Annotated in this window: 70 protein-coding genes and 1 tRNA gene (2 of these 71 running past the window's edge); 11 read left to right on the top strand and 60 right to left on the bottom strand. The window is 68.0% G+C overall.

The features are described from left to right. The 54 genes from AC3RX1_RS08910 to AC3RX1_RS08645 form a co-directional block, all read right to left on the bottom strand. Positions 1-185 carry the start of a hypothetical protein gene (locus tag AC3RX1_RS08910; protein WP_491500875.1) on the bottom strand. 424 nt of this gene lie to the left of the window's left edge, so only the first 185 of its 609 coding nucleotides appear in the window; its start codon is at positions 183-185; its stop codon lies beyond the left edge, outside the window. A gap of 206 nt (positions 186-391) precedes the next feature. Continuing rightward, positions 392-832 carry a holin gene (locus tag AC3RX1_RS08905; protein ID WP_491500874.1) on the bottom strand — a complete coding sequence of 147 codons (441 nt, stop codon included), beginning with the start codon at positions 830-832 and terminating at the stop codon, positions 392-394. Beyond that, entirely contained in the window at positions 829-1,203 is a 375-nt protein-coding gene (locus tag AC3RX1_RS08900; protein WP_491500873.1) for a putative phage holin, read from the bottom strand. The genes AC3RX1_RS08905 and AC3RX1_RS08900 overlap by 4 nt, the downstream gene beginning before the upstream one ends. Next, positions 1,200-1,367 (bottom strand): DUF7620 family protein, encoded by a 168-nt coding sequence (locus tag AC3RX1_RS08895; RefSeq protein WP_491500872.1) that lies wholly within the window; start codon positions 1,365-1,367, stop codon positions 1,200-1,202. The genes AC3RX1_RS08900 and AC3RX1_RS08895 overlap by 4 nt, the downstream gene beginning before the upstream one ends. 22 nt (positions 1,368-1,389) lie before the next feature. After that, on the bottom strand, positions 1,390-1,683 hold the full coding sequence (locus AC3RX1_RS08890) for a hypothetical protein (RefSeq protein ID WP_491500871.1): 294 nt from the start codon (positions 1,681-1,683) through the stop codon (positions 1,390-1,392). A gap of 67 nt (positions 1,684-1,750) precedes the next feature. Continuing rightward, positions 1,751-2,731 (bottom strand): hypothetical protein, encoded by a 981-nt coding sequence (locus AC3RX1_RS08885; RefSeq protein ID WP_491500870.1) that lies wholly within the window; start codon positions 2,729-2,731, stop codon positions 1,751-1,753. Between the two features lie 211 nt (positions 2,732-2,942). Continuing rightward, complete coding sequence (locus AC3RX1_RS08880) at positions 2,943-3,461, bottom strand: hypothetical protein (RefSeq protein WP_491500869.1); 519 nt, start codon at positions 3,459-3,461, stop codon at positions 2,943-2,945. Continuing rightward, positions 3,458-4,471 (bottom strand): hypothetical protein, encoded by a 1,014-nt coding sequence (locus AC3RX1_RS08875; RefSeq protein WP_491500868.1) that lies wholly within the window; start codon positions 4,469-4,471, stop codon positions 3,458-3,460. Before AC3RX1_RS08875 ends, AC3RX1_RS08880 begins: the two co-directional genes overlap by 4 nt. Beyond that, positions 4,468-5,070, bottom strand: coding sequence for a hypothetical protein (locus AC3RX1_RS08870; protein WP_491500867.1), 603 nt, complete (start codon positions 5,068-5,070; stop codon positions 4,468-4,470). Before AC3RX1_RS08870 ends, AC3RX1_RS08875 begins: the two co-directional genes overlap by 4 nt. Before the next feature lie 15 nt (positions 5,071-5,085). Then, positions 5,086-5,865, bottom strand: coding sequence for a hypothetical protein (locus AC3RX1_RS08865; protein WP_491500866.1), 780 nt, complete (start codon positions 5,863-5,865; stop codon positions 5,086-5,088). Between the two features lies 1 nt (position 5,866). Then, complete coding sequence (locus AC3RX1_RS08860; RefSeq protein ID WP_491500865.1) at positions 5,867-6,865, bottom strand: hypothetical protein; 999 nt, start codon at positions 6,863-6,865, stop codon at positions 5,867-5,869. After that, entirely contained in the window at positions 6,862-7,521 is a 660-nt protein-coding gene (locus AC3RX1_RS08855) for a hypothetical protein (protein WP_491500864.1), read from the bottom strand. Before AC3RX1_RS08855 ends, AC3RX1_RS08860 begins: the two co-directional genes overlap by 4 nt. 63 nt (positions 7,522-7,584) lie before the next feature. Beyond that, complete coding sequence (locus tag AC3RX1_RS08850) at positions 7,585-9,606, bottom strand: fibronectin type III domain-containing protein (RefSeq protein ID WP_491500863.1); 2,022 nt, start codon at positions 9,604-9,606, stop codon at positions 7,585-7,587. Positions 9,607-9,609: 3 nt separating this feature from the next. Continuing rightward, positions 9,610-11,979, bottom strand: coding sequence for a tape measure protein (locus tag AC3RX1_RS08845; RefSeq protein ID WP_491500862.1), 2,370 nt, complete (start codon positions 11,977-11,979; stop codon positions 9,610-9,612). A gap of 69 nt (positions 11,980-12,048) precedes the next feature. Continuing rightward, positions 12,049-12,243 (bottom strand): hypothetical protein, encoded by a 195-nt coding sequence (locus AC3RX1_RS08840; protein WP_491500861.1) that lies wholly within the window; start codon positions 12,241-12,243, stop codon positions 12,049-12,051. Between the two features lie 158 nt (positions 12,244-12,401). Continuing rightward, a complete protein-coding gene (locus tag AC3RX1_RS08835; protein ID WP_491500860.1) occupies positions 12,402-12,812 on the bottom strand; it encodes a hypothetical protein in 411 nt (136 codons plus the stop codon). Positions 12,813-12,888: 76 nt separating this feature from the next. Then, positions 12,889-13,722 (bottom strand): phage tail tube protein, encoded by an 834-nt coding sequence (locus tag AC3RX1_RS08830; protein WP_491500859.1) that lies wholly within the window; start codon positions 13,720-13,722, stop codon positions 12,889-12,891. A 70-nt stretch (positions 13,723-13,792) separates the two neighbouring features. After that, the gene (locus AC3RX1_RS08825; protein ID WP_491500858.1) at positions 13,793-14,164 is read right to left on the bottom strand and encodes a hypothetical protein; all 372 of its coding nucleotides are present in this window, start codon (positions 14,162-14,164) and stop codon (positions 13,793-13,795) included. After that, on the bottom strand, positions 14,164-14,415 hold the full coding sequence (locus AC3RX1_RS08820) for a hypothetical protein (RefSeq protein ID WP_491500857.1): 252 nt from the start codon (positions 14,413-14,415) through the stop codon (positions 14,164-14,166). The genes AC3RX1_RS08825 and AC3RX1_RS08820 overlap by 1 nt, the downstream gene beginning before the upstream one ends. A gap of 3 nt (positions 14,416-14,418) precedes the next feature. After that, on the bottom strand, positions 14,419-14,751 hold the full coding sequence (locus AC3RX1_RS08815) for a hypothetical protein (RefSeq protein WP_491500856.1): 333 nt from the start codon (positions 14,749-14,751) through the stop codon (positions 14,419-14,421). Next, positions 14,751-15,164, bottom strand: coding sequence for a Gp19/Gp15/Gp42 family protein (locus tag AC3RX1_RS08810; RefSeq protein WP_491500855.1), 414 nt, complete (start codon positions 15,162-15,164; stop codon positions 14,751-14,753). The genes AC3RX1_RS08815 and AC3RX1_RS08810 overlap by 1 nt, the downstream gene beginning before the upstream one ends. A 77-nt stretch (positions 15,165-15,241) precedes the next feature. Continuing rightward, entirely contained in the window at positions 15,242-15,532 is a 291-nt protein-coding gene (locus AC3RX1_RS08805) for a hypothetical protein (RefSeq protein WP_491500854.1), read from the bottom strand. After that, positions 15,532-16,434, bottom strand: coding sequence for a phage major capsid protein (locus AC3RX1_RS08800; RefSeq protein ID WP_491500853.1), 903 nt, complete (start codon positions 16,432-16,434; stop codon positions 15,532-15,534). The genes AC3RX1_RS08805 and AC3RX1_RS08800 overlap by 1 nt, the downstream gene beginning before the upstream one ends. A 24-nt stretch (positions 16,435-16,458) precedes the next feature. Continuing rightward, entirely contained in the window at positions 16,459-16,959 is a 501-nt protein-coding gene (locus tag AC3RX1_RS08795; RefSeq protein ID WP_491500852.1) for a hypothetical protein, read from the bottom strand. 72 nt (positions 16,960-17,031) lie between these two features. Beyond that, positions 17,032-17,808: a VG15 protein gene (locus tag AC3RX1_RS08790; RefSeq protein ID WP_491500851.1), complete on the bottom strand. Its 777-nt coding sequence runs from the start codon at positions 17,806-17,808 to the stop codon at positions 17,032-17,034. 2 nt (positions 17,809-17,810) lie between these two features. Next, positions 17,811-17,951 (bottom strand): hypothetical protein, encoded by a 141-nt coding sequence (locus AC3RX1_RS08785; protein WP_491500850.1) that lies wholly within the window; start codon positions 17,949-17,951, stop codon positions 17,811-17,813. An 11-nt stretch (positions 17,952-17,962) separates the two neighbouring features. Further along, on the bottom strand, positions 17,963-19,366 hold the full coding sequence (locus AC3RX1_RS08780) for a phage portal protein (RefSeq protein WP_491500849.1): 1,404 nt from the start codon (positions 19,364-19,366) through the stop codon (positions 17,963-17,965). Then, positions 19,363-20,931 carry a terminase large subunit domain-containing protein gene (locus AC3RX1_RS08775; protein ID WP_491500848.1) on the bottom strand — a complete coding sequence of 523 codons (1,569 nt, stop codon included), beginning with the start codon at positions 20,929-20,931 and terminating at the stop codon, positions 19,363-19,365. Before AC3RX1_RS08775 ends, AC3RX1_RS08780 begins: the two co-directional genes overlap by 4 nt. Next, entirely contained in the window at positions 20,885-21,253 is a 369-nt protein-coding gene (locus AC3RX1_RS08770) for a transposase (RefSeq protein WP_491500847.1), read from the bottom strand. Before AC3RX1_RS08770 ends, AC3RX1_RS08775 begins: the two co-directional genes overlap by 47 nt. A gap of 612 nt (positions 21,254-21,865) precedes the next feature. Beyond that, positions 21,866-22,144, bottom strand: coding sequence for a hypothetical protein (locus AC3RX1_RS08765; RefSeq protein WP_491500846.1), 279 nt, complete (start codon positions 22,142-22,144; stop codon positions 21,866-21,868). Continuing rightward, the gene (locus tag AC3RX1_RS08760; RefSeq protein WP_491500845.1) at positions 22,144-22,287 is read right to left on the bottom strand and encodes a hypothetical protein; all 144 of its coding nucleotides are present in this window, start codon (positions 22,285-22,287) and stop codon (positions 22,144-22,146) included. Before AC3RX1_RS08760 ends, AC3RX1_RS08765 begins: the two co-directional genes overlap by 1 nt. A gap of 5 nt (positions 22,288-22,292) precedes the next feature. Beyond that, a complete protein-coding gene (locus AC3RX1_RS08755; RefSeq protein ID WP_491500844.1) occupies positions 22,293-22,634 on the bottom strand; it encodes a hypothetical protein in 342 nt (113 codons plus the stop codon). A gap of 292 nt (positions 22,635-22,926) precedes the next feature. Then, positions 22,927-23,094, bottom strand: coding sequence for a hypothetical protein (locus tag AC3RX1_RS08750; RefSeq protein ID WP_491500843.1), 168 nt, complete (start codon positions 23,092-23,094; stop codon positions 22,927-22,929). A 218-nt stretch (positions 23,095-23,312) separates the two neighbouring features. Continuing rightward, complete coding sequence (locus AC3RX1_RS08745; RefSeq protein ID WP_491500842.1) at positions 23,313-24,122, bottom strand: hypothetical protein; 810 nt, start codon at positions 24,120-24,122, stop codon at positions 23,313-23,315. After that, positions 24,119-24,562: a hypothetical protein gene (locus AC3RX1_RS08740; protein WP_491500841.1), complete on the bottom strand. Its 444-nt coding sequence runs from the start codon at positions 24,560-24,562 to the stop codon at positions 24,119-24,121. The genes AC3RX1_RS08745 and AC3RX1_RS08740 overlap by 4 nt, the downstream gene beginning before the upstream one ends. Further along, positions 24,546-25,016, bottom strand: a complete 471-nt coding sequence (locus AC3RX1_RS08735) for a single-stranded DNA-binding protein (RefSeq protein WP_491500840.1) — start codon at positions 25,014-25,016, stop codon at positions 24,546-24,548. Before AC3RX1_RS08735 ends, AC3RX1_RS08740 begins: the two co-directional genes overlap by 17 nt. After that, positions 25,016-25,354, bottom strand: a complete 339-nt coding sequence (locus AC3RX1_RS08730) for a hypothetical protein (protein ID WP_491500839.1) — start codon at positions 25,352-25,354, stop codon at positions 25,016-25,018. The genes AC3RX1_RS08735 and AC3RX1_RS08730 overlap by 1 nt, the downstream gene beginning before the upstream one ends. Next, complete coding sequence (locus tag AC3RX1_RS08725) at positions 25,351-25,668, bottom strand: hypothetical protein (protein ID WP_491500838.1); 318 nt, start codon at positions 25,666-25,668, stop codon at positions 25,351-25,353. The genes AC3RX1_RS08730 and AC3RX1_RS08725 overlap by 4 nt, the downstream gene beginning before the upstream one ends. After that, on the bottom strand, positions 25,652-26,314 hold the full coding sequence (locus tag AC3RX1_RS08720; RefSeq protein WP_491500837.1) for a hypothetical protein: 663 nt from the start codon (positions 26,312-26,314) through the stop codon (positions 25,652-25,654). The genes AC3RX1_RS08725 and AC3RX1_RS08720 overlap by 17 nt, the downstream gene beginning before the upstream one ends. A gap of 357 nt (positions 26,315-26,671) precedes the next feature. Next, entirely contained in the window at positions 26,672-26,974 is a 303-nt protein-coding gene (locus tag AC3RX1_RS08715) for a hypothetical protein (protein WP_491500836.1), read from the bottom strand. Continuing rightward, entirely contained in the window at positions 26,971-27,324 is a 354-nt protein-coding gene (locus AC3RX1_RS08710) for a hypothetical protein (protein WP_491500835.1), read from the bottom strand. Before AC3RX1_RS08710 ends, AC3RX1_RS08715 begins: the two co-directional genes overlap by 4 nt. Continuing rightward, positions 27,269-27,580 carry a hypothetical protein gene (locus tag AC3RX1_RS08705; RefSeq protein WP_491500834.1) on the bottom strand — a complete coding sequence of 104 codons (312 nt, stop codon included), beginning with the start codon at positions 27,578-27,580 and terminating at the stop codon, positions 27,269-27,271. Before AC3RX1_RS08705 ends, AC3RX1_RS08710 begins: the two co-directional genes overlap by 56 nt. A gap of 214 nt (positions 27,581-27,794) precedes the next feature. Next, complete coding sequence (locus tag AC3RX1_RS08700; RefSeq protein ID WP_491500833.1) at positions 27,795-28,214, bottom strand: HNH endonuclease; 420 nt, start codon at positions 28,212-28,214, stop codon at positions 27,795-27,797. After that, positions 28,211-29,962 carry a DNA cytosine methyltransferase gene (locus AC3RX1_RS08695; protein WP_491500832.1) on the bottom strand — a complete coding sequence of 584 codons (1,752 nt, stop codon included), beginning with the start codon at positions 29,960-29,962 and terminating at the stop codon, positions 28,211-28,213. The genes AC3RX1_RS08700 and AC3RX1_RS08695 overlap by 4 nt, the downstream gene beginning before the upstream one ends. Then, positions 29,959-32,553 carry a DNA methyltransferase gene (locus AC3RX1_RS08690; protein ID WP_491500831.1) on the bottom strand — a complete coding sequence of 865 codons (2,595 nt, stop codon included), beginning with the start codon at positions 32,551-32,553 and terminating at the stop codon, positions 29,959-29,961. Before AC3RX1_RS08690 ends, AC3RX1_RS08695 begins: the two co-directional genes overlap by 4 nt. Continuing rightward, positions 32,550-33,017: a hypothetical protein gene (locus AC3RX1_RS08685; protein ID WP_491500830.1), complete on the bottom strand. Its 468-nt coding sequence runs from the start codon at positions 33,015-33,017 to the stop codon at positions 32,550-32,552. The genes AC3RX1_RS08690 and AC3RX1_RS08685 overlap by 4 nt, the downstream gene beginning before the upstream one ends. After that, a complete protein-coding gene (locus AC3RX1_RS08680; RefSeq protein WP_491500829.1) occupies positions 33,014-33,748 on the bottom strand; it encodes a hypothetical protein in 735 nt (244 codons plus the stop codon). The genes AC3RX1_RS08685 and AC3RX1_RS08680 overlap by 4 nt, the downstream gene beginning before the upstream one ends. Then, on the bottom strand, positions 33,741-34,205 hold the full coding sequence (locus tag AC3RX1_RS08675) for a hypothetical protein (RefSeq protein WP_491500828.1): 465 nt from the start codon (positions 34,203-34,205) through the stop codon (positions 33,741-33,743). The genes AC3RX1_RS08680 and AC3RX1_RS08675 overlap by 8 nt, the downstream gene beginning before the upstream one ends. Then, positions 34,205-35,170 carry a YqaJ viral recombinase family protein gene (locus tag AC3RX1_RS08670; protein ID WP_491500827.1) on the bottom strand — a complete coding sequence of 322 codons (966 nt, stop codon included), beginning with the start codon at positions 35,168-35,170 and terminating at the stop codon, positions 34,205-34,207. The genes AC3RX1_RS08675 and AC3RX1_RS08670 overlap by 1 nt, the downstream gene beginning before the upstream one ends. Further along, positions 35,167-35,544 (bottom strand): hypothetical protein, encoded by a 378-nt coding sequence (locus tag AC3RX1_RS08665; protein ID WP_491500826.1) that lies wholly within the window; start codon positions 35,542-35,544, stop codon positions 35,167-35,169. The genes AC3RX1_RS08670 and AC3RX1_RS08665 overlap by 4 nt, the downstream gene beginning before the upstream one ends. Positions 35,545-35,581: 37 nt before the next feature. After that, positions 35,582-35,785, bottom strand: a complete 204-nt coding sequence (locus AC3RX1_RS08660; RefSeq protein WP_491500825.1) for a hypothetical protein — start codon at positions 35,783-35,785, stop codon at positions 35,582-35,584. Beyond that, positions 35,782-36,018: a hypothetical protein gene (locus AC3RX1_RS08655; protein ID WP_491500824.1), complete on the bottom strand. Its 237-nt coding sequence runs from the start codon at positions 36,016-36,018 to the stop codon at positions 35,782-35,784. The genes AC3RX1_RS08660 and AC3RX1_RS08655 overlap by 4 nt, the downstream gene beginning before the upstream one ends. After that, complete coding sequence (locus AC3RX1_RS08650) at positions 36,018-36,791, bottom strand: phage antirepressor KilAC domain-containing protein (RefSeq protein ID WP_491500823.1); 774 nt, start codon at positions 36,789-36,791, stop codon at positions 36,018-36,020. The genes AC3RX1_RS08655 and AC3RX1_RS08650 overlap by 1 nt, the downstream gene beginning before the upstream one ends. Further along, positions 36,788-36,916 carry a hypothetical protein gene (locus AC3RX1_RS08645; protein ID WP_491500822.1) on the bottom strand — a complete coding sequence of 43 codons (129 nt, stop codon included), beginning with the start codon at positions 36,914-36,916 and terminating at the stop codon, positions 36,788-36,790. The genes AC3RX1_RS08650 and AC3RX1_RS08645 overlap by 4 nt, the downstream gene beginning before the upstream one ends. A 129-nt stretch (positions 36,917-37,045) precedes the next feature. Between AC3RX1_RS08645 and AC3RX1_RS08640 the strand changes: the two genes are divergently transcribed. Beyond that, positions 37,046-37,300: a hypothetical protein gene (locus tag AC3RX1_RS08640; protein ID WP_491500821.1), complete on the top strand. Its 255-nt coding sequence runs from the start codon at positions 37,046-37,048 to the stop codon at positions 37,298-37,300. A 155-nt stretch (positions 37,301-37,455) separates the two neighbouring features. Here the strand turns inward: AC3RX1_RS08640 and AC3RX1_RS08635 are convergent, their stop codons facing one another. Beyond that, entirely contained in the window at positions 37,456-37,659 is a 204-nt protein-coding gene (locus tag AC3RX1_RS08635) for a helix-turn-helix domain-containing protein (RefSeq protein ID WP_491500820.1), read from the bottom strand. Positions 37,660-37,749: 90 nt separating this feature from the next. On the opposite strand from AC3RX1_RS08635, the gene AC3RX1_RS08630 reads away from it, so the two are divergent. From AC3RX1_RS08630 to AC3RX1_RS08600, 7 genes are all read left to right on the top strand, one after another. After that, positions 37,750-38,052: a helix-turn-helix domain-containing protein gene (locus AC3RX1_RS08630; RefSeq protein WP_491500819.1), complete on the top strand. Its 303-nt coding sequence runs from the start codon at positions 37,750-37,752 to the stop codon at positions 38,050-38,052. 197 nt (positions 38,053-38,249) lie between these two features. Then, the gene (gene aceE / locus AC3RX1_RS08625; RefSeq protein ID WP_491500818.1) at positions 38,250-40,976 is read left to right on the top strand and encodes a pyruvate dehydrogenase (acetyl-transferring), homodimeric type; all 2,727 of its coding nucleotides are present in this window, start codon (positions 38,250-38,252) and stop codon (positions 40,974-40,976) included. A 2-nt stretch (positions 40,977-40,978) separates the two neighbouring features. Further along, positions 40,979-42,190 (top strand): PucR family transcriptional regulator, encoded by a 1,212-nt coding sequence (locus tag AC3RX1_RS08620; RefSeq protein ID WP_491500817.1) that lies wholly within the window; start codon positions 40,979-40,981, stop codon positions 42,188-42,190. 91 nt (positions 42,191-42,281) lie between these two features. Then, positions 42,282-43,199, top strand: a complete 918-nt coding sequence (locus AC3RX1_RS08615) for an ACP S-malonyltransferase (RefSeq protein ID WP_491501009.1) — start codon at positions 42,282-42,284, stop codon at positions 43,197-43,199. Then, entirely contained in the window at positions 43,196-44,197 is a 1,002-nt protein-coding gene (locus AC3RX1_RS08610; protein ID WP_491500816.1) for a beta-ketoacyl-ACP synthase III, read from the top strand. The genes AC3RX1_RS08615 and AC3RX1_RS08610 overlap by 4 nt, the downstream gene beginning before the upstream one ends. Before the next feature lie 74 nt (positions 44,198-44,271). Then, positions 44,272-44,520: an acyl carrier protein gene (locus AC3RX1_RS08605; protein WP_491500815.1), complete on the top strand. Its 249-nt coding sequence runs from the start codon at positions 44,272-44,274 to the stop codon at positions 44,518-44,520. A gap of 57 nt (positions 44,521-44,577) precedes the next feature. After that, the gene (locus tag AC3RX1_RS08600; RefSeq protein ID WP_491500814.1) at positions 44,578-45,816 is read left to right on the top strand and encodes a beta-ketoacyl-[acyl-carrier-protein] synthase family protein; all 1,239 of its coding nucleotides are present in this window, start codon (positions 44,578-44,580) and stop codon (positions 45,814-45,816) included. A 148-nt stretch (positions 45,817-45,964) separates the two neighbouring features. Here the strand turns inward: AC3RX1_RS08600 and AC3RX1_RS08595 are convergent, their stop codons facing one another. Together AC3RX1_RS08595 and AC3RX1_RS08590 are read right to left on the bottom strand one after the other, a co-directional pair. Beyond that, on the bottom strand, positions 45,965-46,468 hold the full coding sequence (locus tag AC3RX1_RS08595; RefSeq protein WP_491500813.1) for a DUF3145 domain-containing protein: 504 nt from the start codon (positions 46,466-46,468) through the stop codon (positions 45,965-45,967). Between the two features lie 138 nt (positions 46,469-46,606). Continuing rightward, positions 46,607-47,380, bottom strand: coding sequence for a hypothetical protein (locus AC3RX1_RS08590; RefSeq protein ID WP_491500812.1), 774 nt, complete (start codon positions 47,378-47,380; stop codon positions 46,607-46,609). A 230-nt stretch (positions 47,381-47,610) separates the two neighbouring features. On the opposite strand from AC3RX1_RS08590, the gene AC3RX1_RS08585 reads away from it, so the two are divergent. After that, complete coding sequence (locus AC3RX1_RS08585) at positions 47,611-49,611, top strand: DUF262 domain-containing protein (protein ID WP_491500811.1); 2,001 nt, start codon at positions 47,611-47,613, stop codon at positions 49,609-49,611. A gap of 125 nt (positions 49,612-49,736) precedes the next feature. Further along, positions 49,737-50,189, top strand: coding sequence for an SRPBCC family protein (locus tag AC3RX1_RS08580; RefSeq protein WP_491500810.1), 453 nt, complete (start codon positions 49,737-49,739; stop codon positions 50,187-50,189). Positions 50,190-50,219: 30 nt separating this feature from the next. On the opposite strand, the gene AC3RX1_RS08575 is transcribed toward AC3RX1_RS08580, so the two are convergent. From AC3RX1_RS08575 to AC3RX1_RS08565, 3 genes are all read right to left on the bottom strand, one after another. Continuing rightward, positions 50,220-51,074 carry a transposase gene (locus AC3RX1_RS08575; RefSeq protein WP_491500809.1) on the bottom strand — a complete coding sequence of 285 codons (855 nt, stop codon included), beginning with the start codon at positions 51,072-51,074 and terminating at the stop codon, positions 50,220-50,222. Between the two features lie 41 nt (positions 51,075-51,115). Then, positions 51,116-51,189: transfer RNA gene (locus AC3RX1_RS08570), tRNA-Ile, on the bottom strand. A 41-nt stretch (positions 51,190-51,230) separates the two neighbouring features. Beyond that, positions 51,231-52,262, bottom strand: a complete 1,032-nt coding sequence (locus AC3RX1_RS08565; RefSeq protein ID WP_491500808.1) for a DMT family transporter — start codon at positions 52,260-52,262, stop codon at positions 51,231-51,233. 42 nt (positions 52,263-52,304) lie between these two features. Between AC3RX1_RS08565 and def the strand changes: the two genes are divergently transcribed. Then, positions 52,305-52,466: the beginning of a peptide deformylase gene (def, locus tag AC3RX1_RS08560; RefSeq protein ID WP_491500807.1), read on the top strand. It continues 405 nt past the right edge of the window; the window shows 162 of its 567 coding nt (coding positions 1-162); the start codon lies at positions 52,305-52,307; its stop codon lies off the right edge, out of view.

Genomic DNA, 52,466 nt, shown 5'->3' with positions numbered 1-52,466 from the left:
CGCACGTCCGTGCTGCCATCAGCGAGCGGGATGTACTGGCCGTTGATGATCGGGACGAGCCGCTGACACTCGGGACATGTCATCCGGTTGTGCTCCATGGTGACGGTCGATCCCGGGGGCACGAGAATGCCGTTGAACGGCACCTTCTGTATGCCGTGCTGTGGGCAGTTGATGACCACTTCCATGCGCTGACGTTATCGGCCAGCGGACGAACGCGAAAGACCGCCCCGGGCGGACACCCCCGGTGTAGGGATGCCGCTCGAGGCGGTCTTGATGGGTCTTGCGGGTCAGCCGGTGTAGATGAGCTCGGGCATCCAGACGATGCTGCCGTCCTCCGCCGGTGGAGTACGTGTACCGGTCATGTTGGAGAGCACGCGTCACCATGGCGGGCTCAGTTCGTGGAGCCGAACGGCCGCGCAAGCGGCTCAGGGTCGTCCGGGACGGTGGGGTCCTTCGGCAGGGTGGCGAGAATCAGCCGGAGCAGCGACACGAGCGCGGACAGGGCGGCCGCCTGCAGCACCGTCGACCATGGCACATCGGTCAGGAGCGTCGCACCGACGAACCCGGCGAGCAGTGCCTGAGCGAAAGTCTTCACGACCCGCTCGACGGCGGCCAGCCACCAGGGCAGGTTCACCCCGACGGCCTCGGGGATGCCGGCGAGCGACGTCGCCAGGGACGCGACGAACCCGAGCGCCGCGGCGGACCCGATGGTCAGCCAGGGCACGTCGGTGAGCAGCGCACCGCCGAGGTACGGGATGGCGACCGCGATCGCCGTGTACAGGGCGCGGAGCGCGGCGTTCTTCCACCAGACGGTGGTGGTGATGGTGTTCATGATGTTCCCTTCCGGGGGTCTTTGGTGTCCTCGTCGACGGGGTGATCCTTCGTCGCGCGAGGCTTGATCTTCTGAGGCGTATGCCGCCACGACGTCCACAGCGTCCAGACCATGCGCCACGTCGCGGCGACGATGATCAGGTAGACGACGATGCGGATGTACTCCCGAAGCGGGTAGTCGCCAACGAACCGCGTGAACGTCGAGAGGCCGGCCCACAGCACGAGCGCGGCGACGAAGTACATCAGCGAACGACCGGCGGCGGTCTTCCTCCACTGGAAGAACGCCGCGTACGAGAACGCGAACACGAGGGCACCGACCATCGCAACCGCCATGACGAGGTCGCCGAGGTCGTAGATGAGGCTCGACATCATGCACCGCCTCTCGGAATCCATGTCACGGTGAGCTCGTCACCGAAGTGGTTCATCTTGCGGCGTTCGACGAGCACGTCGACGAGCCGGTCGATGTACGGTGCCTGCGCCTTCAGCGCCCGCATCTCGTCCTTGGCGTGCTCCCTGAGCGCCTGCGCTTCGCCCACGTCTTCGGGCGTTGAGGTTCGTCTACGTGTCCACATCACGCGACTCCTTCGGTGTGACCGCCGAGAAGAAGTGAGACGAGGTTCGGGCTCCCTCGATGAGTGCGCTGTTCTGCGCGCGTAGCTCGGCAGCGACCTTCTGCCAGGTGTCCGCGGTGGCCTTCCATTCGTCGGCTCGTCGTCGCTCAGACGCGAGCTCGCGCTCATGTGAGGAGCGCGGGATGAGACGGCCCGACGCGATCAGTAGGTACATGGTGATGACCGCGCCGACCAACGCCGCGAGCGGGGAGAGGGACCAGAGACCGGGAAGCTCAGGCATCAGAGATCACTCCCCCTCATGGGCCCGTACGTCACGCTGCAGGAGGTCGGCGCGGCTCACGCGACCCTCAGCCGACTGGGATGATCGCGCCGCGGAAGTTGCCCACCTTGAGCTTCACCAGCGACCCGTCGTTCGCGATCGCCTTGAAGCGCAGGTGCTGCCCCTTCGCGAGAGCCACCGGCGGGACGGTCACGAACTGCATCGACTGTCCCTTCGTGCCGAGGATCTCCACCGAGCCGAGGCTGGCGGACGACACGAGCTTGCCCTTCGCGTCGATCGTGTCCACGACGGCGCGCAGCTGCACGACCGCAGGGTCACCGCCTGTGGGCTTCACCGTCTCGACGGACACGTACAGTGCCCCCCAGGCGGCCTTGACCGGCCCGTTGATGACCGACACGTGCGGCGAATCGTCCAGGTACACGTACCGGTCGGTCGCGTCGAACGTCTGCGGGGTCTTCCGCTTGACGGGAATGAATACCAGGTTCACGTCATCCTCCTCGGAGATGGGATGTGAGTTCAGGGATGCGGGGACCGGACCCCACGGGACGAGCACGATGATGTGCCACACCTCTCGGTGGCCGGCGACGGCGACCCGGATGCCGTCGCACAGGAACCCGACCGCGCGGGCCTCCTTGAAGAACCGGGCGACGGCGAGCGCTTCGTTCTTCGCGTCCACTGCGTCGTTGCCGGTAGGTGCTGGTGCGAGGTCACGCCAGTTGTCGACGTCGAACGCCATCGCGTCGACCTCGACACCGTTCGTGTAGACGTCGTCCTTCCATGTGCCGCCGTGACTGGATGTGCCCTCCACGGCGGCGGAGTTGCAGTTGCCCGCCGCACAGGCGTTCTTCCGAGCGAACGTCTGACCGGCCATGTCCCGGTAGGCGTTCTTCCCCGGGGTGATCCGGAGCGTCACGCCGTAGTCGCGTTGCACGTTGCGGCGCAGTGAATACCACATGGCCGCGCCCTTGGGGCTGGTCAGGTGCAGTGGTCCGCTGTCGAGCTCGACCAGCGCCGACCGTGGGATTCTGCCGTTCGGGTATCGCGGCATGTCGGGGTCCTCTCATGCGAAAGGCCCCACCAGAGGCGGGGCCGGGAGCGGCAGGCACGGTCACGCTGCCGTCATGTCTGTTATGAACTCGCTACACGCACCGCACATCACCGCATCTGCGCATGGGAAGGTGATCGGAATGCCATCGTTCGGGCACCCCTCGGTGTGGCAGGTCACGGTACGCATAGGCAGATCACTGTCCGGGATGAGGTCACCCATCAGCTGCAGCTCCCGTCATCTGCACCGCATGCCACACGATCGCCGACGCGCCAGACGTCGCACCCGGCGACCAGTTCGACGCCACGATCGTGAACCCGCTCGTCGACACCCCGATAGACGCCACCGTCAACCTCGAGTTCGCCGGCGTCAGTATTACCCTCGGTGCGACCGCGAACCTCGCCGCAGGAAGCGTCACCGACACGTTCACGGTCCCGCCCGCGGACAGTACGTCCGGGGTGGAAGCGACGCCCACCGCCTCTCGGTATGGCTGACCCGCGCCGATAGCATCCACCACGATCACCCGCCGGTGCTGCTCCACGCACACGACCCGGCTACCGATAGGGATCTGCTTCACCACCGACTGCGGCGACACCGACACCGTGTCACCGTCCAGCCGCACCAGCAACGGTGAGTTCTGCGTGACCGTGCCCCACCGGATCACCGGCATGCCGTCGACCCGCGACCACAGCTTCCCGATCTGATCCAGGATCGGCCGGAACAGGTCCGTCACAACAGGACCTCCCGCCACTCCGCCTGAATGTCCGTGTCGAACGTGAAGTCCATCGACATGCGCTGCACGGTGGCGAGCCGGCGCACCCCATCCTCCGGGGTGAACGCGACCAGATCGTTCGGATTCAGGTCGAGCATCGCGTGCGTGACCGTCAGCCGGGCCACCGGATTCATGCCCTCCAGCAGCTTCCGGGCCGCGTACTGGTCGATCACCTGCTGCGACTCGGCCTCCACGCCCTCCTCCGTCGCGGTGATCCACCGACCCCGCGCCTGAAACGAATACGGGGAGTCGGGGTTTTCGTTCGACGCGATACCCACCAGAGGTGCCGTGTCCTGATCGCCCTGACCGACCGCGACGAACCGGTTCGGCACGGACGTGTTGTCCTGCTCCCGCTCCCAGTCCGGCATGTGCACCGACGCCTCACCATGCTCGAACTCGAACACCGGCGCCCGGTCGGCAGGGTTCTGATACGGCTCCACTCGGAACATGCCCGACCCGTCACACCACAGTGACCAGTACCCCGCCGCCTGCAGCAGATCGTTGATGATCGTCAGCTTCGATGTGCCCGCCTCCCACGTCAACGCGGACCTGAGCGTCGCACTCGAATCGGTGACCGCGATCCTGGTCTCCCCCGTCGAGACGATCAGGCTCGTCACCGTGGGGATGATCGCCGAACCTGCCGCCACCGAGTAGCGAGCATCCACCGTGTCCTCGGCGACGACATTCATTTTCGTCAGCAGCCCCACCTCGAAGCTGAGCACCGTCCCGTGATGTTCCTTCGGGCTGGTCAGCAGGTATGTCCCCACCGGCCACGAGTCGTCGCCGTTCGAGTAGACCGCCTGCACGCGGTGGTTCATCCAGTCGATGTCCTGGCGGTGATCCAGCGTCAGCTGCGCGGAGCCTCCGAGCGTCGACTGGGCGACGATCTCCGCGCCCCCGCCGGTCACCCCGTCGAGGCTTCCCAGCGGCTGATCCGTCCCGTCGAGCAGAATGAACGACCACGCGATCATGTCCGATCCGCCTCCGTCAGCGTGAACGAAAAGTCGTACACCGAGTTCCACCCATCCGGATGCCACTCCGACGACTTCCGCTGCAGGGACACCTGGTCGATCTGCCCGTAGATGCGGCGCCCATCCGTGTCTCGGAACAGGAACAGGTCATCGGGCAGCTGCGCGATCTGTGTCAGCCGGTCTGAGCTGGCGGTGTCGTCCTCCAGATCGGACGTTGAGCCCGAGTACGCGACCGTGCGCGAAAGCGCCTCCCCCGTCAGTGCCACCGGCAGGGACCGGCCCGCGTACTGCTTCAGCGCACGAGCGCGGCCGCCTGTGATCGTGATGCCGGGATCGAACGGCAGCCGGGCCGTGACCCCGAACGCCGGACCGCCTGACAGCCACGCGGCATCCGAGTCGGCGTGCACCGTGATGACCGTCGACGCCGCGGCGCCCTCGATCGTGTACGCCGTAGCCCGGTACATGGTGTCGCCGAAGCTGGGCGCCTCCCAGTCGGTGACATTCGTGAGGTCCTGCGAGGACTCGTCCAGCACCATCTCCCACGTGTCCCCGCCGTCAACCGAGCGTTCCAGGGTGATGTACGCAGTCTCAGCAACCACAACGCCTCCTTGGGGTCAATCGGTGACGATCTGCGAGTACGCAGCGCCGTCCCACACGTATGCGTCGACGCCGAAGTAGTCGGTGCCGTCGCTCATCATCAGGACAGGCTCAGCCGGAGGCGTCGAAGGCGTGTACTTCGGGAAGAGCGCACCGTCCTGGTCGGAGATCTGAATCTGATCCCAGTAGATGGCGTCCAGGGCCGCCGCGCTCGTCAAGGCGCCCCACTGCTGCGAAACCGGAACGGTCGTGCCGAGGTTCTTGTCAGTGAACCCCGTCCCCGGAGCAGGTGAGCCGGATGAGAGGACGGTGCCGTCGAGCGCGCGGATCTCGCCGGACATCTCGCCGGTGCTCGTCGATGCGCCGGGCTTGAACCGCGGCGCCCACTGATACCACGTGTTCAGCGCGAGCGTGACGCCGAGGTTCGTGTATCCGGCTGACGACGAGTCGAGGAACTGGAGCACACCCGCCGTGGTGACCAGTAGCGAACACACGGCGCCGCTGCCGTTGCGCCCCTGCCAGATCGCGCAGGTCGCAACAGTCGGGAGGGCTGTCAGCATGAAGTACCCGCTGGACCGCTGCTGCGGCGTCGAGAAGCCGTCGTACCGCACGAGCGCTGCCGAGCCGCCAGCGCTCTTGGCGAACTTCAGCGACTGCGCCTCGAAGGCCGCGCTATCCGCGGAGAACGTTGGGCTGCCCGAGAACTGCCCGAAGGCGTCGCCGGACAGACCGGTGGTGGTCGCGGTCGCGACGGTCCCCGGGGCTACCCCCTCGAAACCGTTCATCTTCTCGGTCATGTCAGGCCCCGCTCTTGACCGGTACGGGAGACCCGTCGTCCTCGTAGACGTTCCCACTCGTGGTCACCGGGTCACCGGTGCCGTAATAGATCGCCTGGTTCGGCGTCCAATTCATCCGGTCGAACTTGTTGTCGGTCAGCGTCGCCGAACCAGCCGACCCGATGTGGATGCTCACCGGGATGTCACCACCACGGCACCGGTTCTTCGTGAATACGAGGTTGCTCGTCGTGCTCACACCCGAGGACACCTGCAGCACCGACAGTGCCTGCGGATGCGCGCGGCCCGCCGGATCACCGTACGGGAGCGGGTCGTTCGGCGCCACCGAACGAATCCAGGTGACGTTCGACGTGCCGTCCGTTGTCGCCGTCGCGAGGATCGTGTTGCCGTGGATGTTCGCGCCGTCGCCGCCCTCGATCTGGATGCCGTCGGAGTGCGTCTTGTTGTCCGTGCGCGTGTTGTACGTGTCGGGCGTCTGCATGATCAGCGGGCCGATGAGGTTGTTCGACACCTCCGCGTCGAGCGCCTGCCCGGTGCCGCCGAAGTTGTTCAGCCGGATGCCGTCCTCGACGTTGTGGATGTTGTTCCGGTAGGCGACGAACCTCCGCACGCCGATGCCGATCATGCCCGCCTGGCCGACGACCTCGTTGAAGCGGATGATGACGGTCGCCTGCGTGTCCGGCTGGACGCTGATCACACTCTGCTGGCTGGCGGGCTTCGCGATCTGTGAGGCATCGACCCGACAGTCCTCGATGATGATCACGCCGGTGGCCGAATTCGGGATCACGATGCGACCCTTGATGTCGTACCCGGAGATCGTCGCGGACGTGGTCAGCGTCATCGTGCCGGTGTATGGCGTCGTCGGTGTGATCCGCGGACCACTGTTCGCGGCGGTCACCTCAGTGACGTCGTCGACGAATCCCCCACCGTGCACCTGACCGGTCCGGATATCGACGTACGAGTCGGTCGCGTCGTCGTACACGAGGATCGGCATCGGGATCACCCCGCCGTCTTGACGACGTACAGCACTCCTGGCACACCGGGCGACGGCAGATCCCCGACAGTCGGGTAGTACTCGATGCCAGTGACCGAGTCGTTCTGGCTCTTCACCATGTGCGTCGTCGCCGCGGTGATCGCGGACTGCTGCGCCGTGCTGACCGGCTTGCTCGCGTCGGCCGTGTTGTCCACGTTCCCGAGACCCACGTCAGCCTTCGCGAGCGTGACGTCTGCGCTGAGCGCCTTGCCTGCCACCTTCCGCGTGCTCGGCACCGCGTTGTCCGCTTTGGTTCCCTGCGCGGCGGTCGCGAAGTCCGTGACCGCGGCGGACGCGGCCGTCCCGAACGCCGGGAGATCGGCAGGCTGAACCGCAGAGTCAGCCTTCGCTCCCTGCGCAGCGGTGGCGAAGGACGACGCGTCCACGGTAGCTGCGGTGCCGAAAGTGGGCAGGTCGCTGGGCTGAACAGCTGTGTCCGCGGTCGCGCCTTGCGCGGACGTCGCGAAGTCGGTGGTCGCCGCCTGTGCCGCGCTGCCGAATACGGGGAGATCGCCAGGCTGGACAGCGGACGCTGCGAGGGCCGCCTTCTGCTCGACGTCGTCCGCCCACTGGCGAAGGGTATCCCCCCAAGGATTCATCCCGTTTTCGGGGAAGTTGGTAGGCATCGCTACTGTCTCCTTCTCGAGTAAGAGCGCCAACGCGCAATTTGGGCTTCGGGAGCCTCGGGATCAGCCCCCGAAAGGGCCGATCCCGAAGGCGCTGTTTCCGAAACCGCTCACGGGAGCAGCGCTGTGGAACCGCCACGACGCGGTGGACTCCGTGCCGGTCGGTTCATCGGCCGCAGTCGCCGTCGTATCAGCGGCCACCCACTGATACACGTAGCCCCCGTTGGCCACGAAGAGACCGGTGGTCAACGCCATCCCCACGGCCCACGGGACGACGACCATCACCGTCAGCGACACGCCGCCCTGCGTCTCGTCCCAGAACCCCGACAGCTCCGGGGCTTCCGGAGGGATGAACGTGACCGTGAAATCGGCTTCGCCCCACGGTGACCATACGGTCCCGGTAGCAGCCCGCACCCGGACGGTCCATGACCCCTCGGTGAGCTTCGTGCTCACCGTGAACGACGTCGCCGCGCCGGTCCCGCTGCGGGACTCCACGACCTGACCGTCACCGTCGAGCAGCTCGAGCTGCCACGACGACTGCGGCCGACCCTGCTGGTGGAACCATGTCCACTGCACCGGCAGCACCGACGCGTCCCACGTGCCCGCCGGCTGCGTCACCGCGACGCCGGGACGATCCACGACCGTGAAAGACGCGATCGCCGACCATCCGGAGAAGGTCGGGTGAGCACCCTTCGTGCGCACCTGCCATTGCACCGCACCGACCGGGACGGTGACCGTCGCCTTCTGCAGCGTCGTGCCCGACACGGTCGTCCATGCTCCGCCGTCGACCCGCCACTGCAGCTCGAATGCGGACTGCGAGGACGAGTCGACCGGGTTGTGCTTCCACGTGAGCACGACATCCGTATCCGAGGGGAGCACCGCCCCGTTCGGGGACAGGCTCGACGGCGGATTCGGTGGGGTGATCAGCTGCACCGTGTTCGACGCCGCCGACCACGCGCTGGTCAGGGACCCCACCTTCCCGCGCACCGTGTACGTGTGCGGGGTCGCGGAGTCGGGCGCCGTGTGCCTGAACGGGAGGGACACGCTCGTGGCGACCGTCGTGGACCCGTCCCGCACATCGAACGACGTTGCGTACGGCGGCACACCGGACGCGGACACGACGATGTCGCTGCCGGACCGGGCGGCGCTCACACCGGTCGGAGCCGCCGGCGTCGTGTACACCGTCGCCGTGCCCGACCAGCCGGACTGGCCTCCACCCGACACCCCGGCGACACGGTACTGGTACTTCTGGTTCGCGACCGTCGTCTTATCGGTGAAGGTGGCGGCGTTCCCCGCCGCGATGCCGACCTGCTGCCAGGCTCCGTTGTTCGTCGAACGCTGCACGATCACCGACGTGTAAGTCGACGTGCGCGTCCAGTTCAGGGTGTGCTGCGTGTCCGACACACGCGCCACGCTGAGGCCGGTCGGCGTGGAGGCCGGGTTCTCCTTGGCCGTGATCGACCCGACCCCGGACCCATCCGAGAGGTTGTCCTCGTTCCCGGCGTACACCTGCACCGAGACCGTGTCGCCAGGTGAGACGTTGAACGTGTACGACGTCGAGTTGGTGTTGAACGCTGCCCAGACGCCGTTACGCCACCACCAGATCCGGTAATAGGTCACCCGGCCGGAAGGCTTCGACCACGACGCCACCACGCGCCCCACGGAGGGGGACGACATCGCCGGGGTCCCCGGGCGCGCCGGGGCCGGCCATTCGATCTTCGCGACCGCCACGTCCTGAGTGAGCGACGTCGGCCCGCCCAGACCCTGTGTGCCCGAACCGCCGATCGCGAACGTGAACCGGGAATCCGCCGTCGACAGGTACCCGTCCGAGCCCACCGACCGGGTGACGTTGTACTCGGCCACCTTCCGAGACCCGAACCCGGAGGACAGATCCACCGACCCTGAGACGGCCGTGCCCGCCACAACCCCCGACCAGGACAGCCCATTCACGCGCGTCGCAGAATCCGAACACAGGATCCAGAACTCCACGTGGAATGACACCGTACGGGCACTGGTGTTCCGCGTGTACGTGATGACCTGACGCAGCGTCCCCGCGGAGCCCGTGGACTTCTCGTAGGTCGCCATCGGTCACCTCACCCCGTACTCAGAGGTCACCGACTGCGGCGTCGGCACCACATCCCGGACCACGCCGGACGCCTCGACCCGCATCCGGCCGATCAGCTTCCGGTCCGCGTCGACGATCACGAGCTCACGGGGGAACGCAGCTCCCCCGTCACGCGCCGGACGGTCATAGTCGGGAACCACCTGCGCCCCGCGAGGCAGGTTCAGCAGCTCAGGGCCACGCTCACCGACGATCACCGACCCACCGCGGGTGATCGTGCCACCCTCAGCGAGCATCGGGATCGTCGAGATGTGCAGGTCCAGGCCGAGCGCGTCGCCGACGACACCCGCGACACCGTTGATCCCGCGGATCACGCCATTCACGGCGCCGATGATCCCGTTGAAGATGCCCTTCACGAACCCGACGACCCCATTGAACGCGCCACGGATCACATCACCCGCTGTGCGGAATGCGTTGCCGATCGCGTCACCCACTGCCTTCACAGCCCGACCGATGCTGTCGAAGATCGGCCGGATGATCGAGTTCCAGATCCACTTGAACACGGCGCCGATCGCATCGAACGCCGGCTTCACGTACGTCTGGTACAGCACCCGGAAGCCGAGCCCGACGAGCCTCGCCTTGTCCCCGATCCATCCGAAGATCGGCTGCACGGCGCTGTTCCACAGCCAGGAGAAGATCGCGCCGATCCCCTTCGCCGCCGGGACGACAGCGTTGTTCCACAGCCATGCGATCACCGCACCGACGACCTTGATCACCGCGACCCACAGGTCGAAGATCGGGCGGACTATGCCCCACAGGAACTGAAACACCGCGACGATCCCGTTGATCGCCGGCATCGTCACGTTCTGCCACCACCAGGTGATCACCGAAGCGATCGCCTGAATCGCGGTGCCGATGAAGCTCGCGACCGGCTGAATCACGCTCGTCCACAGCCAGGTGAACGCGACACCGATCGCGTCGAAAACCGGCTTCAGGATCGTCTCCCATAGCCACGTCCACGCTGTCGCGAGCGCCTGCGTGAACGCCGTCCAGATCGCCTTCCCCGCCTCCGTCTGAGTGAAGAACCACACCAGCCCTGCCACCAGTGCGACGATCGCGGTGACGATCAGGGCGATCGGGTTCGCGAGCAGCGCCGTGTTGAAGCCAAGCTGCGCGGCCTGCGCTGCAGCAGTCGCCGCCGCCTGCCCCTGCGTGAGCGCGATGAACGCGATCTGCACCGTCTTCGCCACACCCTGAATGGCGACCCACGTCTGAGTGGCGATCGTCCACGCCTTCACCGCGACGACGATGCCGAGGAACCCGACACCGATGGCGGACACCCACGCCCAGTTCGCCTTGAGCCACGAGAACGCGCCCATGATCGCTGCGCCCACCGCTTCGAACACGACGCGCACGTTCGCGCCGACCGCGACCCAGCCCTCGAGCTGGCCGGCGAACTCGGCACGGTCCGCGGCGCCCATCGTGACCCCGGACATGAAGTCGTTAAGGACCCCGCCGACCGCGGTCGACACGTTGTTCACGACGTCGGTCACAGCGCCGAGCACGCCGACGATCTGCGGCTGCAGCACCTGGATGATCTTCCCCAGCCCGCGAGTGATCGCCGTACCCAAGTTCTGCTGCGCGGTCCCGATGCCCTGCGTCGCATCCTTCGCCTGCTGAGAGAACGACGCGTACCCCTTCAGGCCCTCATCGTTGAGCTTCAGGACCGCGCCGTTGAATTGATCGAACGACACCTTCCCGGACTTCATCGCCTCATACAGGTCGTTCTGATTCGCGGACGCGCCCAGCAGCGACTTCGACAGCTGGTCCATCTGCCCCGGCATCGCCGCGACCATGCCCCGCCACGCCGCGAGATCCACCTTCCCCACAGCGAGCTGCTGCACGTACTGGTCAAGCGCGTTCGCCTGCAGCTGCGTCGACTTCCCACCCGCCAGCAGCGCGTTGTTGAACGCGAGCGACAGGTCGGTTGCCTTCGCCAGTCCCCCGGTGAGCGGCGCGAGCTGCTGCACCACACCCGCCATGGCGTCCAGCGACGTCGGCAGCCCCATCAGCTTCTGCGACATCTTCTCGATCGACGCGGAAGCATCCGACGACGAGTAGCCGAGGTTCTGCATGATCTTCGGGAAGTTGTTCATCGTGTCCACACGCGACACGGCCCCGTCCAGGGCGGCGCTGATCGCGCCGAGACCCTTCGACACGAGAGCCGCGGACGCACCGGCGACGGCGCCGAACAGTGCCCCACCGATCGACTTGCCCTTCGCGGAGGCTTGCGCCTTCACATCGGAGCCGCCGAGCGCCTTCCCGATGTCCTTCGCCACACCCGGCATCTGCGTGTACAGGGCGATGTACGCCGACGCGATCTCGGTAGCCGCCATGCCGCCCCCTCTCGTTCCACGGAAGGAGCCCCGGGATGTGTCTCCCGGGGCTCCTTCCGTGTCGAGCGTTCAACGCCCGCTCATGCGTGCATCACGTCGCAGGAACGCGTCCGCCTTATCCATCTGCAGGGCAGCGGCATCCGTCCACGCCGGGTCAACCGGTGGCTGCGGACGCTCACCCTTCCCCTCGAGCAGGTGCCAGTCCAAGATCCGCAACCGGAACTCGATGTACTGCAGCACTCGCGTCTCAGGGGTGATCGACATCGGCCCGCCAAGCGCCCGCCACAGTGCGCACCCGGGCGGCAGATGCCCCGTCAGGTCCGCGAGCTCCAGGACAGGCACATCCCGGACGCCGAGCCGGTACGTTTCCCTCACCGCCGCGACGAGCGCACCACGATGATGCATCCACGCGGCGATGAGGATCAGGAGTTTGGGTTGATCGCCCCGAACACGTCCATCAGGAAGTTCTGCCCATCCTCGATCCGCACCCGCCCGTTCACGGATCGCAGCGCGTCCATCACCGTCCCGTACTGGTCGCCGACGACCTTGCGGAGCATCGACGGCAGACGGGACGCGTCGTTCAGGTCCTTCAGGGATGCGAGGTCGTCGAGCAGCTCGAAGTCGTCGAGCGCGTCCCTCGGGACGGTGACGGTCAGCTTCCGCGGCCCGGTCTCCTCCGGCTCCCCCGACTCGTCGTCGGCCGGGTCGATGGGCCTCGGCTCGAGGGTCACCGTCACTTCCCACCCGTCCTCGACCTGGACGACCTCGGGCTTCGGCTTCTTCAGCTTCTTCGCCTGATGGTCCTGCGGTTTCCTCGGCTTCGTTGCAGCCATGATCTCCTCCGATTCTCCGATGCGGGTAGGTGGTGGCCGGGCCTCGGAGCAGAGCCCGGCCACCAGTCGAGAAGGGTCAGGAAACGACCACGTCCGGGTCGGTCCCACCGGTCAGCCCGGATCCGTCCCCGGCGAGCGTCACCGTCGACGGGAACGTCACCGTGATCGTGCCCGTGCCGGACGCGGTGATCCCGGAGATCCCGGTCACACCCGACAGCGCGTTCAGCGCCGCGGCGACAGCCGATGCGGTCGCGTTGTACGCGATGCCCGCCGTGGTCGACCCGTTCACCGTCAGCGTGTACGTACCGCCGGTCGGCGTGCCGGTCACCTCCACGGCCCAGCCCGTCTTCCCCACGCCGCCCACGGTGCGGTACTTCGTCACGTCACCGATCTGCTCGGCGAGGAACCCGTACCCGGTGATGTCGCCGAGCTTGAACTCCCGGTCACCGTCCGGGGTGATCTCCCACCGCTCGTACACGCGGCGCTCGTGAATCGTGTCATCGTCCGCGTCGTACAGGTCGACCACAGCAACCCGGGCGGACACCTTCTGACCCGCCTTCGAGACGACCGTCTCCACACCGTTCGCGACGGTCGCGGACTTCTGGTCCTCCCACAGCGACTCCGTCTGCCGCTTCGTCTCGAGCGCGACGAACGCGAACTCGGTGCCGGTCTCCGTCATCCGGGTGCGGACCACACGGCCGCCCTGATGCCCGCGCAGCTTCGTCTTCGACCCGGACGGGGACTGCTTGATGCCGTCCTCGTTCAGCCAGCCGACCGCCTCGAAGGCGGGGTCCAGCGGGTCGTCGATGCTGGTCGGGAGTGCGGTGCCGATCGGCGCCAGGTAGACGGAGTCGTAATCCGACCCGTACACCCGCGCCAGGTCGGCGTTGGTCGTGTCAACAGCGGCCATGGTTTCTCTCTTTCGTGATGAGCCGGACATGGCCGGCGATGTGCCCTCACAGGCCCGTGAGGATCGTTCTCTACGCGCGGTGCGCGCGCACCGTCAGCTCGACGGTGAAGCTGTACCGGTCGCCACCGGTATCCGGGTCCGGATCGGAATACGGGCGGGACACTTCCCGCACCCCCCTCACGAGCGGCATCCGCAGATAGTCGTGCTGGAACGCGTGTCTGCACGCTTTCGCGTCGTCGGAGGCATCCGTCTCTGAAGTGGCCGTGCAGGTCACCGTGATCTGCGCGCGCTCGACTACCCGGTTCGACGCGCCCCCTCCGGTGCACCACGCTCGCGTGAACCGGTCGGGACGATTCCTCGGCACCTTCGTCGACACGCTCTGTCCGGTCACGTCGCGCAGAAACGCGACGACCATGGCTTCGACGTCCGCGAATTCGACCATCAGTCTCGCCCCGCGTTCAGCGCCCGGGTCAGCACCTTGTCACGGGCCTCCCGCTTCGCACCTTCCGCATTCGCCGGCCGGATGAACGCACGCGCCGTGTACCGGTGCGGGACCACGTTCACCTCGAAATCCGGGCCCGCGGCACGCTGGATCGCCTGCGCTCGGCTCACTACGGCCGCCGTCGCGCCACGGCTGGTCATCAGTTCGTTGATGCCGCGGAGCTTCAGCCGCACGCGCACCTTCTGCGCCATGGTTCAGCCCTCCACTCTGCGAAGCGTCGCGACGTTCCCGACCCGCTTCCCGTTCGGGTGCCGCCACACACGGGTCTCGCCGTCGACCTCGTACAGCAGCCCGCGGGCCGTAACCCGGTCGTGAGCGCCGAACACGGTCCCGTGGGGCATGTACACGGCCGGCTGTACGATCACCCGGTCGGCGCCCGGCTCCCGCGGCTCCGACGTCGACCCCGGATCGAACGCGTACACTCCCACGCTGACCGGGTCATCCCACGACTCAAGCTCGTTCCCGTGGGCGTCCGTCGCGCCGGGCTGGAATGCCTGCCAGCCGACGTGCTCGCTGATCTGACGCATCACGGGCCCACGTAGAACGGTGAGGTGGACGGGATCAGGTCGATGCTGAACGCACCGCCGTCCTGTACCCCGGTGAGCTTCGCCATCTCGTCATCTGTGAGGTACAGCTGGCCGGGGTTGTCGCCGCCGACCGTGCCGGACTCAGAGAACGGCCCTGTCGTCGTCTGAACCTGCCGGTACCCCTTCGGGTTCTGGAACTTGCGGATCACCATTGCCACGACGACATCGACCGTCGTCTGCAGCAGGTCCGTCTTCGGTGCTTCAGCGTCGATGCGCTCCTGGATATCCGTAACCCGCCGCTTCACCTCGCGCTCCGCCTTCGAGATCCACGTCTGGATCTTCGTGGTGTCTTCGGGTTCGTCCTCACCAATCCACGCGTCAGTCACATCCTTCGGTGCTGTCCAGCTCGCCATGATGCCTCCCGTCGTGTGGATTGGTCAGGAGTGGAGGGACAGGGACGTGATGCCCCTGCCCCTCCACCGGGCGGCGACTACTCGTCGCCGTCTTCGCCTTCGTCTTCCTCGTCCTCGTCCGCGAGTTCGATCGCTGCGAGGATGTCGGCCTTCTTGGTCGCGTCGCCGAGGTCGATCTCGTGCTCTTCGGCATACGCCTTGAGCTCGGCGACCTTCCACGAGTTGTCCGGGACCTCGCTCTGCTGCTCCGACGACTCGTCGCCATCCACGGAGCGGTAGGCCCGACCGATGCGCTTCGCCTCATCCTCCGAGAGACGGACGATCGTCCCGTTCGGCGCGGAGAGGCGCACCTGCTGCTTGGCGCCCATCAGGCAGCGTCCACGTACTCGACGTACGCCGCCGTGTCGTTGACGAGGAACCCATACTCGGCCTCAGCGAGGACCGCGACCAGGTTGTTCTCGAACAGCGACACGAGCTCGCCGTTGATCGTGACGGTCGCCTCGGTCGACACCTTGTAGGAGATGCCGCCGACGACGCCCCACGCGGCCTGCGACCAGTCGCCACCGAAGCCGTACGTCTTCGTGGTGGCGTCGTAGACGCCCTCACCGATGAACGCGGAGCGGCCGAGCAGACGACCCTGACGGATCGGGCCGGCGTTGTCCACGACCGGGCTGTCGATGAAGATCGGGCGGCCCGCGGTGTCGGTCGCGCCGTTCAGCACCGGCTCGAAGCGGTCGTCGAGCGCGAAGCCGGTGAGGCGCTTCCCGTCATCGACGAGCAGCTTGAGACCGGCGTTGATGTCGCCGAAAACGCCGCCTGCGGCCTGCGTGGTCGTGCCGATCTCGACGCTCTTCGTCGTCTGGGCGATGTACGTCGTGAACGGCGTGTTCGTGCCGTGCAGCGCCGCCGAGTCGAACGCGGCCGCGAACGCGTCACCGACCTGCGACCGGATCAGCTGCATGTAGTTGCCGGGGTTCGCCCGGACGACCTCAGCCGACACGACAGCGATCGTCGCGATCTTCTTCGGGTCCATGTTCTTCAGGCCGAGCGAGCCCTTGGATGCCGGCTTCTGCGCACCTTCAGCGACCCACCCTGCGGTGAGGCGACCGGTGACCACCGGGATGGACTTGCCGTTCCCGCCGAGGGGAACCTCGGGCGCGAGCGACTGGACGGTCGAGCTGCGCGCGGCACGCTCGAAGATGGGCTGCGACTGCTCACGGGTGAGGAACCCGCTGAAGTCACTCAGCTTGGTTGCGGCGGTGATCGCCATGGGGATTCTCCTTGGATCTGGGTCTCAGCTGATGCCGAGAGCCTGCTTCAGCGCGGTCTCCAGACCGTCGCCATTCAGCGGGATCGCCGGCTGGCCGCCCTCAGCAGGGGTGATGAACCGTCCCTGCTCGGGCGGCGTCTGCTGTGCGCCCCGCCAGTTGATGAGTCGCTCCGCCGATGCCTCGAGCTCTTCCTGCGTGCTGCCACTGAGCAGCTCCGCAGGTACGCCCTTGGCAGCGGCCACTTCGGCACGCGTCTTCGCGATCGTCACCTCGGCGAGCTCGCGCTGCGCCTTCTCGAGAGCCTCCTGCTGCTTCTGCGCTTCCGTCTTCTCGCGGTCCTCGTACTCCTTGACCTTCGCGAGCGCGTCGGCGGCGGCCTTCTCGGCTGCCTTCCGCGCGTCCCGCTCCGACTTCAGCGCGGCCAGACCGGGCTCGCCAAGCGGCTCGTTGGGCGTCGCGCCCTCATCCGCCCGGGCTTCCGGTGCAGCAGGTGCCGGCGTGGCCGGCGCGGTTTCGGTAGACATGCGTCCTCCAGTGGTTGAGCGGCAGTCGCGCCGCGTGAAACCCGACACCATCGCGGTGCGGGCAAGTCTGTGTCAGGTGATCGGTGCGAGCACCTGCGGGTATCGGGATCCGGGGCGATCCTGGATCTCGTAAAACGTGGGCACGGTCGTGCAGTTGCAGTCGTCGTGGAACTCCGCCGCGAGCTCGCGGTCACCGCGCGTGCGCATCCCGCCGCCGATACCGCCGACCAGCCGGTTCCCGTCTTCGTCGAACCCGGTGCGCTCCGAGCCGCGGCCGATCACCGACCCGGCGGCCTCCTGCGACCGGTACACGGGCCCGCGTCCGGCGAGCATGATGCAGAAGTCGCACGACTTCCCCGAGCGCGCGCGCTCCGGGTGCACGCGTCTCGACCAGCCGACCGCCGCAACGTTCCCGGCGCGGGCGTCAGCCTGCGCGAGCAGGTCAATAGTCTCTCGCGACGGCTGCAGGATGAGTCGCTGTGCGGCGCCGAGCAGCAGCGATTCGAAGGACGCCCAATCCGCGTCCGTCGAGAACAGGCCACCCACTGCCCACCTGACGACACCCTCGGACTGCTTCGTCTTCGCCGGCTGAGCGAACACCGTCTGCAGCGTGCCCGTCGACGGCGGCAAGTTGCGCACCATCTCGTAGAAGTCGGCGCCGAGCACCGCGGCCGTGTCTCCGAACGCCGTCATGAAATCCGGGAAGTACTGCAGCAGCACATCCCGCACCGCGGCGGGGTTGGAGCGGACGGAGAAAGCGGAGAGCACGTCGCGCAGCTGATCCTGACCGAGAGTGACCAGCGACGCCTGCGCAGTCCGGAACTCCTCGATCTGCGCAGACGTCGCCATGGTCACTCCTCAGCGGTCTTGATCGTGATCGGCTGCCCCGGAATGAACTTCACACCGGGGAGCCCCGCCAACCGCGCGGCGTCGGCCGCTTCGACACCGGCACGCCGTAGCACGCCGAGCGCATCTGCCTTCGCGCTGAGCACCTGCGCCTGCGTCAGCTCGCTGTCGCCGTCTGAGGGGGGGCGTCAGCACGAACACCCTTCGCCGCCTCCACCAACTGCGCGATCCGCGACGAGGCGTCGTTCCGACGTTGCTCAGCCTCCAGCTGTGTGATCTGCTCGAGCGAGAGCCCCGCGTACTGTCGGCCCACTCGGGAGGTCGCGAACTCCGGATCGCTAGCCGAGATCTTTGAGTACGCGTCCGCACGTGCGGACGGCGACACGATCGCCGGGTCCGTGAACTGGGCCCGCAGAGCCCGCATCTGAGCGGGTACCTCGTCCAGTCCGTCTCGAAGCATCACAGCCATCTGCGCCGCGTCTACGGCGCCATGACCCCACAGTGCGTTCGCATCGCGCGTCGTGGTGATCAGCGTCTCCTTCGCCGCGAAGATCGCATCCGCACTCGAAGGGTTCGAGGTGTCCGCGAACTTCACGTCGAGATCCTGATCGTCGGCGAACAGGTTCGCCCACATCCGCATCTGCGCGATGTGCGGATCCGGTGACGCGCCGGTGAACCGGTGCAGCTGAGGCTGGTCGCCCCGCTCGTTCGACTCCGTGTCCATCGCCTTGATGCGACCCATGACAGCCGTCCACCGGTCATTGCCGATGAACGACTCCACATCGGCCCCGAACAGCCAGTACTCCACAGCCGAGTAGAACTCCGACGACACTTCCCCTCGCACGATGGTGCGCAGCGCCGCGTCGGAGAAGTACATGCTCGCCCGGGTGATCCGCGAGTGCCCGAGAGGCCGGCCCAGCTCGAACTTGTTGACGAGCGGCGCCACGGATACGCGACCGAGTGGGTTCCGGCGTACGTCCACCAGCCAGCGACTACCGGACCGGGTCAGCGTGACGACCTTCTCGGGCACGTACATGACGATCACCGAAGGATCGTCCTGCTCGTCCGTCTCCACGATCGACAGGAACCCGCCGATCTGACGGCGCCGCGTGTCCCAGATTGCGGCCGACGACTCGGCTGACCGTGCGAGCATGAGCACGTCAGGCTCACCCGATTGCGTGTCGCCCTGCGACACCGTCACGAACGAGCATCCGTGGACCGCGGACGACACCTGCGCCGCCGGGAACTCGACTCGGAACCGGTTCTCCCACATCACCTGCTCGAGCCCGAACGGGTCATCCGATCCTGTGGCGTCGACGAACCCCTCGAACTTCGAACGATCCGTGAGCGCGTGGACGCCCTTCGCGCTCCATCCGAGCGCGGCCTCGATCGACCGCATCGCGGGCGGGATGGAGATCCCGAAGTCCTTCAGCGCAGCCTTGCCGTCGAAGTAGACGGTACGGGTAGCGTTGCGCTGCTTCTTGTCCTGCCACACCTTCAGCAGAGCGGTCAGCATCGACGCGTCGGAGTGGTCGAGAGCGAGCTCGATGCCAGGCGTCACAGGATCACCCCCGTCCTCTCACGCTTCACCGGCAGTTTCCGGCCCGTCCGCGCCCCATAGAGCGCGAGGCTGACCGCCTCCACAGGTGTCTCATCACCCGCGGGCGACGCCCAGCCCCAGGCGCCGTCACGCGTTCGCTTCTCCTGGATCGACTTCTTGGCCGACTCGTCGAGCTGCGCCTGACCGTCGCCAGCGAGGTGCGTGAGCGACAGCGGTTCCCCGCGCTTCGCCTCACGGGCCGCGGCCGTCGACTGCTCGAGCAGCATCCCGCACGCCTGGAAGTACTGTGCCGACGACGCGACGACGATCCGTTTCCGGGGCACCTTCCGCTTGATCAGCATCTGCTCCAACACCAGAGCACCAGCACGACCCGACAGAACGATCTGCGACGCGCGCTTCCACCGCGGCACGCCGTCGACCTTCTCGACGAACCAGTCAGCGAGCGGCTCGAGCGCCGCGTCCACCGGACCCTGCTGCGCGTCGATCAGCTCGACGTGCGCACGCTCCTCAGTGAGGATGCAGCCACCGAGCGACACCTTCATGCCATCCGCGGAGAACGCGACACCGAACGCGCGCGCACCCTCCGTCGGCACGTCGTCGACGGCGAGCATCGGCCACGACTTCGACAGCGGCCCGTCGCCGTCCGCTTCCTCATCCCAGATGCCGAGCCCCTCACGAGCCCAGTCCGCCGGATCCGTGAGGTTCTCCCGCAGGCGAAGAATCGACTCCCATGGTGTGCGGTGCGGAAACGACGGATTCGCCTTCGCGAGCACTGCGCGATCCTCGACGTTGTCGCCGGCGTTCGCGCCGACCTCCACGTACAGGGTGTCGTAATCGACGTTCTCGCCAGCGGCGCGACGCTTCTTGACGTCGAGCGCCTTCTTGCGGCGAGCCTTGAACACCTCGGCGGGATCCTCCGGCTTCGGCGGGGTGCCCATGTAGATGATCAGCGGGTTCTTCGCCGTGTTCGCCGCCGGGATCATGTCCGACAGCGCCTTCGCCTTCAGGATCTGCGCCTCGTCGAACACGACGATCGTCACACCGGGGATGCCTCGACCGAAGCCGTGCTCACGAGCGCCGAACATAATCCGGCTGCCGTTGCGGAACTTGATGCGCTGCTTGCCGTTGCCCTGCCGGATCCCGTTGTGAGCGACATACGGCGCGATGCGCCGGCGGCGCGCCAGCGTCGAGAGCGTCTCGAACGTCTCATCCGACGTCGCCGAGTGATGCGCGGTCCACAGCACCTTGATGCCAGGGAACAGAATGCACAGGGCGAAGATGATCGTCCCGATCGTGAACGTCTTGCCCACCTGACGGCAGATCGAGATCAGAACACCACCGATGCCGGCGGCATAGAGCCCGTTCGCGCGCTTCGCGAGGATCGCCCGCCCGAGACCCTTCTGCCAGGCGTCGTGCGTGACGCCCATCTTCTTGCACTGCGCCTCGACCGCCGGATACCCGGTCGTCTTGATCCCGGACGGCACGACCAGATGCTTCGCGACCTCGGACAGCTTCCGCTCAGAGGTCTTCGGGGTCGAGGTCTTCGTCTGGCGCGGACGCGGCATCAGCAGCCTCCTCCGACTCGCGCGCCTTGATCTCCTCGAGCTGCATCATCGTGTCGTTCAGCAGCCGCACGTTCGGCGGCAGATCACGCGCTGCCATGCCCGCCGCGATCTTCTCCGCGAGCTCGTCGCGCAGCGCCTCAAGGTACGCCTTCCGGTTCCCGGATCGCGCCGCATCGATGAGCGTCATCGGCGGCGGCGCGGCCGCCTTCATCCACGCCGAGAGAGTCGGCCGGGAGACACCGAGCGCCTTTGCCACCTGTGAAATCGACTTTGCAGCCCGAGCCTTCTCGACCGCATCCCGCTTAAACGCCTCGCTGTACACCCGACTCCCGCGTGATCCCGCGGCCTTCGGCGCTCCCACAGCACGCAGCTGAGCCTGTGCACCGCCCATCGTGAATCACCCCCTGCAAAGTGGAAAATGCCCGGGGAGAGATGGGCCCAATGCCGCGGGTGCGCCTGGCGCCGGGGGTGGGGGGGTGGGGTGCCCAGGGTGTTCGGCGTGCGGCGTCGGCGGTTTGCCGGGTTCGTGGGTTGCCGTGTTCGTGCTGGTCGGGCTACCAGATGCTGGAGGCGTGGACACGTTGACGTGTTGACGTGTTGCTTCGTTCGCCGTGCAGCTTGGCGCGTGCCTCGTCGAGTGTCATGTCGGCTTTGTACTGGTTGCACTTGCGGTGGAGCAGGTGGCAGTTCGAGCGTTCGTAGGGTGAGCCGCCTCGTGAGCGTGGGATGTCCTCGTCGACTTCACCGCGCATGGGGTCTGGGATGCATCCGGTGCAGTCACGGGTGGGGCAGCGCTTCCCGTGTTCCCCGGGCAGGTACATGAGGGACTTGTCTACTGGGTTGTCGCAGAGGGCGCAGTCGTTCTCTTCTGCTTTCACTCGGGCTACCAGGGAGCGGCGTCGTGCACCGTTCGCGTTGTGCCGAGGCGTCCCGGTCATTCGCCCTCGTCGCCGAGCATCTGCCAGGTGACACGCTCGACGACCACGTCCAGGAATCGCGCGAGGCCGGCCGCCTGCACCGCTGACGTCTCGGGTCCGAGCGCGTACTGTGCACCATCGATCATCGGGAGCGCCGACGCGTCGTCGGACTGGATGCGTGCTGTGGAGGCGACGACAGCCCAGCTCGTGACGAACGTGCCCTCAGGAGCATCGGTGGTCGCGAAGAACTCGTGAACGGCGTCTGCGAGCTTCTCGAGCGGCGTCTTCGCTGCCATCAGTCCCCCGTCGTGCGGTTGATGCCGTATAGCCGGTCGTGTGCCCGGTCGTCGGCTTCCATCTCGTCCTGGTCGGCGCAATCGCCGGCGTACAGCTGTGACACCCACTGCTTGCCGCAGTGGGTGCACGAGGTCATGGTCATGGCGATCAGGACTCCCACGCATCGCCGGCAGGCCCGTCGATGCGGAGGGCTACGACCGCGTGCTCGATGTCTAGATGCTCAGTGCAGAGCGTGGCCATGTCGTAGCCGCGACCCTCGATCCGGGCGTACCGGTTCGCGGGTGCGTCGCAGCCCTTCACCCTGCAGCTCGTCCACGAGCACTTCCCGTCGAGCACGACGTGATCGCGCTGCCACCGGCCGTAGCACTCGCGCGCTTCAGCCTCGGTGGCGTGCGGCGCGTGCTCGCTGCAGTAGCCGATTGGTGACTGTCCGACGCAGTAGTGCCAGCCGAAGCCTTCCGTCCTCTGCCTGGGGCCGTAGTGGATCATCGTGTGCCTCTCTGAGCCTCGGCGACGCACCGGCCGCATCATCTTGGGCGAGCACGGTGTGTCGACAGTGCTCCGCCGGGTCATGTGAGTGCCCGGTCTGTGGCTTCGACGCGCTGCTCGAGGTCACCGGGTATCACCCTCGGCCGGCCGGGTGATGACGTCGATGCGGATCACTGCTCTGCCGACAGCCATCATCAGTCCCCCCTGCTCAGGGCGTAACCGATCAGGGCACGCCATGAGTACAGCCATCCGATGGTGAGGCCGGCGCCGAGCACCAGGCCGACGAGGACCTTCACAACAGCGCCAGTCGCGCGACCGTCAGGTGCTGATCTTCCTCGAACTCGGGATGATCGCGTAGGAACGCGGTCACGGCTTCGAGGGCGTTGTCGTGCTCCCGGCTGAGGCGGCTGATCTCGTCGAGCGCGGCGTCGAGTGTCGCCGCCCATGTGATGCCGAGCATGACGGGCCGCCCCTCTCTGTGCCGTCCTGGCCGGGAGGACCGTGCGCTCTGGGGGAACACAACGGGCTCAAACCCCCGGCCAGGACCCTCCACAGTCCCCCTGGGAACGACAACGGCCCCGGGAGCAGATGCTCCTCAGGGCCAGTTATCGCGCAAGCTCAGCTTAGCAAGAACTGGCGACACACCGCAGAACATCAAGCGCGCGTGTCTCGCCGCGCTCAGGATCCCTCGTGACCGCCCATGCCCGACGTCGTCGCGTACTGCGACCGCTGCTGATTCGCTCGCATCTGCTCGGCGGCCGCGTCGACCGCTGACGTGTAAACGTACTTCAGTACCGATCCGTGCGGGCCGCGATGTCGGGCGACGACCTCCAGGATCTCGTTCTTCACCCAACGCTGCACCTGACGTTGCGACACCCGCGCACGTGTAGCCGCCTGATCGAGCGTGAGAAGCCTGTCGAACCACTCCCGGACGGGGCCGAGCTCGATCTCTTCCTCGTCGTCATCCGGGTACACGAACCTGTCGCTACGACGCTCCACGCCCCACTGGTCGACGGCATCCTGAACCGACCACATCTCGCGGAGCCCGTCGACGGCTGGATGCCGGTCCAGCACGTGTGATCCGAAGTACTCCACCGCCGACTGGTCGTTCTGGATCGCCGTCATGTCCTGACCCCAGGTCTCCCAGACCGACGCGACCGCTTCGACGGCGTGCAGAGCATCCAGCAGGTCCACCCCCACCGGGGCCTTCGCCTCCACCGTCGTCGAGCGAAAACGCACCTCATCCAGAGGCTGCGCCTTCGACGGGTCCGCGAGCGACCGCAACCGGCCGAGCAGATCGAAGATGTCCGACAGGAGACCCCGCATCCGGCCGAAGCAGCGGTCGCAGATCAGTGATCCGTCACGGCATTCACGCGGCGCGCAGCCCCGGCACGGGTCGTCGCCTTCGTAGTCTGGGCCGTGCTTCTCGCACGATGCGTAGTGCACGTCGAGCTTCGTGCAGCCCCTGGCACAGAAACGTTCGCTCACGATCCACCCCCTGCGAGATGCTCGATCGTCGCCCGGTGCACAGCCTCGGCCACCGACTGGATGAGGTCAGCGACGAGCACGCCCTTGACCGGCGGGCTGTCCGGAGTCCACCAGTCCGCCTGCGACTTGAACGCGGCGTCCATCACCGACTCTGGCGTGTACTCCGGGAACGAGGTGTCACGCAGTCGGTTCTCCTCTCGGGTGACCATGCGGCGCAGCGCGTCCGCGAGCGCCAGGTGCAGCCGGTCATGGTTGCCGTGCTCACGCACGTACGCCTCCCGCTCCAGCACCTCGCGGGCCCGCTCGAGCTCGTCCGCCGGCCCGTCCACACCCTCCGGGTAGGTGCACAGGCAGTCACGTTCGAGATCCGGGTCGCGAGACACGATCACCAGTCCCGTGCCGTGGCACGCTGCGCACGTCGGGTCAGAACGGTGTGTCATCGCCATACCCTCCGCTCGGGACAGTCCAGCCGTCGACGTCCGTCGCCGGCATATTTGCTGGCATATTTTCGCGAGGCTGTGCGTCGCTCCGGGCCGCGCGCGTCACCTGCGCTGTGGCATAGCGCAGCGAGGGGCCGATCTCGTCGACCTCCAGCTCGATCGACGTACGGCTGTTGCCCTCACGGTCCTGGTAGGAACGCTGCTTCAGGCGACCGGTCGCGATGACACGGGAGCCCTTCGACAGTGAGCCTGCGACGTGCTCCGCGAACTCACGCCACACGCTCGCGCGGAGGAACAGGGCGTCACCGTCCTTCCACTCCCCCGACTGCCGATCCAGCGTGCGCGGCGTCGACGCGATCGTGAAGTTCGCGACGGGCAGACCAGACTGCGTGTAGCGCAGCTCGGGGTCGGCCGTGAGGTTTCCCACGACGGTGATGATCGTTTCGCCGGCCATCAGCGGACCTCCTCGTACGTCTCGCGGAAGATGTCGGGCTTACAGGGGTAGAACTCGCCCTGCACACCCCGAATGATCCAGTCGCCGCCGTTCGCACGGTGCGGGCCCTCGAGTGTGTCGATCACGAGGAACGCAGGCGCGTCCTTCGATGCGACGATGTCGCGCGAGTGGACGTACAGCTCCTCGGGGTACCGCATCGGGTGGTACTCGCCGCGTCCGACGTAGCGGGCGGTGCCGTTCCCCGTGAGCACCCACTCGATGACGTCGGTCGCGTTGTTCGGGCCGCCGAGGAACTCGACAGCCTCGATCTCAACGGGCTTCTTCCGGAACTTGCTCATGCTGTCTTCCTCTCGTGTCGTTCCTGCTGATACGCCCGGTACTCGATCGCACGGGCACGGTCCTCGGCCCGTCTCCGGCGCCTGGCGTTCTCCTCAGCCGCGGCATCCCACCGCGCCTGCACCTCACGCGCCTTCCGCAGCTCCGCTTCCTCGCGGAACAGCCGCTTCCGCTCGACGTCGGCCGCGCACCCTGGGCGTTCGTTCCGCACCTGACGGAGCGTCGGGAACTGCTCACGCAGCGCCGCCCGCTTGTCGATCAAGCACCACCACGATGGGTCCGGTTCGGTCTCGACGACCTCAGAACGGTTCGTCATTGTCCACCCCCACCGCTTCGTTGAACTGCGTGAGCTTCTCCTCGTACACCCGGCGCTGCAGCCACTCGTCCCGGAACAGCCGCGCATCCCGGCAGGGGCCACACTTCTTCCTGCCGGCCCCGTGAGGCATGTGGTCGTCGCAGAACATCGGCGGGGCGTCCAGCACCAGAGGTCTCTCCGGCTGCTCTGGGGCGTCCTCCCGGTCCGCGCGCACCGCGTCCCACGCGTCCGCCCTCGCCGCGTCCTCGGCCCGCACCTGCGCTCTCGCGCGCTCCCGCGCCCGCTCGCGCCCGCGCGCTCCCCCACCCACAGCCATGGACGTCCATGGAGAAACTCCCGGCGGCTCCGGGGTGTCGATCCGCACGCCGCGCATGTCCACCTTCAGCGGGTGCAGCAGCAGGATCCACTCCCAGCCGTTCGCCTGATAGGTGGTCAGGAAGCCCGCCTCCATCAGCATCAGCAGATGCTCGACCGCTGCCTCGGTTGCCCACACCCTCTCCCGAGTCGGGTAGACCTGCGCCCCGATGCTCCGCGGGTCCATCAAGCCCCGGCCGAGCGGGTCCATGTGCAGCCACAGCCACACCGCCATCGGCTTCGCCTCGTCCGGCACGCCGGCGAGCGACTCCAGATCGGCGGGGCTGATCATTCGTTGCTTCGTTGACACCCTGGTCATTCCCTCTCGCGAAGCCCTCGATGATCCTGTCGAGAGCGAAGTTCAGATCCTCCATGCGGACGGTGAAACACTCCGTGTAGCCCTTCCCACCGCCGCCGAGCAGACGCTCGGCATCTCGCCACGACGTGAACGCGGCCGGGAACCAGCGACGCAACACTCTGAGCGCTTCCCGCTCCCATGAGGCGTCGGTGCCGCGCTGACAGACGATCGCGTGCCAGCCGCGGTCGAGCCACCGCTGCACACGCGACCACGCCCAGGCCCGGCCGATCTTCAACGTCATCGACCGTGGGTCCCAGACGACGTACGTCATCGCGTACTTCGGCATCGCGCTCATCGGAGCATGCACCCCCGATGCGGGCTCACGTGCGTGCCGTGGACGCGACAGCAGCGCGCCTCGTGATCGCACCTGACGTAGCGCTGGTCGATATACCCGAGCACCCCGTCGACGAGCGGGGTTACGACGTACCGGGCGTATTCGATCCCGGCTTCGGCATCCTCACGCGAGCGGGTCGGATACTCGGCGTCGAGCTGCCAGTAGTCGTCCGCCGCGTAGATCTTCACCAACAAGTCGATGAGCTCTTCGCGACGCGGGTCGTGAACTTCGACCGACGTTGTCTCAGCTGCCCCGCTCATGCGATCGCCGCCTCTCCTGCATCGAACAACGGCACGTCCGTTTCACGTCGCGCCGGCGGCATCCCCTCGAGGTACTTCTCACCGGCGGCCGCGGCCGCCGCGTTCGGCTGATGCTTCCGGCACGGTTCCGACTCGGTCGGCTCCTCGCAGACGGAGCAGACGTACCCGCCCATCCCGTTCAGGAAGATGAGCTTGTCGGCGGCGTCCGGGAAGTCCGGGACCGGCATGTGCTGGACGCCCGCGCACCAGCACTCCACCTCGCTGACGTCACCGTTCTCGAACTCGATCAGTGCCTCACCGGTGCACGCGCCGTGCTTGCCCTCTTCGCAGTCCCTGCAGATCGCTCTCATCACGCACCTCCGTTGAATCCGCGAGGATACCGTCAGCCATCTGGACCCAGCTGTCACGGATCGCGCGAAGGGTCCGTCCGAGCTGTTCGGCGGCCTCTTTCGTGGCACGCTGGCGCTCGGCTGCCGCCGCGGCACGCGCAGCAGCTTCCTCGGCGTCGACGTCGATGCCGGCTCGGATCAGTGCTTCACGCGCGCTCCGGTCGATCTGCTGCTGCACGCGGCGTCGCGCGCTGGCGAGCTCCTTCTCCACGTTCATCGGGTCCCTGCCTTCCTCTCGGCGCGCGACTGCGCACGCCACTCCTTATGTGCGTCCGAGACCTTCGAGCAGAGACCGAAGCGGTCCAGCTTCAGGCACCGCTGCCCGCACAGGGCGCACTTCGGGTGTCTCGCCTGCTGACCGTCGATCTCCGCGAGAGCGGCCGCCGATCTTGCGCGCGACGCGTCGTCGAGCGTCCACGTCTGCTCCTCGGTCATCGCCGCGCCTGACTCTCGAAGACGACCTGTGCACGCCACCGCATCCAGTCGTCGCCGTACACCGAGCAGCCCATCTCCATCGCCACCGCCGACGAGATCTGCACACGGCGGGTGCCCTCGAGCCGGAACCATGCGAGCTCGCGGGGGAAGTGGACGGGCACCTTCTCGGGGCACTGCACCCACCGGCGGACCTTCCACCCGTTCGCGAGCGCCACACCCTGCATGGCGTGCTCACACGCTTCATTGCAGGGGCCGCAGAGCGTCAGCCCGTCGACGGCCGTGGGGAGGTTCTTCGACCCGCCCATGCCCGTCGCCCGGCGGTGCTGGAACGTCAGCTCGAGCGCCCCGCAGATCACGCAGCGGTACCCGTCCCGCAGGTAGACGTTCGTGCGGGTCTCCGTCGTCGGGGCGGTCATCCTGCCACCGCCAGAAGGAACTCAGCGACCGCGTGCCCGAGGTCACGGGCGGCGGGCGGGGTGACGGCGTTGCCCGCCTGCTTCACCTTGTCGCGCTTCGTGCCTAGCAGCAGGTAGTCCGCGGCGAAGCCCATGCCCGCCTGGATCTCGTGGGGCTCCAGCATCCGGAAGCCCGCGTCGTCGACGTCGAGGCTGATCGGCTCCGAGGGCTCAATGAGCGACTGGTGACCCGCCGTGGTGAGCGCCCGGATCGGCTCGTCCACCGGCGTGCTCATGGCCGACTGGTCGCCGCGGTTGTTGTTGTTCCGCATGACGAGTGCGTGATGGTTGCCCTCGGCGCTCACCGTGTCGATCGGCGCGGCGACGGTCTTCGCGACGCCGTGATTCCGGAGCGGCACGAGCAGCCCCGTCTCGTTGCGGGACGACTGCGTGCGCAGCGGGTCTGCGGCGGATGCCGCCGACTTCCTCTCGCGCCCCTCCACCGGGATCAGCAGTGAGGCATGGAGCCCACCCGCGACGATCGACGGCAGTTCGCGCGTGACCGGCTCGGACCGAGTCGCATCAGCGCCGCTGACGTGGTTCACGATGAGCGGTTGCGCGACGAACATCGATCCGGACGCCGTCAGCGCGCCGAGCGCCTCCTTCGCAGACTTCGCCGGCACGGTGTTGCCCTCGCCACGGACGATCAGTGGCGGGATCGCCATGCCGTGCTCAATCGTGCCGAGCTGCACCGGCAGCGGCGAGTCGAGTTCGCTCACCCGGAGGTATCCGGATCCAGTCGTCACACCGTCGTACGTGTTCCCCGCAGCCTTCACGACCAACGGCGCCCAGTGACGCTCGATGCCTCGGCGGATCCGCTCGCGCGTCTTCTCCGCGAGAGGCTTCTCCCGGTCGCCGATGCGCGGGGCGGGCAGCGACCAGTCGATGATGGACGACGCCGGGAGCCAGCCCGGCTCGATCACCTGCCAGCACTTCGGGCACCGGTAGAGATACTGCGCGCGGTACCGGCCCCACTGCTCGGCCTTCTTCCACGCCTGCACCGCCTGCACCTGGCCGTGCTCGGGGCAGAACGCCAACGGCCGGGTCCACTTCCCCACGTTCGGCGCCGGGTGCTGCTTCGTCGACAGATCCGAACGCCACATCACGATGTACATGCGGTCGCGGGATTGCGGGGCCGGGAGGCCGCCGATCTGCGCGTGCATGCTATTCAGCCACACGAACTGCAGCCGGTAGCCGAGCGACTCCATCGCCATCTGCCAGGCCGGGAACTGGTCCCACCGGTACGCGTCGACGACGTTCTCCAGGATGATCGCCATGTACCGGTGGTGTTCAGCGAACCGTGGGATGTCCCACATCGTCGCGCGAGACCGGTTCGCCGCCTCGTCGGGCAGCGGGCGGGTGCCGTCGATCTCGAACAGCGCCTGATCTTGCATCCGCTGCCGCTTGATGCCCTTCGCGATCGAGTGGTTCGTGCACTCAGGCGACCCCCACAGCACGTGCGTGCGCGGGAAGTACGCCGGGTTCACCTGCGAGATGTCCGCCTGTGAGTGATCCGTCTCGGGGTGGTTGATCTGATGGGACCTGATCGCCAGCTCCCAGTGGTTCGCCGCGATCACGACCTTGTACCCGGCGGCCACGAGCCCAGACGACGATCCACCGGCGCCGCAGAACAGATCGGTGACCGTCAGCCCGTTCCAGGGGATGTCCGGGTGCTGGTAGCCGATACGCTCGGCGACTGCGGCGCTCATGCGGCGCTCCCTTCTTCGAGCGCGAGCAGGTCGAACAGCGTCGGCGTCGCCTGCTCGGCGTCCATCTCGCGCTGATACATCACTGCGTCACGGAACGATGTCGGGTTCAGCTCCGACGACTGTCCGCGGCGGCCGAGCTTCCGGGCTCGCAGTGGCACGGTCCCGAGCCCGCCGAACGGGTCATAGACCAGCTCGCCCTTCATGGAGTACCGAGCTATCAGCCGATCGACGATGTCGAACTGGAGCGGGCAGATGTGGAACTCGAGCGCCCGCCTGGACTGCTCGCCGTTGAGGGTGAGCATGCGGTTCACGTCGTCCCACACGTCGGGCCGCCACGACCCCGGGTCCAGGCTCTTGAAGGTCGACGGCAGCGCCTTCTTCGCTTCGAGCGCCTCACCGGTCGCGACGTGTGCGTCGAAGTCGTACACGTTCGCGCGGGACTGCGCCTTGAACAGCCTCGACCGGTCCTTCGGCTCGAGCTGGGCCAGTTCCTCAGGCGTAAGCAGTCGGTTCCCTGACGAGCGCCAGTCGGCGGCCGCATCGATCTGCCAGCGGGCGAGCGAGTAGTCCGCGATGTCCTTCGAGATCCGCTCGTCGGCGTACCCTTTCGCACGGTCGCTCTGCGGCTTGTGGAACAGCAGGATGTACTCCGGCGAACCGACGCCCATCTTCGAGCCGTCCTTGCGCATCTCGGTGTAGCCGAGGCGGTAGGTCTGGTTGTTCTCCCTGACGACGTCGGTCGTGACGGTGATCATGCCCATGTAGTCGAAACCCCACTTGAGCCCGTGCGCGAGCGCTTCGGCGTGGAACGGCGACACGGTCGGGATGCCGGCGCCGGTGACGTTGCCGAACTGGATGCGGTCCTTCACGTGGCACGCGTAGATCCGGCCCGGCTTGAGCACCCGGAGCAGCTGCGGCGTCAGATAGTCCATCTGCTGCCAGAAGTGCAGGTTGTCGTCGGTGTGGCCGAAGTCGTTGTAGCTCGGCGTGTACTCGTAGTGGTTCGCGAACGGGATCGACGTCACGATCAGATCGACCGAGTTCTCATCGATCTGGTCGCGCGTCTCCGGGACGCAATCGTTCAGCGCCAGCGTCCAGTCAACGCCCGACTCCACACGCCGCTCGACGCCCATCGACCGGGTGAGCGCTGCCGAGATCGCGGCCGGGTTCAGCCCGAACTCGCGGATCACGTCGCTCATCGTGTCGGTGAGACGGTCGTGCTCTTCCCACTTCGACAGCAGAGCGTCACGGATCTCCGACTCCGTCTCCGCGTAGATCAGGTGCACTGTGCAGGGCCTGGTCTGCCCGAACCGCTGGATGCGGTGCACCGCCTGGATGGTGTCGTTGAACTTGTACGTCACACCCACGAAGATCGCGGTGTTCGACCGTTGCAGGTTCATCCCCTGGCCGAGCTGCACCGGCTTGCCGACGAGCTCGGCCGTGTCGGCGTCGCGCCAGGCGTCGAGCCGGCGTTCCGCCTCATCGTCGGGCAGCGACCCGTGCACACTGGAGAACGGCAGTCCCTCGGCGCGCAGCGCATTCTCGATCGCGTCCTGCTCGTCGTTCAGATCGCACCACAGGATGATCGGATCATCCGCACCGTGCTCGGCGACGTGCGCGCGCACGATCCTGACCAGCTGCGCGACGCGCGCGTCGAGCGTCTCGCGCTTCTCCTTCGCGGCACCCTGCAGTGACATCGCGCCGCCGCGGACTAGCACGCCCTGGCCGTCGCGTTCGATCACGTCGGACTGCAGGTCGACCTCGACCTCATGCCACTGGATCGTCAGCGGCGGCAGATCATACCCCTCATCGGAGTGGCCGAGATCCGACGGCCGCTGAACGAAACATGCCCACGTGTTCAGCCACAGCCAGAACTCGCGCTCCTTATGCGGGTAGAGCTTGAGGTTCCCCGCCTTCGACGAGTCGCGCTGGAAGAACCGGGTCAGCGCCTGGCCGGTATCCATGATGCCCAGGAACCCGGCGTAGTGGATCAGCTCCTTGTGTCGGTTCGGTGACGGCGTCGCCGTCGCCACGAACCGGTACGGAATCGCATCGAACAGACCGAGGAACTCCTGGTACGTCTTCGATCCGAACGATCGCAGCACCGACGCCTCGTCGAGGCTGACCGCGTCGAACACGTCGACGGCGAGCTTCCCGTCGCGCACCGACTCGTAGTTCGTCACATAGATGCCCGACCATCCAAGCTCGACCTCTTCGGTGCGGCGGATGAAGCGGATCTCCGTGTCGAGCAGGTTGCGGCCGTCACGGATGAACTCACCGCGCACGCCGAGCGGCGCAATGATCAATGCACGGCCGCTGGCGACCGTCGAGGCTGGGTGCGAGATGATCTGCCGCAGGATCTCGATCTGCATCACGCTCTTGCCGAGACCGAACTTCGCGAAGATCGCCCGACGGCCGCCAGCGATCGCCCACTGGACGATGTCGCGCTGATGCGGCAGCAGGACGGGCGCGAGGTCGTCGGCGTTGACCGGGAAGCCGAAGCTCCGAACGAACGCGACCTTCTCCCTCAGGAACTCCTCGTACGTCATCGTCGGCGCATCGAGGAATGCGGGGTTCGTGAGCGTGCTCACCGGTGTTCTCCCCTCAAATTGGCGTTCAGCGATCGGAGGATGTCGATGTCCCGGCCGATCGCGCGTTCGTAGTCGCGGGCGTACTCGAACTGCAGGTACGCGGTGTCGCGGGCATCCTGCGCGCGCACGGCACGGTCGTTCGTCGCCCGGGCGAGGTCGCGGCGTTCGCTCATCGCCATCCGCGGGTAGATCTGCAGCAGCTCCTCCGCGCCGAGCGCGACCGCGATGCGCAGTTCGTTCTCGGCCGCGTTCAGCTGCTCACGGAACTTCGCCAACGCCGCCGGCGCACGGCCGTTCACTTCCCGGGCACGGGCCAGCGCGCCTGCGGCCTGGATCGGTGTGGGGAGCAGCTCAATCAGCGCTTCCTCGCTCAGGGCGGCGAGGTTCAGCGGGACGAGGTGCGCGTCACTGCCCGGGAACTTCTCGTCCTCGATGAGCTCGCCGCTCTGCTGGTCGACGTTCATCGCTTGCCTTTCTTGCGGGCGGCGGCGCGACGCGCGGCACGGTTCGCCGGCGGCTGGTGATCCTGCGGGCGCCTGACTTCATGTGCCGGTTCTTTCACCGACTCGAGTTCGTCGCGCATCTGCTCGTTCGCGCCCATCGCCGACCACGCGGCGCCCGACGCGAGGTCCGCCAGCTCGCGGCGGCGCGCACGCAGCGCGCGGTGCAGTGCGGTGCCGGCGGCGTCCGGGGTGAAGATGCGGGCGGCGCGCGCGTCCTTCTCGACCGCGTCGAGCGCGTCGGAGTTGGCGGCCGCGGCGATCTCCGCGGCCCAGTCACGCTCGGGTGCCGGCTGCTCGCGCGGCGTCCACGGTTCGGCGCGTTCGTCGCCCTCGTCGTCGATCACGATGTCGCCGAGGATGTCGCGGAACGTCTGCCGGAACCCGACCATGCGCACGGTGCGGCCGAAGTGGCGCATCGGTGAGCGGGTCCACTTCCCTGCCCACTCCTCGGATGCCTCCGGGAACTGCTCGGACCACCGGATCGTGACCTCGGTCGGGATGCGCACGTCCTTCCGGTACGTGGACACTCGTGCGTAGGCAGGGTGCGGGTGCTCATCGGTCGGCGCCCACGCGGTCACCCACGTCTCACCATCGTTCGAGAACTCGACCGGCCCGGTGCCATCCCACATGCCGGAGCCATGGACGATGCGCTCAACCTCACCGATCGTCTTCTTCTCCACCAGCTCAGCCATTGAGTGCTCCGATCAGCTCGTCGACGGAGAGGTGGATGCCGTCCGCCATGAGGTACATCAGCTCGGGCTCGGGTAGCTCCGGGATGAGGATGTGGAGCGACTTCGACGGGTGACCCGCGAAGTACCCAGCCTCGAGATGTGCGCTGCGTCCACTCGGGAGCAGCAGGACGCCGACGTCGGAACATTCCATTGCGTCCCAGTCGTTGCCGAATCCGGCCGCGGCCGTGTCGGTCTCCAGCGCGCGGGCGAACGCCCATGGCGACCATCCCTCCCAGAGATGGTCGATGTCGGACCAGCGGAACCCGCCGCTGTCGTCACCGTGGCCGCTGAGCGTCCAGGAGTCGTCGGGGTTGCGGAAGTCGTACACCGCGTGCCCGGCGGCGCGCAGCGCGGCGAGCACCTCCGACTGAAACTCGTTGCGCCAGCTCGACGCGAGATAGATCGTGTGCCTGGCCATCAGTCCGCCTCCTGGAATCGCAGCGACGTCGTGCGCCGCACCTTCGGGTACGCGCGCTTCGCGGCCGCCTCGATCAGCGCGAGTTCGACGCGCAGCTCCTGCACACGGGCGTGCGCCTCCGGCGCGGCATCCCGCCAGGCCGTCTCGTCGATCGACACCGTCTCCGACACGAGCGCCTGGAAGCCCCCATCAGCACCCATGCCCACAGCGCCGAATCGGGCCGCGTGCGGCATCTTCGCGATCGCCTTCTTCAACACCGCGTTCGCCGTCTTCTCCGCACGGGCTGCCTCGTCGAGCTTCCGCTTGACCGGCACCCACTCCGCGCGGGCCGCCTCGACGTCGTCGGGCAGGTCGTCGACGTCAGGGCATCCCGCGTCGCGCCACGCGATGAACGCGTTCGCCCGGTCCACGAGGTACGCGATCATCTCCTCGTCGCGGGGAACGTCGATCCAGTGCGCACCGTCAGCGGGCGGCATGTCGTCGTCGTCACGGACCTCCCACCCGTACAGGCCCGACGCGGCACGGAGCACGCGCATCTGCCACTGCAACTGCGCGTAGTGGTCGACCGGGATGCCGTCGTTCTCCCAGCCGTGCTCGTGCGACTTCACCTCGATCACGACGAGCGAACCGTCACTGTTCCGGCCGATACCGTCCGGGGTGGCCCGGTGCAGGTCGTTGTCGGCGGCCGCCCACAGGGCACTGTTCGGTGCGACGACGTGCAGCTGGTCGGCGGCTTCGTCGAGGAGTGCGTCTTCGCGGGAGTGTCCGGCGCGGGTCGCCTTGTTCCCGGTGAACCGGGACCCGTTCATCTTCGCTTCGAGGATCCGCTTCCACGTCTTGATCCCGCCACGGGCGATCTCCCACACCTCAGAGGCGGTGACGCCCTCGCCCCGCTCGAGCATCCACACGGTGCGGGGCGCGTCGGCCGGGACGACGATGCGCGCCGCGATGGTCTGCGCGGTCACTTCTCGTCGTCCGTCCGGTGGAAGGACACGTCCATGCCCTCGGCGCGCATCCGCTGAATCGTGTCGGCGAGCGGGTCACCGATGCCGAAGTCGAAGTCGAGGGTCGCGTCACCGGTCCGCTCGGCGCGAGTGCGCTGCATGATGTCGGTGATCGTGTCGATGTCCTCCGGGTCCCGGATGGGCTCGATGAACAGGACACCCGCGACGGGCGTGACCTCGCCTCCGGCGGTGTAGTCGATCTGCTTCTTCGCGGTGTCGACCACCATCACCACGAGGTGGCGGCGCTCCGGGTGCTGAACCAGCTGCGGGTGCAGACGGTCCATCCCGTTCGCGTCATAGTCCTTCGGCAGCGATGCCGACAGCTTCACGGTCATCGTGATTCCCTTCGATCAGGTGAGTAGATGTGGACGGTCACGAGATGGTCGTGAAGCCGTAAGCGAGGAGGGCGGCATCGGCGGCGCCGAGCAGCCCCACCGTGATGACCGGTCCCCAGAACCGGTCACCACGACCGGGGTCATCCCCGGTGAGGTTCGGGTCATCCCCAGACCCGATAGCCCGCCGCGCCCCCACAGGGCGACGGGAGTTCAGAACCGAGCGGACCCGGATGCGCGTCATCGCTGCCACCCCCGGTGATCCATCTCGTCCAGACGGCTCGGCGGCTCATCCTCCGGTGCGTCACTGATCCACGCGTCGCGACGGAACGCCCCGCAGGACCAGCAGAGGATCACGAAGCACCCGGCGAACAGGACCGCGAACACCAGGGAGAGGAACCCTCGCGGCATGAACCACAGCACCAGCGCGATTCCCACGCAGGTGAGCGTCGCCACCCAGCGGATCGTGCGCTTCATCACTCCGCTCCCATCTGTGCGAGCTCGAGCGACCCGAGCCGGATCCGGAGTCGTTCAAGACCGCGCGCGGTCACCCGCACCTGCGGGGCGGCGGGCATCAGGTCGCCCGTCTCCCGGTCGATGTAGGGCGGCATGGCGCGCTCCGTGAGGTAGCCCGCGTCGAGTGCCCGCGCGTACGGGCGCCACCGGCGGCGCTCACCCCGGTAGATCCACCCGATCTCGCCGAGCGTGTCGAAGAGTCGCTGAGGGCCCGTGTCGACGCCTGCACGCTTCAGGATGTTGGCGGCATCCGCGACTGAGTAGTCGCCGTCTGCGGAGGCCAGCTCGTCCCACGCTTCCGCGCGAGGCGTCAGCTCGGCGACGTGCGACTGCAGCTGCTCGACACGGCGCGCGCTGATCGCGAGCGCCTGGTGCACGATCTCGTCCTCGGTGAGCGCCGGCGCCATGCTGTAGGTCCCGGTGCGGCGCAGGCTCGGGATCACCTCATGGGTGAGCCAACGGCGGAACTCGCGAGCGCGAGGCGCGTCGGAGCGAATCACGACCTCGTACACGCCCGGCTCGTTCACGACCGTCGTGCGCTGCTCGCGACCGAGCGCATCTCGGATGGGGTACGTCTGGCGTACCCCATCGTCGAGACGGTCGACGACCGCCGACGCCGAGCGGGTAAGGCCGATCGCCGCGACGACGTCGGCAAGCACGAACCACGGCTCGTCCTCGATGAGCACCATGCGCACGACGTGGCCGACGAACCGCCAGATCTCCAGGCCGTTCATGCGTGCGCCTCGTCCCACTCGCGCACCGCGGCCACGGCGCGGCGGATGCCGACTTCGGCCTTCTCCCGAGCGAACGGGTGCATCGCGTCCCACGACGGGTAGACGCGGCGTGCGATGTGCTCCACGAGTTCGCGGGACGAGGGGATTGCGTCCGGCGTGCTTGGGGATCGCACGCCGGACGCAGCCCCTACGATCGGCTCAGAGGCCTGAACGGATGCGGGAACATCCGGGCCACCGACCGAAGGGGAACCATCATGGCTTGGTATGTGCATTTCGGAGGCGAGAGACTCACCGCCGTCGACGACGAAACGCAGGCGCAGATCAAGGAAGGCATCCGCACGATCGCTGCCCAAGGCGGGTGCGCCGTGGTTGGTCTGTCCACGAGCAGCGAAACCTACGAACTGATCTGGAGCCCCGGCGCTGCGATCTACTTCAGCTACTTCGATGAGACTGCTGATGACGAGACCGAGGTCGACCGCGAGTTCGCGAGCATCACCGCGGGGATGTAGCTCCACACTCGCCGTCCCAATCCTCGCGGCGACGCGGCGCGAGTGGCGGGGCCGGTTCGCCTCCAGCCACGCCCACCGAGCGCGACGCGCCCTCACGCAGTCGTCGCACGCCTCGAACGTCCCGCCCGGGTGAGCGTCACAGTACGGTGCCGCGGTCACGATGCACGCCCTGTGAGCGCGACGACGTCGGACCGCAGGTAGCGGCGGTGCTTTCCTGGGCGGATGAACCGGATCTTGCCCTCGTCTGCGAGGCGCGACAGCTGCTTCGTGGAGAGGTAGGCGATGCGCGTCGCTTCGCCGGGAGTGATGTACTCACCGGCCTGCATGTCCGCTGCCGGACTATTAAGCACCTGACTCATGCCGACGACTCTAACGGCCAAATAGTCCGAGTCAAGCGTTTTTGCCGATTTGCTTGATTCTTGTCCGATTTGTCCGCTATCGTTCTGGCTATGGCACTCGCATCTGAAACCAGCAGTACCCGCCGTCGCGCATCGCGCAAGGCGGACGCCGAGCTCGGCGAGCGCGCTCACATGCTCATCTGGCGCGCAGGCAAGACGCAGATGGAAATCGCACTCGAGATCGGAATGGAGTCGACCGCTCTCGGCAAGAAGCTGCGAGGGAAGAACGGCTGGGCACTCCAAGAGGTGCTCGATATCGCGGCCGCGCTGAACACGACCGTGGCCTACCTCATGGGCGAATCTGACGACCCCGAGAACCCGAACGGACCCGAAGCGCCGATCATCACGGTGTAAACGTGGCGCTCTACCAGCTGAGCTAAAGGCCCGTCCCGCCAGTCTACGAGAGCGAGCGTGCCGTATGCGGCTTCGCAGCGACGTCGCCGCGTCAGCGAGTCGCTAGGCTGGTGCGCGGTGTGCCGCGCGCCGTACCCGACGTGCCACTGACCCGCAGCAGCAGCTGACGTGACCCGTCAGCCGAAGAAAGGTGATCCGTGACTGTCCACGATCAGGATCCGTATTCGCAGGGCCCCCTCGACAGCGACCCCGACGAGACGAGCGAGTGGCAGGAGTCGCTCGAGCAGCTGGTCAAGGCCAAGGGTGCCGGCCGCGGCCGGGAGATCATGCTCAGCCTGCTGAAGGCCTCCAAGGAGCTGCGGCTCGGCGTGCCCATGGTCCCGACGACGGACTACATCAACACGATCGCGCCCGAGAACGAGGCGCCCTTCCCCGGCGACGAGGAGCTCGAGCGGCGGTACCGCTCCTGGATCCGCTGGAACGCGGCGATCACGGTGCACCGCGCGCAGCGGCCGGGCATCGGCGTCGGCGGCCACATCTCCACCTATGCGTCGTCGGCCTCGCTCTACGAGGTCGGCTTCAACCACTTCTTCCGCGGCCAGGACCACCCCTCCGGCGGCGACCAGGTCTTCTTCCAGGGCCACGCCTCCCCCGGCATGTACGCCCGCGCGTTCCTCGAGGGTCGCCTCACCGAGGCGCAGCTCGACGGATTCCGGCAGGAGAAGTCGCAGGCTCCCAACGGCATCCCCTCCTATCCGCATCCGCGGCTCATGCCGGAGTTCTGGCAGTTCCCGACCGTGTCGATGGGGCTCGGGCCGATCAACGCCATCTACCAGGCGATGACGAACAAGTACCTCACCAACCGGGGCATCAAGGACGTCTCCGACGCGCACGTGTGGGCGTTCCTCGGCGACGGCGAGCTCGACGAGGTGGAGAGCCGCGGGCAGCTCCAGGTCGCCGCGAACGAGGGCCTGGACAACCTCACGTTCGTCGTGAACTGCAACCTGCAGCGCCTCGACGGGCCGGTGCGCGGCAACGGCAAGATCATCCAGGAGCTGGAGAGCTTCTTCCGCGGCGCCGGCTGGAATGTCATCAAGGTGGTGTGGGGACGCGAGTGGGACGACCTGCTCGCGCGCGACGTCGACGGCGCGCTCCTGAACCTCATGAACGTCACTCCGGATGGCGACTACCAGACCTACAAGGCCGAGAACGGCGCCTACGTGCGCGAGCACTTCTTCGGACGCGACGAGCGCGCCGCCGCCCTCGTCAAGGACTTCACCGACGACGAGGTGTGGAACCTGCGCCGCGGCGGCCACGACTACCGCAAGGTGTACGCCGCCTTCAAGGCCGCCGTCGAGCACAAGGGCCAGCCGACCGTCATCCTCGCCAAGACCATCAAGGGCTACGGTCTCGGCCCGCACTTCGAGGGCCGCAACGCGACCCACCAGATGAAGAAGATGACCCTCGACGACCTCAAGGCGTTCCGCGACGCGATGCACATGCCGTTCACGGATGCGCAGCTCGAGGAGAACCCCTACCTGCCGCCGTACTTCAACCCGGGTCCGCAGGACGAGACGATCCAGTACATGCTGGAGCGCCGTCGGGAGCTGGGCGGCTTCCTGCCCGAGCGCCGGTCGAGCCACGTCGATCTCGCACTGCCGGGCGACGCCGCGTACGCGCTTCCCAAGAAGGGGTCGGGCACCCAGGAGGTCGCCACCACGATGGCGTTCGTGCGGCTGCTGAAGGATCTGCTGCGCGCGAAGGACTTCGGGCACCGGATCGTGCCGATCATCCCCGACGAGGCGCGCACGTTCGGCATCGACGCGTTCTTCCCCACCGCGAAGATCTACAACCCCAACGGCCAGCATTACACGTCGGTCGACCGCGAGCTCCTGCTCGCATACAAGGAGAGCCCGCAGGGGCAGATCATGCACGTCGGCATCAACGAGGCCGGCGCCATGGCGGCGTTCACCGCCGCGGGCACGGCGTACTCCACGCACGGCGAGCCGCTCATCCCGGTGTACATCTTCTACTCGATGTTCGGGTTCCAGCGCACTGGAGACGCGAACTGGGCCGTCGGCGACCAGATGGCGCGCGGATTCGTCATCGGCGCGACCGCGGGCCGCACGACCCTGACCGGTGAGGGGCTGCAGCACGCCGACGGCCATTCGCCGCTGCTCGCCTCGACGAACCCGGCGACGGTGTCGTACGACCCGGCATACGGCTACGAGATCGCCCACATCGTGCGCGACGGGCTCGAGCGCATGTACGGCGGCAGCCACCCCGACCCGAACGTCATGTACTACCTCACCGTGTACAACGAGCCGCTCGTGCAGCCCGCCGAGCCCGAGGATGTCGACGTCGAGGGCATCCTCCGCGGCATCCACCGTGTGAGCACGGGGTCGGGCGAGGGACCGCGTGCCCAGCTCCTCGCGTCGGGCGTGGGTGTGCCGTGGGCGCTCGAGGCGCAGCAGCTGCTGCGCGACGACTGGGGCGTGTCCGCCGATGTGTGGAGCGTGACGAGCTGGTCCGAGCTGCGCCGCGACGGCATCGCCGCCGACGAGCACAACTTCCTCCACCCCGACGAGGAGCCGCGCACCGCTTACGTCGCCGACAAGCTCCGCGGCGCGGAGGGTCCGGTCGTCGCGGTCAGCGACTTCATGCACGCCGTTCAGGACCAGATCCGTCCGTGGGTGCCGAACCGGTTCGCGACTCTCGGCGCCGACGGATTCGGCTTCAGCGACACGCGACCGGCGGCCCGCCGATTCTTCAAGATCGACGGTCCGTCCATCGTCGTGCGCACTCTTCAGTCGCTCGCCGAGGACGGCCTCGTCGACCGGAGCCTGTCTGCCCAGGCCATCGGGAAGTACCACCTGCACGACGTCACGGCGGGAACGAGCGGGAACGCGGGCGGCGAGAGCTGAACATGATCAGTGAGCAGGCCCCCACGGACAAGGCGGAGACCCTCGTCTGGCTCCGCCGCATCTCCGGGGACCTCGCGACGGCGACGATCACCCGGCTCGAGGAATCGCTCCCCTGGTACGCCGAGATGCCGCCGGCACGACGCTCCGCCGTCGGGCTCGTGGCGCAGGCCGGCATCACGTCGTTCATCCAGTGGTACGAGGATCCCGACTCGACGCCGTGGATCGCGTCGGACATCTTCGCCGCCGCTCCCCGCGAGTTGCTGCGCAGCGTGAGCCTCACCCAGACGCTGCAGCTCGTGCGGGTGAGCGTCGAGGTGACCGAGGAGCGCGTCGCCGGGCGCAGCGAGGAGCTGCGCGAGGCGATCCTGCTGTATTCGCGGGAAGTCGCCTTCACCGCCGCCGACGTGTACGCCCGCGCGGCTGAGGCACGAGGGCTGTGGGATGCGCGGTTGGAGGCGCTCGTCGTCGATTCGATCCTCACCGGCGAGGCCGACGAGCAGCTGCCCAGCCGCATCGCGGCGCTGGGGTGGCACGGCCACGGCGAGGTCGCCGTGCTGGTCGGCACGACGCCGCCGGTGTTCGACGTCGACCAGCTGCGCCGCACCGCCCGGAAGCTGGGGGTGGATGCGCTGATCGGCGTGCAGGGGTCGCGCCTCGTCCTCGTCGTCGGCCGCTCGCAGACGCGTGGTGAGGACGACGCCGAGAACGGGCTGCCGTTCCTGCAGATCGCGAACCACCTGGCTCCGGGCTTCGGGGACGGTCACCTCGTGCTGGGTCCACCCGTTCCGGCGCTCGTGGACGCCGGGCAGAGCGCCCGCGCGGCGCTGGCCGGATTCGCGGTGGCGCGCTCCTGGCGGCATGCGCCTCGGCCTGTCGAGGCCGACGATCTGCTTCCCGAGCGCGCGCTCGCCGGCGATCCGCTGGCCAAGACGACCCTCGTCGAGAAGATCTACCGGCCGCTCCAGGCGCACAGCGCCGACCTCGTCACGACGCTGTGGAGTTACCTCGACAACGGCCGTTCGCTGGAGGCCACCGCCCGCGAGCTGTTCGTGCACCCGAACACCGTGCGCTACCGGCTCAAGCGCGTCTCCGAGGTCATCGGCTGGGACGCCACCGGCCCGCGCGAAGCACTCATCCTGCAGACTGCCCTCATCCTCGGCGCGATCGGCACCGACGCGACCCGCCGACGCACACCGCAGCGACGCCCGCACTGATCGTGCCTGCTGTGCGGCGCGCACAAACGATTCCGGCATTCTTGTGCGGCTCTCGCCAGTTGGACGTCCGCGCTTTTGGCAGGATGGGATGGTGATCATCGCCGTCTTCCCCGGCCAGGGCTCGCAGACGCCTGGCTTCCTCGCCCCCTGGCTCGAGCTCGAGGGAGCCCGCGAACGGCTCGCCGGTTACTCCGACAGCGCGCAGGTCGACCTCGTCGCCGCCGGCACCGAGTGGGATGCCGACCGGATCCGCGACACCAAGGTGGCCCAGCCGCTGATCGTCGCGGCGAGCCTGCTCTCCTGGCATGCCGCGACCGACGGGGGCCACCTGCCCGCCGGCGTGGCAGGGCACTCGGTCGGCGAGCTGGCAGCTCTGGCCGCGGCCGCGGTCCTGCCCGATGCCGAGGCGCTGCGCCTGGTCGGCATCCGCGGGCGCGCCATGGCCGACGCGGCGGGAGCCGCGCAGACCGGCATGAGCGCCGTCGTGGGCGGCGACGAGGCGGCGGTTCTCGAGCGCCTCGCGGCCCTCGACCTCACCCCGGCGAATTTCAACGGCGGCGGGCAGATCGTCGCCGCGGGAGCCCTCTCCGCCCTCGCCGAGCTGGCCGCCGACGGCCCGCGCGGCGCGCGGGTCATCCCGCTCCAGGTCGCCGGCGCCTTCCATACCGGCTACATGGCGCCCGCCGTCGACACGCTGCGTGCCGCGGCCGCCGAGGTCGAGGTATCCGACCCCGCACTCACCCTCTGGACGAACAAGGACGGTTCGGTCGTCACCTCCGGAGCCGCAGCCGTCGACCTCATGGTCGCGCAGGTCGCGACGCCGGTGCGATGGGACGCCTGCATGGCGTCGTTCGCCGAACACGACGTCACGGGGATCATCGAGTTCGCCCCCGCCGGCACCCTCGTCGGTCTCGCCAAGCGCGCCCTGCGCGGAGTGCCGAGCGTGGCGGTGAAGACGCCGGACGACCTCGCGGCGGCGACAGCCCTGCTGACGGGAGAAGCAGCATGAGCATCACACTGACCCAGCCCACCGGGCCCGCGCACACCCGCATCTACGCGTACGGCGCCGCACGCGGGGAGAACATCGTGCCGAACGACGACCTCGTCGGCCCCATCGACTCCAGCGATGAGTGGATCCGGCAGCGCACCGGCATCATCACCCGCACCAGGGCCGAATCCGGCACCACCGCGATCGACCTCGCCGCCGACGCCGCGAGAGAAGCCGTCGAGCGCTCCGGGGTGGCGCCGGAGAAGATCGACGCCGTCATCGTCGCGACGATCAGCAACCCCAAGCAGACCCCGTCGGTGTCGGCCATCGTCGCCGATCGCATCGGTGCGACGCCGGCCGCGGCCTACGACCTCAACGCCGCGTGCGCCGGCTTCGCATACGGCGTCGCCCAGGCCGACGCCCTCATCCGCGGGGGCGTCGCGCACTACGCGGTGGTCGTGGGCGCCGAGAAGCTCAGCGACATCGTCGATCCCACCGATCGGAGCATCTCGTTCCTCCTGGGCGACGGTGCGGGCGCCGCGGTCGTCGGCCCGAGCGACACGCCCGGCGTCGGCCCCACCGTCTGGGGCTCCGACGGATCGAAGGCCGAGCTCGTCGGGATGAACGCGACCCTCACCGAGTTCCGCGACGGTGCCGTGCCGTGGCCCACGCTGCGCCAGGAGGGCCCGAGCGTCTTCCGCTGGGCCGTCTGGGAGATGGTCAAGGTCGCCCGACAGGCGCTGGAAGCGGCAGGAGTCGGCCCCGCCGACCTCGCCGCCTTCATCCCCCACCAGGCCAACCTGCGGATCATCGACGAGTTCGCGAAGCAGCTGAAGCTGCCCGCCTCGGTCACGATCGCGCATGACATCGAGACCACCGGCAACACGTCGGCGGCGTCCATCCCCCTCGCCGCCCACCGCCTCCTCGAGGAGCACCCGGAGCTGTCGGGCGGTCTCGCCCTGCAGATCGGATTCGGCGCGGGACTCGTGTTCGGCGCCCAGGTGGTCGTGCTCCCCTGACCGGGACGCGCGCAACCCTAGACTTGTCCACGGCCCGTCGGGCCTGCATCCGCAACCACCACGAAGGAGCAGAAATGGCATTCACCAACGATGAGGTCCTCGCCGGCCTCGCCGAGCTGATCACCGACGAGACGGGCATCTCGGCCGACGAGGTCGCGCTCGAGAAGTCGTTCACCGACGACCTCGACATCGACTCGATCTCGATGATGACCATCGTCGTCAACGCCGAGGAGAAGTTCGGCGTCACGATCCCCGACGACGAGGTGAAGAACCTCAAGACCGTCGGCGACGCCGTCACCTACATCACCTCTCACCAGGCGTGACCCCTCCGGTGGGGGCGCCCCGCCCCCACCGGCACCACACACCCGAGGAACCCGTACATGAGCACCCCCCGCATCGTCGTGACCGGCATCGGCGCCTCTTCGCCGCTGGGCGGCACCGCGCCCGAGAGCTGGTCCGCCCTGCGCGCCGGCGTCTCCGGCGCCCGCACCCTCGAACACGACTGGGTCGAGGAGTACCAGCTCCCGGTCACGTTCGCCGCCGAGGGTGCCGTGCGCCCGGAGACGGTCCTGGAGCGCCCGGTCGCGAAGCGCCTCGACCCCGCCTCCCAGTTCGCGCTCGTCGCCGCCAAGGAGGCATGGGTCGACGCCGGCAGCCCCGACGTCGAGCCGGAGCGGCTCGGCGTCGACTTCGCCACCGGCATCGGCGGCGTCTGGACGCTGCTGGACGCCTGGGACACCCTGCGTGAGAAGGGGCCCCGGCGGGTCATGCCGATGACGGTGCCGATGCTCATGCCGAACGCGGCGGCCGGCAACCTGTCGCTGCACTTCGGCGCCCGTGCCTACGCCCGCACCGTCGTGAGCGCCTGCGCCTCGAGCACGGAGTCGATCGGCGTCGCCGCGGATCACATCCGCGCGGGCCACGCCGACGTCGTGATCGCGGGCGGCACCGAGTCAGCCATCCATCCCATCACCGTCGCCGCCTTCGCCTCGGCACAGGCGCTGTCTCGGCGCAACGACTCCCCCGCGACGGCGTCCCGCCCGGGCAGCATCGACCGCGACGGGTTCGTCATGGGCGAGGGCGCGGCGGCCGTCGTCCTCGAGACCGAGGAGCACGCCAAGGCCCGCGGGGCGAAGATCTACGCCGTGCTGGTGGGAAGCGGCGTCACCGCCGACTCGTACCACATCACCGCGAACGATCCCGAGGGCCTCGGGGCGTCCCGCGCGGTGCGTGAGGCATTGGAGCAGGCGGATGCGTCGCCCGACGACGTGACGCACATCAACGCGCACCTCACCTCGACGCCGGTGGGCGACCCCAACGAGTACACGGCTCTGCACCGCGTGTTCGGCGACCGCGTCCGGGACATCCCGGTGTCGGCCACGAAGGCGTCGACGGGCCACCTCCTGGGGGGCACCGGCGCGCTCGAGGCGGTGTTCACGGTGCTCGCACTGCGCGATCGCGTCGCGCCGCCGACGATCAACATCACCGAGCCCGATCCCGAGGTGCCCTTCCGGCTCTCCGGCGACGAGCAGCCGCTCGGAGACGGGCCGCAGCTCGCGATCAGCAATTCCTTCGGGTTCGGCGGACACAACGCCGTCGTGGCGTTCGCATCCGCCTGACCTGACGCCAGAACGCCCCGCTCGCGCTGCGCGAGCGGGGCGTTCTGGCGTCTGTCGGGCGGGCGATTCGCGGTCTCAGCCTCCGGGATCAGCGGCCTCCGGAGACCGGTAATGGCGCCTCGACCCGCCCGAAGTCATCTGGGCGCGGTCAGCCGACCTTGTGCAGCCAGACCACCGGTGCGTCATCCGAGGCGTGCCGGAACGGCTCGAGCTCCTCGTCCCACGCCGCCCCGAGGGCGATCTGCAGTTCGCGCTCGAGTTCCGCGACATCGCCTGCCGCGACCTCCATCGCATAGCGCACGCGGTCCTCGCCGATCACGACGTTGCCCGCCGCGTCGGTCTGGGCGTAGTGGATGCCGAGGCCCGGCGTGTGCATCCAGCGTCCGCCGTCACTGCGCGGCGTCGGGTCCTCGGTGACCTCGAACCGCAGGTGCTCCCATCCGCGGATCGCCGTGGCGAGGGCCGCACCGGTGCCGGTCGGGCCCTCCCAGTAGAACTCCGCGCGCCGGCTGCCGGCGAGCACCGGCTGGTCGGCCCACTCGAAGCTCGTTGCACGCCCCAGTGCGCGTCCGACCGCCCACTCCAGGTGCGGGCACAACGCGCGTGGCGCGGAGTGAATCAGAATCACTCCACGCGCCTGTGTCGTCGCCATGGTCTCTCCGTTTCGTCAGGTGCGTCTTCCCCTACGACCTGACCGGATGCGCCGGCGACGTGCTGTTCGGTTGTCTCGGCCCCATTATGACCGGTGCGCCGGCGAATCACAAGCATGTGATTCGCCGGCGCCAACGGGTCACGCCTCGCTCATCGCGCGGACTTCCGCCTGTCCCTTGGCGGCGTAGTACGCGGCACGCGCCGCGTCCTTCCGCGCCTGCTCGGCGTAGCCGGCGTCGAGGATCGCCTGGTCGACCGGAACGCTCTCGACGTGGTTGCGTCCGTGATACTTCTCGATGTACGCGTCGAGCTCGGGGCCACTCGTCCACGAGGTGATGAGGTTGTAGCGCGGCTCGGTGCCGAGGTGGGTCGTCGCGTGCCACAGGCGCTGCGTGTCGATGATCAGCTGCGCGCCCGCCGGCAGCGCGATGCGCACCTCGCCCTGCGGGTCGGTGCGGTTCTCACGCAGGACGAAGAAGCTGTCCTTGTCGTCGGTGAGGTTGAAGAATCCGCGCACGACCCATCCCGTGCCGTCCGGGTTCAGACGGTTGTTGTCATCCTGATGCAGGTTGTAGAGGCAGTCGCCGTAGGGCGTGGGCTGCAGCTCGATGATGCGGCAGCGGCCGACGTTCGCTCCCGGCTCCTGCGCACGGCGGGTGAGGTTCGGCGCCTTGGCGACCTGCGACTCGATCCAGACGCCGTCCTTGTCGGTGCGCGGCGGCTTGTGGTTCCAGAACCCGTTGCATTCGATGTCGCCCTTGGCGCTGGCGAGCGGCGCGAAGCGGGTGTCGCCCGAGGACTTCCAGTCGACGTACTCGACGTCGAGCCACTCCTTCGGGTCGAGCTCCTGGTTGTAGCTGTCGAGGACGACGTATCCGGTCTCCTCGAGCGCAGCCGACTTGATGTAACCCATGATGCGAATCATGACCTTTCGTAGGGGGCCAGCGAAGTTTTTACAGGCCCGACTTAGGCAAGCCTACCTCGGGGTCTTCCGGCACTCCGGGGCACCGGCCGTGAATATCCGCGCCGCGTCAGGCGCACCCGGGAGCCGCCGCGAGGCCCGCCTAGAGTAGAGCGGGCGCTGCCTTCTCGCGTGCGGCGCCGAGCCGTCGCATCGATCGTGCAGGAAGAGTGAGAACAGTCATGGGCAGTGCCACGAACGTCGACGCCACCGCGGTCAACACGATCGCATGGCTCGCGCAGCCGGGAACCACGATCGTCGTGCCCGTGTATCAGCGGCAGTACCGCTGGGACATCGGCGGGTGCGAGCAGCTGCTGGCCGACGTGCGCGCCGTGGCCGATGCCGACGATCGCACGATGCACTTCATCGGCTCCATCCTCTCGGCGCCGGCCGCCGAGCCGGGCGACGCCGACCTGATCCTCATCGACGGGCAGCAGCGCATCACGACGCTCATGCTGCTCATCGCCGCGCTGCACCACACCGTGCGCGACGTCGACCCCGCCCTCGCCGCCGAGCTCGCCCAGGTGCTCGTCCGCGCCGATCGCGCCGACGTGACCAAGCTGCGGCCGCATCGCGAATGGGCGGACGTGTTCCAGGATGTCGTCCTCGAGCGCGACGCCGATGCGCGGCCGGAGTCGCGGTTCGACGACAACTACGCGTTCTTCCGCAGTCAGGTGGGGCCCGACGAGGCGGCGCGCGTGTGGCGCGGCATCCGGAAGCTCGAGCACGTGTCGATCACCCTCGGCCCGGGAGCAAACGCCCAGCAGATCTTCGAGAGCCTCAACTCCACCGGCGAGCCGCTGCGCGATCACGAGCTCATCCACAACTACATCCTGATGGGGCTCACGCACGAGCAGCAGACTCTCATCGAGGACGACTACTGGCTCCCCATCGAGCGGGCGACCGGAGAGCAGATCGCGGGATTCTGGCGCCACTATCTCATCATGACGACGGGGCGCGAGGTCACCGTCGCCGGCGAGCGCGGCGTCTACGACGCGTTCCGCGCCCAGGTGCCGCGCGTCGACCTGGCGACGCTGCGCGCACGCGCATCCCAGTGGCGGGAGGCCGCCGAGCTGTACGGCACCCTGCTCGACCCGTCGCGTGAGCCGGACGCCGAGATCGGACGTCAGCTGACGTATGTCAACACGTTCGGCCGCGGCATGTATCCGCTCGTGCTGCGCGGCTACAGCGACTTCCGCCGTGGTGAGCTCGACCGCGGCGGCTTCATCGCGCTGCTGGAGCACGTGCAGGCGCTGCTCCTGCGCCGCGAGATCGTCGGCATCGCGAACGACCGTCTCGTCGCGCGGCTCTGCCGTGCCCGTGACGAGGGGAACGATGCACTCCTCCACGCGATCTCGCGGATCACGCCGTCCGACGAGCGCGTGCGCGTCGCGCTGAAGTACGGCGATCTGCCGCACGCCGCGTACGTGCTCGGTCGGATCGCGGGTGCCGAGAGCCCGGCCGGGCTCGACGTCGAGCACATCTTCCCGCTCGCACCGTCGGACGACTGGAGCGGCGACGGCCTGCGCCGATGGAAGGAGCTGTCCGACGACGAGCAGAACAGTCATCGTGCCCTCGCCCAGTCGCTCGGCAACCTCACGCTGCTCGAGCAGCATCTGGCCGAGCGGGCGTTCGGGGCGTCCTTCCCTGCGAAGCGCTCCGAGTACGCTCGCAGCGCGCTCGCCCTCACGCGGGCGCTCGCCGACCGTGACGCCTGGGGCACGGCCGCCATCGCCGCGCGCACGGCGGCACTCACCGACGACCTGTTGCGCATCTGGCGGCGCCCCACGACGACGCTCATCGACGACGACGGCCTCACCCCCGTCCTCGACGCCCGGCGCCGCCGCGGGTGGCCGCGCGGATGGGAGCGGGAGTTCGACTATGTGGAGTATCGCGGCGAGCACTGGGAGGTGCACGACGTGAAGTACCTCTTCAATCGCGTCTTCCGGCGGCTGTGGGCGGATGCGCGTGAGCACGTCGTCGCCTACAGCGCGCGCCGCGGCGGCCCGATCTTCCCCGCGATGGCATGGAACGGCCAGTGGGATGAGCTCGACGAGGAGAACTTCCTCTACATGGGCTGGGACTCGAAGTACATGCTCACCGCGGTGCAGGGAGTGCTCGAGGAGGCGGGCATCGCGCCGGAGGTCTTCGTGAAGTACTCGTACATCGGCGCTGCCATGTGACACTCTCCGCGGGGCCCGTCGGGCCGACCGGGCATCCTAGGGATGCCGGGCGGCGGTGACAATCCCCTCCAGCGGCGGATGCGGCTTGCCTACCGTGGTGTGCTCCCCGAGATGAAGGAGTGGACATGGCCCAGGTGACCGAGAGCGTCGACGTGGATGTGCCCGTCGACGTCGCGTACAACCAGTGGACGCAGTTCGAAGACTTCCCCCGGTTCTTGAGCTTCGTGGAGTCGATCACGCAGATCGACGACACGCTGACGCATTGGAAGGTCAAGATCGGCGGCGCCGAGCGGGAGTTCGACGCCCGCATCACCGAGCAGCATCCCGATGAGCGCGTCGCGTGGCGCAGCGTCGGCGGCGACGAGGAGCAAGGTGGCGTCGTCACGTTCCACCGCCTTTCGCCGGAGTCGACCCGGGTGACCGTCCAGCTCGACTGGCAGCCCGAGGGCTTCGTGGAGACGGCCGGTGCCGCCGTCGGCATCGACGACCACGCGATCAAGAAGGACCTGGAGAACTTCAAGTCCTTCATCGAGAACCGCGGGACCGAGACCGGCGCCTGGCGCGGCGACGTGCAGTGACCGGATGACGGCGGTCGCCACTGGCCGCCGTCATCCGCCCATCGTCGAACGCGCCTCATCGACGGCGCGGCGCGCCTGTTCCAGGCGGCCGTCGACGTCGGCGAGTGCGGCGTCGAGCTCCTCGTGCTCCGCGCGGGCGTGCTCCTTCCCGTCGCGGGCCCGGGCGAGAGCCGCCTCGAGCTCCCGCTCGCGCGCGGTGAGCCGCTCGAGCTCCTCGCCGGCCCTCTGCCGGCGCCGGTCGATGTCGTCGTGCTCACGCTGCACACGGCTCAGCTGCTGCTCGGCGTCACGGAGCGCGCGCTCGGCCTCCTTGCGCGCACGACGCTCCTTCAGCTCGTCGACGGGCTCCAGTCGCTTGCCGGGCGCAGTGCCGAGTCCGCCCGCGACCGCGTCCGCGAACGCCGCGGAGTCGTCACTCGACGCCTCCAGGGGCCTGATCAGCCGGCCCGAGGACACGGCGGCAGCGGCATCCGGATTGAACATCGCCGCATTCAACGTCTGCTCCACCGCATCCGTCGTCGCCTGAGTGATCTTCTCGCCGCGGGTCGCGCCGAGCTCCGCCGCCTGCCGGGCGAGGGCGTGGACGAGCTCGCGACGCTGCCGAGTCAGCGCGGTGAGGGCGCGGGCGTCGAGGTCTTCCTGCGCCTCCCGCAGCTGGGCTGCGAGTTCGAGCGCCTCGTCGAGTTCGCCGCGACGTTCGTGCGCGAACAGGTTGACGAGCCACGCCGCGACCAGCGGCTTGCGGAGCGCACGCACCTGCTGGGCGAGGGATGCGTCGGCCAGGTCCTTGGCGCGGGCGTTGCGCGCTGCGGTGAACTCGTCGGGCGGCAGCACGTAGAGCTCCGAGGCGATGCCGTCGAGCGTGTCGTCGGAATGCGCTGCCATCGCCCCATTGTGCCCGACCCCTCGGGCGCCGTCGTCTGCCGTAGGGCGGGTGGGACTTGAACCCACGATCGTCGGGTTATGAGCCCGCTGCCTTCACCAGCTTGGCCACCGCCCCCTGTCGGATTCCGAGCCTACCGCCCAGCGGGGTGAGCGCCGTCACTTCCGGTGAGGGCCCTCATCCCCGTCTCGGCGATCGCCCGGCTGCGGAAGACCGGTCCCATGGCTCCCGCGCCGGAACGGGAGTTCCTGACTCTCGCTGATCACCTGCGGATGATTGCGCGCGAGCGAGATCACCCCGTAGACGGCGATCGCCCCGGCGACCGCGAACCCGACGAACGCCCACACCCCCGCCGTGGCAGCTTCCCGGAGCACGGTGAGGCCGATCAGCACCGCGACCATCGGATCGATCACGGTCAGCCCGGCGATCACCAGATCGGGCGGCCCCACCGAGTACGCCGTCTGCACGAAGTACGCCCCGAGCCCGGCGGCGAGCAGCAGACCGATGACGCACACGATCGTCATCCAGTCGATCTCCCAGCTCTGCAGCCGCTTGATCACGATCTTCGCGAGCGTCGCGACGAATCCGTACAGGATGCCGGACGCCACGATGTAGAACAGCGGATGCGCGCGCGTGCGCACGAGCAGCCACACCGTGGTGAGGGCCACGAGGACGACGCCGAGCATGATCAGCACCGTGAGCAGCTGTCCGTCGGTGAGATGAGTCTCGGTGGCCACGAACGCGGCGATCGTGACGAAGATGAAGATCCCGCCCACGCACGCGATGATCGACCGCACCGAGTCGCGGGTCGGCCTGTGGCCCGACACCCGCGCGTTCAGCAGCGTCGTGATGACGAGCGAGATCGCGCCGAGCGGCTGCACGAGGATCAGCGGGGCGAACGCGAGCGCCGAGAGCTGACACACGATCGCCAGCCCGAGCATGAGCGTTCCGGCGACCCACGACGGCCGGCGCAGCAGGCTCAGGAGCTGCCGGCCGCTCAGGCCCTCGCTGCCGCTCGTGCCGGTGAGGCGTTCGACCTTCGTCACACCGCGGTGCTGGTACTGGGCACCGAACGACATGAACACGGCTCCGAGCAGCGCCAGCGGGATGCCGATGAGGATCGCGGGGTCGCGGAACACGCCGACCAGGTGGTCGGTGACGTCGTTCAGCGGAATCTCCGTCGCGATCACTCTTCGACATTACCGGCGGCGGGCCGCAACTAGGCTTAAGGCGTGGCCATTCTGCCGATCCGCATCATGGGCGATCCTGTCCTGCACGCTCCCGCGTCCCCCGTCGACCAGATCACCGACGAGATCCGTGCACTCGTGGCCGACATGTACAAGACGATGGATGCCGCGCCTGGCGTGGGCCTCGCGGCGCCCCAGGTCGGTGTG

It is taken from the genome of Microbacterium altimontanum (genome assembly GCF_058349865.2).
This window is presented reverse-complemented; position numbering and strand designations above follow the sequence as displayed.

Excerpts from the sequence above, each read along its gene's own strand:
- AC3RX1_RS08905 (WP_491500874.1), bottom strand. The coding sequence starts at position 832 with ATGAACACCATCACCACCACCGTCTGGTGGAAGAACGCCGCGCTCCGC.
- AC3RX1_RS08900 (WP_491500873.1), bottom strand. The coding sequence starts at position 1,203 with ATGATGTCGAGCCTCATCTACGACCTCGGCGACCTCGTCATGGCGGTT.
- AC3RX1_RS08890 (WP_491500871.1), bottom strand. The coding sequence starts at position 1,683 with ATGCCTGAGCTTCCCGGTCTCTGGTCCCTCTCCCCGCTCGCGGCGTTG.
- AC3RX1_RS08885 (WP_491500870.1), bottom strand. The coding sequence starts at position 2,731 with ATGCCGCGATACCCGAACGGCAGAATCCCACGGTCGGCGCTGGTCGAG.
- AC3RX1_RS08875 (WP_491500868.1), bottom strand. The coding sequence starts at position 4,471 with ATGATCGCGTGGTCGTTCATTCTGCTCGACGGGACGGATCAGCCGCTG.
- AC3RX1_RS08865 (WP_491500866.1), bottom strand. The coding sequence starts at position 5,865 with ATGACCGAGAAGATGAACGGTTTCGAGGGGGTAGCCCCGGGGACCGTC.
- AC3RX1_RS08855 (WP_491500864.1), bottom strand. The coding sequence starts at position 7,521 with ATGCCTACCAACTTCCCCGAAAACGGGATGAATCCTTGGGGGGATACC.
- AC3RX1_RS08850 (WP_491500863.1), bottom strand. The coding sequence starts at position 9,606 with ATGGCGACCTACGAGAAGTCCACGGGCTCCGCGGGGACGCTGCGTCAG.
- AC3RX1_RS08845 (WP_491500862.1), bottom strand. The coding sequence starts at position 11,979 with ATGGCGGCTACCGAGATCGCGTCGGCGTACATCGCCCTGTACACGCAG.
- AC3RX1_RS08840 (WP_491500861.1), bottom strand. The coding sequence starts at position 12,243 with ATGTCGATCACCCCTGAGACGCGAGTGCTGCAGTACATCGAGTTCCGG.
- AC3RX1_RS08835 (WP_491500860.1), bottom strand. The coding sequence starts at position 12,812 with ATGGCTGCAACGAAGCCGAGGAAACCGCAGGACCATCAGGCGAAGAAG.
- AC3RX1_RS08830 (WP_491500859.1), bottom strand. The coding sequence starts at position 13,722 with ATGGCCGCTGTTGACACGACCAACGCCGACCTGGCGCGGGTGTACGGG.
- AC3RX1_RS08825 (WP_491500858.1), bottom strand. The coding sequence starts at position 14,164 with ATGGTCGAATTCGCGGACGTCGAAGCCATGGTCGTCGCGTTTCTGCGC.
- AC3RX1_RS08820 (WP_491500857.1), bottom strand. The coding sequence starts at position 14,415 with ATGGCGCAGAAGGTGCGCGTGCGGCTGAAGCTCCGCGGCATCAACGAA.
- AC3RX1_RS08815 (WP_491500856.1), bottom strand. The coding sequence starts at position 14,751 with ATGCGTCAGATCAGCGAGCACGTCGGCTGGCAGGCATTCCAGCCCGGC.
- AC3RX1_RS08810 (WP_491500855.1), bottom strand. The coding sequence starts at position 15,164 with ATGGCGAGCTGGACAGCACCGAAGGATGTGACTGACGCGTGGATTGGT.
- AC3RX1_RS08805 (WP_491500854.1), bottom strand. The coding sequence starts at position 15,532 with ATGGGCGCCAAGCAGCAGGTGCGCCTCTCCGCGCCGAACGGGACGATC.
- AC3RX1_RS08800 (WP_491500853.1), bottom strand. The coding sequence starts at position 16,434 with ATGGCGATCACCGCCGCAACCAAGCTGAGTGACTTCAGCGGGTTCCTC.
- AC3RX1_RS08795 (WP_491500852.1), bottom strand. The coding sequence starts at position 16,959 with ATGTCTACCGAAACCGCGCCGGCCACGCCGGCACCTGCTGCACCGGAA.
- AC3RX1_RS08790 (WP_491500851.1), bottom strand. The coding sequence starts at position 17,808 with ATGGCGACGTCTGCGCAGATCGAGGAGTTCCGGACTGCGCAGGCGTCG.
- AC3RX1_RS08775 (WP_491500848.1), bottom strand. The coding sequence starts at position 20,931 with ATGCCGCGTCCGCGCCAGACGAAGACCTCGACCCCGAAGACCTCTGAG.
- AC3RX1_RS08765 (WP_491500846.1), bottom strand. The coding sequence starts at position 22,144 with ATGGCAGCGAAGACGCCGCTCGAGAAGCTCGCAGACGCCGTTCACGAG.
- AC3RX1_RS08760 (WP_491500845.1), bottom strand. The coding sequence starts at position 22,287 with ATGACCATGACCTCGTGCACCCACTGCGGCAAGCAGTGGGTGTCACAG.
- AC3RX1_RS08755 (WP_491500844.1), bottom strand. The coding sequence starts at position 22,634 with ATGATCCACTACGGCCCCAGGCAGAGGACGGAAGGCTTCGGCTGGCAC.
- AC3RX1_RS08750 (WP_491500843.1), bottom strand. The coding sequence starts at position 23,094 with ATGCTCGGCATCACATGGGCGGCGACACTCGACGCCGCGCTCGACGAG.
- AC3RX1_RS08740 (WP_491500841.1), bottom strand. The coding sequence starts at position 24,562 with ATGACACACCGTTCTGACCCGACGTGCGCAGCGTGCCACGGCACGGGA.
- AC3RX1_RS08735 (WP_491500840.1), bottom strand. The coding sequence starts at position 25,016 with ATGGCCGGCGAAACGATCATCACCGTCGTGGGAAACCTCACGGCCGAC.
- AC3RX1_RS08730 (WP_491500839.1), bottom strand. The coding sequence starts at position 25,354 with ATGAGCAAGTTCCGGAAGAAGCCCGTTGAGATCGAGGCTGTCGAGTTC.
- AC3RX1_RS08725 (WP_491500838.1), bottom strand. The coding sequence starts at position 25,668 with ATGACGAACCGTTCTGAGGTCGTCGAGACCGAACCGGACCCATCGTGG.
- AC3RX1_RS08720 (WP_491500837.1), bottom strand. The coding sequence starts at position 26,314 with ATGATCAGCCCCGCCGATCTGGAGTCGCTCGCCGGCGTGCCGGACGAG.
- AC3RX1_RS08715 (WP_491500836.1), bottom strand. The coding sequence starts at position 26,974 with ATGAGCGGGGCAGCTGAGACAACGTCGGTCGAAGTTCACGACCCGCGT.
- AC3RX1_RS08710 (WP_491500835.1), bottom strand. The coding sequence starts at position 27,324 with ATGAGAGCGATCTGCAGGGACTGCGAAGAGGGCAAGCACGGCGCGTGC.
- AC3RX1_RS08705 (WP_491500834.1), bottom strand. The coding sequence starts at position 27,580 with ATGAACGTGGAGAAGGAGCTCGCCAGCGCGCGACGCCGCGTGCAGCAG.
- AC3RX1_RS08700 (WP_491500833.1), bottom strand. The coding sequence starts at position 28,214 with ATGACCGCCCCGACGACGGAGACCCGCACGAACGTCTACCTGCGGGAC.
- AC3RX1_RS08695 (WP_491500832.1), bottom strand. The coding sequence starts at position 29,962 with ATGAGCGCCGCAGTCGCCGAGCGTATCGGCTACCAGCACCCGGACATC.
- AC3RX1_RS08685 (WP_491500830.1), bottom strand. The coding sequence starts at position 33,017 with ATGAACGTCGACCAGCAGAGCGGCGAGCTCATCGAGGACGAGAAGTTC.
- AC3RX1_RS08680 (WP_491500829.1), bottom strand. The coding sequence starts at position 33,748 with ATGGCTGAGCTGGTGGAGAAGAAGACGATCGGTGAGGTTGAGCGCATC.
- AC3RX1_RS08675 (WP_491500828.1), bottom strand. The coding sequence starts at position 34,205 with ATGGCCAGGCACACGATCTATCTCGCGTCGAGCTGGCGCAACGAGTTT.
- AC3RX1_RS08665 (WP_491500826.1), bottom strand. The coding sequence starts at position 35,544 with ATGACCGTGAAGCTGTCGGCATCGCTGCCGAAGGACTATGACGCGAAC.
- AC3RX1_RS08660 (WP_491500825.1), bottom strand. The coding sequence starts at position 35,785 with ATGACGCGCATCCGGGTCCGCTCGGTTCTGAACTCCCGTCGCCCTGTG.
- AC3RX1_RS08655 (WP_491500824.1), bottom strand. The coding sequence starts at position 36,018 with ATGAAGCGCACGATCCGCTGGGTGGCGACGCTCACCTGCGTGGGAATC.
- AC3RX1_RS08650 (WP_491500823.1), bottom strand. The coding sequence starts at position 36,791 with ATGAACGGCCTGGAGATCTGGCGGTTCGTCGGCCACGTCGTGCGCATG.
- AC3RX1_RS08640 (WP_491500821.1), top strand. The coding sequence starts at position 37,046 with ATGGCTTGGTATGTGCATTTCGGAGGCGAGAGACTCACCGCCGTCGAC.
- AC3RX1_RS08635 (WP_491500820.1), bottom strand. The coding sequence starts at position 37,659 with ATGAGTCAGGTGCTTAATAGTCCGGCAGCGGACATGCAGGCCGGTGAG.
- AC3RX1_RS08630 (WP_491500819.1), top strand. The coding sequence starts at position 37,750 with ATGGCACTCGCATCTGAAACCAGCAGTACCCGCCGTCGCGCATCGCGC.
- AC3RX1_RS08620 (WP_491500817.1), top strand. The coding sequence starts at position 40,979 with ATGATCAGTGAGCAGGCCCCCACGGACAAGGCGGAGACCCTCGTCTGG.
- AC3RX1_RS08610 (WP_491500816.1), top strand. The coding sequence starts at position 43,196 with ATGAGCATCACACTGACCCAGCCCACCGGGCCCGCGCACACCCGCATC.
- AC3RX1_RS08605 (WP_491500815.1), top strand. The coding sequence starts at position 44,272 with ATGGCATTCACCAACGATGAGGTCCTCGCCGGCCTCGCCGAGCTGATC.
- AC3RX1_RS08600 (WP_491500814.1), top strand. The coding sequence starts at position 44,578 with ATGAGCACCCCCCGCATCGTCGTGACCGGCATCGGCGCCTCTTCGCCG.
- AC3RX1_RS08595 (WP_491500813.1), bottom strand. The coding sequence starts at position 46,468 with ATGGCGACGACACAGGCGCGTGGAGTGATTCTGATTCACTCCGCGCCA.
- AC3RX1_RS08590 (WP_491500812.1), bottom strand. The coding sequence starts at position 47,380 with ATGGGTTACATCAAGTCGGCTGCGCTCGAGGAGACCGGATACGTCGTC.
- AC3RX1_RS08585 (WP_491500811.1), top strand. The coding sequence starts at position 47,611 with ATGGGCAGTGCCACGAACGTCGACGCCACCGCGGTCAACACGATCGCA.
- AC3RX1_RS08580 (WP_491500810.1), top strand. The coding sequence starts at position 49,737 with ATGGCCCAGGTGACCGAGAGCGTCGACGTGGATGTGCCCGTCGACGTC.
- AC3RX1_RS08575 (WP_491500809.1), bottom strand. The coding sequence starts at position 51,074 with ATGGCAGCGCATTCCGACGACACGCTCGACGGCATCGCCTCGGAGCTC.